45 protein-coding genes, 1 tRNA gene and 2 pseudogenes (1 of these 48 cut by a window edge) are annotated in these 57671 nt (G+C 60.6%); 27 read left to right on the top strand and 21 right to left on the bottom strand.

The genetic code is table 11. The annotated features are described in order from the left end of the window. Window positions 1-1042, bottom strand: partial view of a filamentous hemagglutinin N-terminal domain-containing protein gene (locus tag EK16_RS10655; protein ID WP_038036989.1) — the start only. The gene continues 1280 nt to the left of window position 1, outside the view; the window shows 1042 of its 2322 coding nt (coding positions 1-1042); it begins with the start codon at window positions 1040-1042; the stop codon falls past the left edge of the window. 562 nt (window positions 1043-1604) lie between these two features. On the opposite strand from EK16_RS10655, the gene EK16_RS10650 reads away from it, so the two are divergent. From EK16_RS10650 to EK16_RS12035, 8 genes and pseudogenes are all read left to right on the top strand, one after another. Continuing rightward, complete coding sequence (locus EK16_RS10650; protein ID WP_038036987.1) at window positions 1605-8171, top strand: two-partner secretion domain-containing protein; 6567 nt, start codon at window positions 1605-1607, stop codon at window positions 8169-8171. Window positions 8172-8173: 2 nt separating this feature from the next. Next, window positions 8174-8623, top strand: coding sequence for an SMI1/KNR4 family protein (locus EK16_RS12050; RefSeq protein WP_081910490.1), 450 nt, complete (start codon window positions 8174-8176; stop codon window positions 8621-8623). A gap of 278 nt (window positions 8624-8901) precedes the next feature. After that, window positions 8902-10266 carry a polymorphic toxin-type HINT domain-containing protein gene (locus EK16_RS12565; protein ID WP_231573674.1) on the top strand — a complete coding sequence of 455 codons (1365 nt, stop codon included), beginning with the start codon at window positions 8902-8904 and terminating at the stop codon, window positions 10264-10266. Continuing rightward, window positions 10263-10688, top strand: coding sequence for an Imm39 family immunity protein (locus EK16_RS10640; protein ID WP_038036984.1), 426 nt, complete (start codon window positions 10263-10265; stop codon window positions 10686-10688). Before EK16_RS12565 ends, EK16_RS10640 begins: the two co-directional genes overlap by 4 nt. Before the next feature lie 159 nt (window positions 10689-10847). Continuing rightward, window positions 10848-11306 (top strand): annotated as a pseudogene (locus EK16_RS12665) (DUF637 domain-containing protein); the annotation flags it as partial. After that, window positions 11283-12500, top strand: a complete 1218-nt coding sequence (locus tag EK16_RS12040) for a VENN motif pre-toxin domain-containing protein (RefSeq protein ID WP_369793097.1) — start codon at window positions 11283-11285, stop codon at window positions 12498-12500. The pseudogene EK16_RS12665 and the gene EK16_RS12040, both read left to right, overlap by 24 nt. Next, the gene (locus EK16_RS12335) at window positions 12497-12871 is read left to right on the top strand and encodes a hypothetical protein (protein WP_156098582.1); all 375 of its coding nucleotides are present in this window, start codon (window positions 12497-12499) and stop codon (window positions 12869-12871) included. The genes EK16_RS12040 and EK16_RS12335 overlap by 4 nt, the downstream gene beginning before the upstream one ends. After that, on the top strand, window positions 12819-13370 hold the full coding sequence (locus tag EK16_RS12035) for an SMI1/KNR4 family protein (RefSeq protein WP_197059684.1): 552 nt from the start codon (window positions 12819-12821) through the stop codon (window positions 13368-13370). The genes EK16_RS12335 and EK16_RS12035 overlap by 53 nt, the downstream gene beginning before the upstream one ends. Before the next feature lie 356 nt (window positions 13371-13726). On the opposite strand, the gene panC is transcribed toward EK16_RS12035, so the two are convergent. After that, a complete protein-coding gene (gene panC / locus EK16_RS10620) occupies window positions 13727-14584 on the bottom strand; it encodes a pantoate--beta-alanine ligase (protein WP_038036976.1) in 858 nt (285 codons plus the stop codon). A gap of 73 nt (window positions 14585-14657) precedes the next feature. Here panC and EK16_RS10615 point away from each other — a divergent pair, with 73 nt between their 5' ends. The 4 genes from EK16_RS10615 to lipA all read left to right on the top strand — a co-directional run bounded on the left by EK16_RS10615 (window position 14658) and on the right by lipA (window position 18764). After that, a complete protein-coding gene (locus EK16_RS10615) occupies window positions 14658-15377 on the top strand; it encodes a vWA domain-containing protein (protein ID WP_156098581.1) in 720 nt (239 codons plus the stop codon). 26 nt (window positions 15378-15403) lie between these two features. Continuing rightward, on the top strand, window positions 15404-16162 hold the full coding sequence (locus EK16_RS10610) for a J domain-containing protein (protein ID WP_038036970.1): 759 nt from the start codon (window positions 15404-15406) through the stop codon (window positions 16160-16162). 186 nt (window positions 16163-16348) lie between these two features. Continuing rightward, on the top strand, window positions 16349-17557 hold the full coding sequence (metZ, locus tag EK16_RS10605; RefSeq protein ID WP_038037061.1) for an O-succinylhomoserine sulfhydrylase: 1209 nt from the start codon (window positions 16349-16351) through the stop codon (window positions 17555-17557). A 250-nt stretch (window positions 17558-17807) separates the two neighbouring features. Then, a complete protein-coding gene (lipA, locus tag EK16_RS10600; RefSeq protein WP_038036968.1) occupies window positions 17808-18764 on the top strand; it encodes a lipoyl synthase in 957 nt (318 codons plus the stop codon). Between the two features lie 62 nt (window positions 18765-18826). Here the strand turns inward: lipA and EK16_RS10595 are convergent, their stop codons facing one another. Next, window positions 18827-19294, bottom strand: coding sequence for a MerR family DNA-binding protein (locus EK16_RS10595; RefSeq protein ID WP_051929269.1), 468 nt, complete (start codon window positions 19292-19294; stop codon window positions 18827-18829). 173 nt (window positions 19295-19467) lie between these two features. On the opposite strand from EK16_RS10595, the gene EK16_RS10590 reads away from it, so the two are divergent. Further along, entirely contained in the window at window positions 19468-20130 is a 663-nt protein-coding gene (locus tag EK16_RS10590) for a cation diffusion facilitator family transporter (protein ID WP_038036965.1), read from the top strand. 213 nt (window positions 20131-20343) lie between these two features. Here EK16_RS10590 and EK16_RS10585 read toward each other — a convergent pair whose 3' ends face one another. From EK16_RS10585 to gatC, 5 genes are all read right to left on the bottom strand, one after another. Further along, window positions 20344-21024 (bottom strand): cold-shock protein, encoded by a 681-nt coding sequence (locus EK16_RS10585; RefSeq protein WP_081910487.1) that lies wholly within the window; start codon window positions 21022-21024, stop codon window positions 20344-20346. A 270-nt stretch (window positions 21025-21294) separates the two neighbouring features. Next, window positions 21295-21711, bottom strand: coding sequence for a DUF1489 family protein (locus EK16_RS10580; RefSeq protein ID WP_038036962.1), 417 nt, complete (start codon window positions 21709-21711; stop codon window positions 21295-21297). Between the two features lie 26 nt (window positions 21712-21737). Further along, the gene (locus EK16_RS10575; protein WP_038036960.1) at window positions 21738-22004 is read right to left on the bottom strand and encodes a hypothetical protein; all 267 of its coding nucleotides are present in this window, start codon (window positions 22002-22004) and stop codon (window positions 21738-21740) included. A gap of 97 nt (window positions 22005-22101) precedes the next feature. Further along, window positions 22102-23583: an Asp-tRNA(Asn)/Glu-tRNA(Gln) amidotransferase subunit GatA gene (gene gatA, locus EK16_RS10570; RefSeq protein ID WP_038036959.1), complete on the bottom strand. Its 1482-nt coding sequence runs from the start codon at window positions 23581-23583 to the stop codon at window positions 22102-22104. Between the two features lie 85 nt (window positions 23584-23668). Then, complete coding sequence (gene gatC / locus EK16_RS10565) at window positions 23669-23959, bottom strand: Asp-tRNA(Asn)/Glu-tRNA(Gln) amidotransferase subunit GatC (protein WP_038036958.1); 291 nt, start codon at window positions 23957-23959, stop codon at window positions 23669-23671. Window positions 23960-24244: 285 nt separating this feature from the next. Here gatC and EK16_RS10560 point away from each other — a divergent pair, with 285 nt between their 5' ends. The 3 genes from EK16_RS10560 to EK16_RS12030 all read left to right on the top strand — a co-directional run bounded on the left by EK16_RS10560 (window position 24245) and on the right by EK16_RS12030 (window position 26147). Next, the gene (locus EK16_RS10560; RefSeq protein WP_038036957.1) at window positions 24245-24688 is read left to right on the top strand and encodes a host attachment protein; all 444 of its coding nucleotides are present in this window, start codon (window positions 24245-24247) and stop codon (window positions 24686-24688) included. Between the two features lie 235 nt (window positions 24689-24923). Next, a tRNA-Lys gene (locus EK16_RS10555) sits at window positions 24924-24999 on the top strand. Between the two features lie 479 nt (window positions 25000-25478). Beyond that, the gene (locus EK16_RS12030; protein WP_197059683.1) at window positions 25479-26147 is read left to right on the top strand and encodes a DUF2059 domain-containing protein; all 669 of its coding nucleotides are present in this window, start codon (window positions 25479-25481) and stop codon (window positions 26145-26147) included. Window positions 26148-26694: 547 nt separating this feature from the next. Here the strand turns inward: EK16_RS12030 and EK16_RS10545 are convergent. Next, the gene (locus tag EK16_RS10545) at window positions 26695-27036 is read right to left on the bottom strand and encodes a hypothetical protein (protein ID WP_051929268.1); all 342 of its coding nucleotides are present in this window, start codon (window positions 27034-27036) and stop codon (window positions 26695-26697) included. 265 nt (window positions 27037-27301) lie between these two features. After that, window positions 27302-28372 (bottom strand): autotransporter outer membrane beta-barrel domain-containing protein, encoded by a 1071-nt coding sequence (locus EK16_RS10540; protein WP_038036953.1) that lies wholly within the window; start codon window positions 28370-28372, stop codon window positions 27302-27304. 314 nt (window positions 28373-28686) lie between these two features. Here EK16_RS10540 and ettA point away from each other — a divergent pair, with 314 nt between their 5' ends. Beyond that, complete coding sequence (ettA, locus tag EK16_RS10535) at window positions 28687-30345, top strand: energy-dependent translational throttle protein EttA (RefSeq protein WP_038036952.1); 1659 nt, start codon at window positions 28687-28689, stop codon at window positions 30343-30345. 960 nt (window positions 30346-31305) lie between these two features. Here the strand turns inward: ettA and rsmA are convergent. The 4 genes from rsmA to EK16_RS10515 form a co-directional block, all read right to left on the bottom strand. Next, window positions 31306-32202, bottom strand: a complete 897-nt coding sequence (gene rsmA, locus EK16_RS10530; RefSeq protein WP_051929281.1) for a 16S rRNA (adenine(1518)-N(6)/adenine(1519)-N(6))-dimethyltransferase RsmA — start codon at window positions 32200-32202, stop codon at window positions 31306-31308. Between the two features lie 66 nt (window positions 32203-32268). Next, window positions 32269-33315, bottom strand: coding sequence for a 4-hydroxythreonine-4-phosphate dehydrogenase PdxA (pdxA, locus tag EK16_RS10525; RefSeq protein ID WP_038036950.1), 1047 nt, complete (start codon window positions 33313-33315; stop codon window positions 32269-32271). A gap of 23 nt (window positions 33316-33338) precedes the next feature. After that, window positions 33339-34382: a SurA N-terminal domain-containing protein gene (locus EK16_RS10520; RefSeq protein ID WP_081910484.1), complete on the bottom strand. Its 1044-nt coding sequence runs from the start codon at window positions 34380-34382 to the stop codon at window positions 33339-33341. A gap of 115 nt (window positions 34383-34497) precedes the next feature. After that, window positions 34498-36783, bottom strand: a complete 2286-nt coding sequence (locus EK16_RS10515) for an LPS-assembly protein LptD (protein ID WP_197059681.1) — start codon at window positions 36781-36783, stop codon at window positions 34498-34500. Window positions 36784-37087: 304 nt separating this feature from the next. Here EK16_RS10515 and EK16_RS10510 point away from each other — a divergent pair, with 304 nt between their 5' ends. Beyond that, entirely contained in the window at window positions 37088-38707 is a 1620-nt protein-coding gene (locus EK16_RS10510) for a leucyl aminopeptidase (protein ID WP_231573673.1), read from the top strand. On the opposite strand, the gene EK16_RS10505 is transcribed toward EK16_RS10510, so the two are convergent. Further along, window positions 38664-39179 (bottom strand): hypothetical protein, encoded by a 516-nt coding sequence (locus EK16_RS10505; protein WP_038036944.1) that lies wholly within the window; start codon window positions 39177-39179, stop codon window positions 38664-38666. The two genes, EK16_RS10510 and EK16_RS10505, sit on opposite strands and share 44 nt — an antisense overlap. Before the next feature lie 144 nt (window positions 39180-39323). On the opposite strand from EK16_RS10505, the gene EK16_RS10500 reads away from it, so the two are divergent. Then, complete coding sequence (locus tag EK16_RS10500) at window positions 39324-39782, top strand: DNA polymerase III subunit chi (protein WP_051929266.1); 459 nt, start codon at window positions 39324-39326, stop codon at window positions 39780-39782. A gap of 20 nt (window positions 39783-39802) precedes the next feature. Then, window positions 39803-40630, top strand: coding sequence for a class I SAM-dependent methyltransferase (locus EK16_RS10495; protein ID WP_051929265.1), 828 nt, complete (start codon window positions 39803-39805; stop codon window positions 40628-40630). Between the two features lie 46 nt (window positions 40631-40676). Here EK16_RS10495 and EK16_RS10490 read toward each other — a convergent pair whose 3' ends face one another. Then, window positions 40677-41789 (bottom strand): glycosyltransferase, encoded by a 1113-nt coding sequence (locus EK16_RS10490; protein WP_197059680.1) that lies wholly within the window; start codon window positions 41787-41789, stop codon window positions 40677-40679. Window positions 41790-42956: 1167 nt separating this feature from the next. Here EK16_RS10490 and EK16_RS11660 point away from each other — a divergent pair. After that, on the top strand, window positions 42957-44351 hold the full coding sequence (locus EK16_RS11660; RefSeq protein WP_051929263.1) for a peptidoglycan DD-metalloendopeptidase family protein: 1395 nt from the start codon (window positions 42957-42959) through the stop codon (window positions 44349-44351). 415 nt (window positions 44352-44766) lie between these two features. On the opposite strand, the gene EK16_RS10480 is transcribed toward EK16_RS11660, so the two are convergent. The 3 genes from EK16_RS10480 to EK16_RS10470 all read right to left on the bottom strand — a co-directional run bounded on the left by EK16_RS10480 (window position 44767) and on the right by EK16_RS10470 (window position 48904). Continuing rightward, a complete protein-coding gene (locus tag EK16_RS10480) occupies window positions 44767-46839 on the bottom strand; it encodes an ASKHA domain-containing protein (RefSeq protein WP_038036943.1) in 2073 nt (690 codons plus the stop codon). Window positions 46840-46960: 121 nt separating this feature from the next. Further along, window positions 46961-47875, bottom strand: a complete 915-nt coding sequence (locus tag EK16_RS10475) for a methyltetrahydrofolate cobalamin methyltransferase (RefSeq protein ID WP_038036942.1) — start codon at window positions 47873-47875, stop codon at window positions 46961-46963. Window positions 47876-47971: 96 nt separating this feature from the next. After that, entirely contained in the window at window positions 47972-48904 is a 933-nt protein-coding gene (locus EK16_RS10470) for a methylenetetrahydrofolate reductase (RefSeq protein ID WP_051929262.1), read from the bottom strand. Window positions 48905-49274: 370 nt separating this feature from the next. Between EK16_RS10470 and EK16_RS10465 the strand changes: the two genes are divergently transcribed. The 4 genes from EK16_RS10465 to EK16_RS10450 all read left to right on the top strand — a co-directional run bounded on the left by EK16_RS10465 (window position 49275) and on the right by EK16_RS10450 (window position 54546). Continuing rightward, the gene (locus EK16_RS10465; RefSeq protein WP_038036941.1) at window positions 49275-49793 is read left to right on the top strand and encodes a Tgt2/MlaC family protein; all 519 of its coding nucleotides are present in this window, start codon (window positions 49275-49277) and stop codon (window positions 49791-49793) included. A 272-nt stretch (window positions 49794-50065) separates the two neighbouring features. Then, window positions 50066-51418 carry a VWA domain-containing protein gene (locus EK16_RS10460; RefSeq protein WP_038036940.1) on the top strand — a complete coding sequence of 451 codons (1353 nt, stop codon included), beginning with the start codon at window positions 50066-50068 and terminating at the stop codon, window positions 51416-51418. A gap of 215 nt (window positions 51419-51633) precedes the next feature. Next, the gene (locus EK16_RS10455; protein ID WP_038036939.1) at window positions 51634-52989 is read left to right on the top strand and encodes a pilus assembly protein TadG-related protein; all 1356 of its coding nucleotides are present in this window, start codon (window positions 51634-51636) and stop codon (window positions 52987-52989) included. Between the two features lie 207 nt (window positions 52990-53196). After that, complete coding sequence (locus EK16_RS10450) at window positions 53197-54546, top strand: TadE/TadG family type IV pilus assembly protein (protein ID WP_038036938.1); 1350 nt, start codon at window positions 53197-53199, stop codon at window positions 54544-54546. 144 nt (window positions 54547-54690) lie between these two features. On the opposite strand, the gene EK16_RS10445 is transcribed toward EK16_RS10450, so the two are convergent. Both EK16_RS10445 and EK16_RS10440 read right to left on the bottom strand, forming a co-directional pair. Beyond that, window positions 54691-55134, bottom strand: coding sequence for an HIT family protein (locus EK16_RS10445; RefSeq protein ID WP_038036936.1), 444 nt, complete (start codon window positions 55132-55134; stop codon window positions 54691-54693). 93 nt (window positions 55135-55227) lie between these two features. After that, window positions 55228-55695 (bottom strand): RidA family protein, encoded by a 468-nt coding sequence (locus EK16_RS10440; protein ID WP_038036935.1) that lies wholly within the window; start codon window positions 55693-55695, stop codon window positions 55228-55230. 241 nt (window positions 55696-55936) lie between these two features. On the opposite strand from EK16_RS10440, the gene speB reads away from it, so the two are divergent. After that, window positions 55937-56878: an agmatinase gene (speB, locus tag EK16_RS10435; RefSeq protein WP_197059679.1), complete on the top strand. Its 942-nt coding sequence runs from the start codon at window positions 55937-55939 to the stop codon at window positions 56876-56878. 146 nt (window positions 56879-57024) lie between these two features. Further along, window positions 57025-57671 (top strand): annotated as a pseudogene (locus EK16_RS12445) (hypothetical protein); the annotation flags it as partial.

Genomic DNA, 57671 nt, shown 5'->3' with positions numbered 1-57671 from the left:
TCGTGGTCATGCGTGAAATAAAGCCGGAGCCTGCCGAAATGGATATGCCCCTGTCCGCCCGCATGCTTATGGCCCCGGGGGCATCGAAATCCGCTGTGGCCCGCCTTGCGGCGCGATAGATAACGCCGGTGGAAGTGATGTTGCCGCTGGCGTCAATCTTGATGCCGGACTGGGTGGATTCGATTTCGCTCTGACGCGAAAGACTTCTCAATGAGACAGCCCTGCCGGTGATGCGCACGTGATCCCGTGCTTTGACGTGTGCATCGTTTATGTCCACATCGCCATCGCCCGAAATGGTGATGGCTCCTTGCGAGGATATGACATCACCGCTGAGTCGGACACCGGCCCCCCTGGCATTGACGGCAATGCGAATGGCACCGCCGTTGAGATGCGCCCCCTGCTCGATGGTGACCAGATAGGTATCGCCGTTGCGACCATCGGCCGTGAAAGTGATGAGGCCCTCCGGTTTGTCAATCGGGATCTGCTCATTGACTTTGGCGCTGCCTGTGCCCGCTTCCAGGACGAGGTTCCTGTGTTCTCCGGCCGTGATGGGCGCGTTGATGCGCAGCTTGTGGCTGAGCAGGTGGACCTGGCTCATTCTGGCGGCGAGGCCCTGTCCGGTTACGTGAATATCCCCGCCGGAAATGGTCAGGCGATTTTTCGACCTGGACCAGGCACCGGTGGCGAGAACCAGGCCGCCGATGTTGTGAAAGGACGCGCCATCGACAGTGATGCCGTTCGGATTGGCGATGATGACGTGCGCCTTCTGCCCCAGCACCGAGAGCGGGCCGTTCAGCCGGCTGCGTCTTGTGGAGACGACCTCGTTGAGAATGATGCGGGCCTTTCTCTGGCGATTGTCCAGGTCCACGCCGGCAGCGGGCACGTCGAAGCGGATGTAGCGGTTGTGGCTCAAACCGCCTTTTTCCACAGGCGCGATCTGCACGGTGGTGCGTCCGTTCTGGCCTGTGGTCACCTTGGTGCGGTTATCGGCGGCGCTAACGGGCGCATCAGAGCCGGCCCATGCCTGTGCACACGCAAGCAAGGCAAGGTGTCCGCATGAAAGGAACAGGCACGCCAGCCGGCCAGACCGAAGCCTGGGGCCTGAAATGGCGCGGAACGAGACATTTTGACCGGAGTTGTCCGGAGTGTCTCTCACCACCCTGCACGCAAATTTTTCAATCAGGGATTGTTCAGCCATTTCACCGTCGCTCTCCCCCCATCACGTCATGAATCCGCCCAGGATTCGAACACGTGCGCGCACGTATATCATATGTTGCGGAATACGCACAATATCGGTGTGTATGGTTGTATTTTCTGCCCCATTCTGACACGCAACCATATCTGGGGATTATGTAGATCTTGAACTATCGCGCAAAGGTGGTATTAAGACGTGCTACGTATGGTTGTCTCTCGCGTGGAGTTATTTTGCATATTGATGCGCGGAAGGGTTGGGATTTGGGCTGGTGCATGAAGGGGGCAGCGGCGGGTGTCGTGATTGCCTGACTGATCGGGAACGATCCCTTCCGGGCGTTCGCTTTGGTCGGTCTCCCTGGCCTGCCCGGGGGTCGGTCTGAGAAGGGGAGAGCATGAAGGATAAGACATCCATGCATGCCCGGGTTCGGCTGAAAGACGTCCTGAAAGCCACGTTTCTTCAGCTGGGCGCTCTGCTTGGGCATGCGGCGGCGCTGTCGATGGTTTTCCTGCAGATCCTCTGGCCGGTTTTAGAGGCCAGGGCGGCCGATGGCATTGTCATCGATCCCACGGCGCCGCGCGGGCAGCGCCCCTCTCTCGACCGGTCGAACACGGGCCGGACAGTCGTCAACATCACCGCGCCGAAAGCCGGCGTGTCTCACAACCGCTATACATCTTTCTCCGTAACGCGGGGCGTGATTTTCAACAATTCAACCCGAGACGGGCAATCGGTCACCGGCGGGTTCGTTCGGGCAAATCCCAATCTCTCCCAGTCCGGGCCGGCACATCTCATCGTCAACGAAGTGCGGGGGCAGAAAAGCTCGTATCTGCGTGGCGACATCGAGGTGTTCGGGCGGCGCGCCGATCTGGTGATCGCCAACGAGAACGGGGTGATCTGCGATTCCTGCCGCTTCGTGAACGTGGGGCGCGCAACGTTGTCCTCCGGTCAGCCCCGCCTGCTCACACAGGGGCGTGTGCAGCTCGATATCCGCAGAGGTGGTGTCGGCGTCTGGAAAGGCGGGCTCGAAACCAAGGGGGCCATCACGCTTGCCGGGCGACACGTGGTGATCAACGGGCGCATCAGTGTGGATGACGTGCTCGAAATTACGGCCGGTGCCCACACCTACGAGCTTGGAAAAGGCGTGGTCGCTCCTCTGATCGGCGGGCGACGCGATGCGCCTCATGCAATCGATGTTTATGACGAGGGGAGGCTTAATGCACGCGAGATCATCATTCGCGGCGCCGAGCCCGGCCTGGGGATCCGTCTGGACGGCTATCTCTCGGCTACGGATCGAGTCGCAATCGTTTCGACTGATGGTCTGACCTTAAACAGCCTCCGCTCCGGAGGAAACGTGGACCTGAAGGCCATCGGCGGGATCGTTCAGCGGGGCACGCTGGAGGCTGCCGGCGATGTGACCGTGGCCTCGGAAACTTATGCGCTTCTTGACGGCGGGCTGGTGCAGGCCGGCGGCCGGGTTTCCTTCGAAACGCGCGATAGGCTGGACCTGGCGGGAACGGTTTCGGCTAACACCATCACCGTTTCGGCGCAGGGGCGGATGTACAATCTTGGCACCCTGCTTTCGGGAACGACCGTGTCCCTGAAAGGCGCCGGGATCATCAACGGACAGCCGCTCAACACCCTGACGGTGGCGCCGGCCCTGCCCATTGACATGCCGCGCTATCGCCCCTGGCTTGAGGACTATCTGCACACGACTCCCGACGGGTGGCTTGCGCCCTATTACCGCGATCTGATGACGCGCGAAGGGGGCGCGCATCTTCTGCGCGGTGATCGTTCAGGCAAGGCAGGCGATATCGAAGGCCAGACCATAGAGATTGCCGCGCGCGAAGAGGACGTCATCAATCGCGGCGGACACATCGTGGCGCGCAAGGGGCTGAGGATTGCGGCCGCGCGCGATCTTTTCAGTGGTGATGAAAAAGCGGGGGGATCCGGGTGTGCGGGCGACGGACTGGCTGCCTGCATGCTGGCGGCCGGGCTGTCCGCTGACGAGTCGGGCCGGCCCGGCTTCCTCAACGCCGGGCAGGGGCTGAGCCTGAAAGCGGATCGGGACATCGTCATTGATGGCTATTCCATCGGTGGCGGTGCTTTCACGGCGAAGGCCGGTGGCAATCTGGTGCTGCACAATGATGACGCCTCAAGCACGCCGCTGCAGCTGTCGGCGGTGGAGCTGCAGGCGCGTGAGGGGCGCATCGATTTTGTGCGTGATGTCACCGCCGAGGAAGGCATCACGATGGTTGCCGGCGGCGATCTGCGGCACGGGCGGCTGACGGCGGGCGCGGACATCGGGCTTGCGGCGAAAGGCCGGATTGAGGGCGCCGGGGCGGTGGCCGGTGGCGCGCTGACGATTGCCACAGACGGCGACATAACGGAGACGGGCGCGCTGCAGGCCGGCCGCGCCCTCATGGTCGAAAGCAGTGGCGGCGCTGTGCACGTGCAGGATCGCGTTGAGAGCGGCGCCGATGCGGTGCTGCAGGCAGGCGGTGATCTTGTGGCCGATGGCACGCGTATGGCGGCAGCGGGCGATCTGACCGTGGTGGCGGGCGGGTCCGTCTTTCTGCGGTCGCAGGCAACGGGCGCGCGGGAAACGATCCTGACCTACAATGGCCAGCCGCATGGGCTGGAAACCTGGCGGGAAGAGCGGCGCGACGCGGTGCGGCGTGCCGATCTGAACGCCGGGGGCCTTCTTGTCATTGACGCCGGAGAGGACATTCTGCTTCGCGCCACGAAATTTTCGGCGACTGGCGATCTGAGCCTGAGCGCGGGCGGCGATATCTCTGGAGAGCCCATCACGCAGACCTTTGAGGCCACGGAGCGGGTGCGCCGCTGGCAGCGGCTCGCCAGCACGTCCGGCACTTCCGAAGACTGGACCTTCCGTGAAGAGGAGCAGACAACCAGCGGCCGCCGCACATTGAAGACCGAATTGCATGGCCGCACAGTCAGCCTGCAGGCGGGCGGAGCGCTCCGATTGGACGGGCTTGAGGTCAGCGCACGAGAAACCTTCCTTGTGGCCGAGAGCGGCGATCTGTCCCTTACCGGGCTTGACAGCCTCGATCACGCCGGCGATGTCATCCTGCGCACGCCGGAGACGCTCACGCTGCATGCGGATCATCTGGCGGCGGATCGGGTGGATTTCGGCACGCCGAAGGCCTTCGATTTCGCAGGTGCCATCGATTTTGGCGCGCGCCAGCTTGCCTTGTCCGGGCTTGCGTTTTTCACCAACCGCGGCAGCATCCGCGCCGCGTCTGTCCGTGTCGCGGCGGAACGCATCGACGGCGGCGGCGACTGGCAGACGCCCGGCATCCTCTCCCTGCAGGCCACGGCCGGGGGCATCGCGCTGGGCACAGCCGAGGCCGAGGGCATGCAGCTGCGTGCCGATCGCGGTTCGATCACCGCCACCGGCCTTCTGGATGCGGGCGCGGCGGATCTCGTCATCGATGCCGGCACGGAGGTGTCGCTTGCCGGCCTGACGGCGCGGGATGCCTCGGTTCTCGCCCGGGACGGCACCATCGCGCTCAAGAGCGGCGCACCCTATGAGGTGAGCGGCAGCCTGCTGCTCAATGCCAGCGCGGCCCTGCGGCTGAACGGCGGGCTTATCTTGCGCAGCGGCGGCGCCATGACGCTGCATGCCGGTGGCGATCTCACCCTTGCCGGGCTGCTCGACGGGGAGACCTTCACGCCGACCCGGCTCACTGCCGGCGGAGATCTGTATTTGAGCGCCGGCGGCTCCATCACCAACACCGGCGGCATCGTCGAGGCCGGGGGGCACCTAAGTGCCGTTGCCGGAGAAGACATCGTCAACACCGCCCAGAAGCGCGTCTTCAAGCTGGACAACGGTCTTGAGGGCTTCGCCTACGAACCGGCACGTCTGGTCGCCGCCGGCGGGCTGATGCTCTATGCCGGGCATGACATCCGCAACGTCGGCTCGGAGATCAGCGGCGATGCCTTCGTGCACCTTACCGCGCTGAACGACGTCTTCAACACCGGCATCGCGGAGAAGTACGTCAGCGAGGACTACTACCGCAAGGAAAAGAAAAGGAAGTGGTATGGCAAGAAGACCATCAAGGTCTGGCGCCGCTATCATGAAACGGCGGTGCTGGTCCCGGCCACGATCCGCTCGGCCAGCGGCGAAATCACCATCAAGGCCGATCGCGACTTCGTCCAGGAGGGCGGGGTTGTTGAGGCCCGCGGGGCGCTGAGTGTCGATGCCGGGCGTGACGTGAAGCTGCTCTCCCAGTTTGTGGCGCTGACCCATATCGATTTCTACAAGAAGAACAGCTCATGGGCGGGGCTCGTTAGCCTGAGCAAGCTGCGGGATGATGAGCATTGGACGACGGTTGAAACGCTGGCCTCGGAACTGAAGGGCGAGACGATCGATCTGCGGGCCGGGCGTGATCTTGAGGCGAAGGGCGGTGTGCTTCTGGCGCAGGGCGACATCACCTTGCGCATTGCCGGCAACATCAAGATCGATCCGCTCACCTACGAGACCCATTATACGCATGACTACTCCAGGTCCGGCTTTCTCAAGCTGACGAAGAAGAAGCGCAACGTCAGCCGCGATGAGACCCATGTTGATGATACGGCGCTCAAGACGGATCAGAGCCTGACCCTGCGCTCCGAGACGGGCAATGTCACCATCAAGGCGGCGAACCTCGAGGCGGGGCGCGACATCGCCATCGAGGCGCCGCAGGGCAAGATCGCGCTGCTGGCGGCGACGACGCGCGACTTCGAGCGGGAGGTTACCTATTCGCGCAATCCGGTCTGGTGGAAGCGCCGCGACAAGGGCCACGAGATCGAGGAAGCCATCCTCACCCGGCTGCAGGCGGGCGGGTCCATCCGCATCCGGGCGGGCGAGGGGGTGGTGGTGGACTTTCGGGTCAAGCCCGGGGAGACACCGGTTGAGGCGTTGCTGCGGCTGATCGAACTGCCGCAGTTTGCCTGGATGCGGGATCTTGTCGGGCGCAACGGCGTTGAGCTGCGCCCGGTGCAGGAGGTGGCGCGGCACTGGGACTACAAGGCGGAAGGGCTCACGCCGGGGGCGGCGGCCTTCATCATGCTGGCGGTGGGCCTGGCCACGCAGGGGCTGGGCAACAGTCTGGGCACCGCGCTTGCGGGCGGCATGGGCCTGGCCGAAACCACGGCGGGAACGATGCTGCAACAGGCGGTGGCGGCCGGGGTGCAATACATGAGCGGCCGCGCCGCGGTGGCCCTGGTCAACAACAAGGGCGACATCAGCAAGGCCCTCAAGGAACTGACCTCCTCCGACGCCCTCAAATCCCTGGCCACCACCCTGTTCACCGCCGGTCTCACCGCCGGCATGGACGCCGGCATGTTCGCCAACCTGGGGCTCAACCTCGGCCCTGGCGGCAGTGGCGAGGGCGTGCTCGGCTCCATCGTCGCCGATCTTCCGCGCCAGGTCGCAGAATCCACCCTCCGCGCCGCCATCAGCACCGTCATCGAGGGCGGACGCTTTGACAAGACCCTGCTGAATTCCTTGCGCGCCGTGGGTGTCAACCAGGTTCTGGGCGCGGTGCAGGGGGTGATCGGGGATCTCACCGACGGCGCCGGGGGCCCGGATCTTCCGGTGATGAACATGATCGCCCATGCGCTGGCCGGCGGCCTTGCGTCGAAGGCCATGGGCGGCACATTCGAGGCGGGGGCGGCGGCGGCGCTGTCCTCGGCCATGGCGGCCAATGCCGGGCTGTTCTCCGGGCTTGATCCGCGCACGCTCGATGCCGTCAGCCAGCTCATCGGCGGGGCGGCCGCCCTGCTCGCCGGCGGCGATGCCACGGATGTGACCCAGGGCGCCACCATCGCCCGCTCCGCCGCCTTCAACAATTACCTGACGCATGAAGAGATCAAGGAGCTTGCGCGCAGGCTTAAATCTTGTAAGGAAAAAGATAAAAAGTGTAGACTTAATATATCACTTGAATATTTAGAATTATCAAAAGAAAATAGCAAAGCATTGTATAGTTGCGGAATAGATAATGTTTGTGTTTTAAAACATATATATCTTATAAATGAGGCGTATAATGATTTGGATAAATACCTTTCAGATATAGACATAGATCCATGGGTAAGAAAAAATCTGATAATGTATCAGAATGCAGATACTATGCACGCGCTTGAAGCGTACTTTTACAACCTTCACCTTCAGAAGGCGTGCCCATCACTTGATACATCCTGTGTTGAACGTGAAAAAACCAAGGATAGAGCCAAGAAAATCGGCGAAATCATCATAGATTTTACACCGTTCATTGGTGATATCAAGGCCTTTTACGAGGCGGGAAAATCCGGCGATCCATTAGACTGGGTCGCTGCCATTATCGGCATAGTCCCGGCAGCGGGCGATGCAGCCGCCAAGGAGCTGAAGCTGCTTCGGCTGGCCAAGGCAGGCAAACTGAAAGGGCTCTCCCGCGCCGAATTCGACAAGCTCCCGGAAGTCGCCCATTTGAGCAAGGCCGAGCGCGATCAGGCCTATTTCCGCTATGTTTTGGCCAAAGGCGGTGATCTCCCGCTGAAAACCTCGCGTTTCAACGGGATAACGCCACGGAATGCCGATGAAGAACGTTTCCTGAGAACTCTTCGCCTCGCCTTCAGCGAAAAATCAGTCTGGAACCAAGTGACCCGGCATCGCGGCAATATCATCGTACAGCGTTCCGATATCGAGTTAAGTATTCAAAATTTGCGAAACATGAAAAATGGATTGGCGCCAATGATAAAAAATAACGAAGGGGAATGGGAACGTGTAGTTCTTCATCATATAGGGAGAAAGGATGGAAGACTTATTGAGGTATTGGACTCTCAAAACCGATATGATAGAAAGGGTGGGCCGTTGCATATTCCCGGACCTGGAGGGCCTGTTCAAAGAGACTTGAAAAGAACATACTGGAAGCATCGCTTTAATGAATTAGTGAAGTCAGAGAAAGTTGATCCAAAAGTTCTGGAAAAGCTGAATAAGTAAAAATGATGAAGATTAGGAAATATAATATACCTGATTATGTTGACGTTGCGGGGCCAGCTTCAGAAGATAAAATTCTTGTTGCAGAAAGAGAGCTTGGTGTAAAATTTCCATCAGAATACAGAGAATTTCTAAAAAAATATGGTGCTATTGCTGTGGCACCTTATCAGATAGCAGGAATTTTTGATTGGGATGAAACGGAACCCTCTTTATGGGATCATGTGGTTTATTTTACAAAGAGAAAAAGGCATACATTAGGTGAATATTTGCCTAAAAATTTGATATACTTATCTCATGACGGAATGGAAACGACCTTTTATCTCGACTGCTCGCCTGAGCATGCCGGGCGCGTTATCGCCATGGGGCCCGAAATTGGCGAAAGGGTGGTGGCGGAAAGTTTCGGCGAGTTTCTGGAAAAAATCCTCAAGGATGAGGATCCCGTTGGCGATCTGTGAATGTTCCGCAGGATGCGGGCGAGGCAACAGAGGCTGGCCGAGCATAAAAGCTCCAGCAAGGCCTCTGTCCGGAAACTGTCAGGTCACAGCTGCAAGCCGTCCAGAATCTGATCCGGCATTCGAAACGCCCGGGCTCCATGGGCTCATGCGCTGACGCATAATTCCGTTTTGCCTTTCGTCGCCACCGCTGCATTCATCCCGCACAACACAGGCGCGCGCAATCACCCGGCATTCCGGCCTCGCAGCTGAAGGGCGGGACGATCGATCCCCTGTCCTTCATGAGCCACAAGATGCTGCACGGGGCGCTGGGCTGCGCCCTGGGGGCGGTTTCCGGAGGCGGCAAGGGCTGCGCGGCGGGGGCGACGGGCGCCGTGGTCGGCGAGCTGATGGCGGAAATCTATGCGCACTCGGCGATCCAGGACGCCATGGCCGAGATTGGCAGCGGCGGGAAGCTTTCCGAGAAGACTTTCGCGGCGATCCGGCGCGATGCCGCCCTGATGGGCAAGCTGACGGCCATGGGGGCCGCCCTGTTCACGGGACAGGATGTCAATATCGCCGCGACAACGGCCGGCAATGCCATCGACAACAATTTCCTGTTCACGGCGATGGCCATCATCGGCATCGGCCTGACCATCTGGGATGCCTATGAAAATTACCGCAAGGGCGGGGCGATGGCGGCCCTGGAGGGGCTTGCCATGGACGGGCTGATCTCCCTTACGCCGCTGGCCGCCGGCAAGATCGCCATGAAGCTGGGCGGCAAGGAGCTCGTCTTCAAGAGCGCCGAGGCCGCCTGGTCCTATCTGAAGAAGACAAAGCTGTTTCAGAGGGCGGGGCAGTGTTTTGTTGCGGGCACACCGGTGCGGACGGTGGATGGCTACAAGCCCATCGAGGCCGTCAGGGCGGGTGATATCGTGCTTTCCCGCGACCCCGAGACAGGGGAGATGCGCCCTGCGCGCGTGAAGCGCACCTTTGTCCGGCGCGCGCATCGCGTGGTGTGGGTGACTTTGGCAAGCGCGGATGGTGCGCGCATGGAAACCCTGGGCACGACGGAGGAGCATCCGTTTCATGTGCCCGGGCGCGGGTTTGTAAAGGCCATCGCGCTGAAGCCGGGGATGATGGTGTCCTCCGCCGCCGGTGGCATGGGGCGGGCGCGCGTGTATCAGACCGGCGGGCCCCATGGGGATGACGCCTCCGGCTTCCTGCTGGTCAAGGCGCTGACCATTGATGACAGGCCGACGCGTGTCTACAACTTCGAGGTCGAAGGCACCCACACCTACTTCGTCGGCCACCTGAACGCCTGGGTGCATAATGCCTGCCTGCCACCCAAATCTGGCTTCAATAAACCGCACAAGAACTCCCTGGATTATGTAGGCGAAACGCATGTCTACAGCATCAGAGGACCGAATGGGACATACAAGATTGGAGAAAGCGCGCAGGGGACAAGGGTTCGTGACGGCGCATCGATCCGGGCCGAACAGCAGGCCAGGCGTTTGCGGAGAGAAACGGGAGAACAATATATAACAAAAATAAGAAAGGTGTTTCCCAACAAGCGGGCCGCCCGTGAATATGAAACCCGCCTGATTGAACGTTTTCGCCGTCGTTATGGAGAGGATGCATTGCCAGGAAACAAAACGAACCGATGAGTGGCGCAAGAAAAAATGACAATAAACTCGGCTTGGTGGGTGTGTCCCTCACTAGGGCGAGGACGCCACGGCATTTTTTTGACGTGGCTCCCAAGGTGGAGGAAGAGCTTGGGGCCCTCATGGAGTCGTCGGGTTATCTCGCCGATGCGCCATTCGAGTGGGTGACGCTTGCCTTGCGTTTTGGCCTTAAGAATGAAGAGAAGCCCCATTATCAAAGGATCAACAAGAAATATGGCGATCTTCCACTGGGAATCGAGGTGGATATCCGTGAAGTGCTTAAGGCCGATGAGGCTGGCCCCGAGGAATTGAAGCGGTTGTTTATGATCGCGTCGCTCAAGGCATTGATAGATGCCGGCAAGAAATACAATCTGCTGGTTCGGGAGATGGAAGAGTTGCTTGAGAAGCTCACCTCTGAGGAATAGTCAATCGCCCGCGCCCTGGAGATCGCCAAGGAGCGCGCTGCCGGGCAGAACGCTTAAGAGTATCGCAATTTCACAAACACACAATCCCTTGCTGACAACGTACCGGGTCATCCGCCGGGCGCGTGGCCAGGGCGGTTGCGGTAGTCTGCCGGCCGCGCCGCGGTGGCCCTGGCCAACAACAAGGGCGACATCGGCAAGGCCCTCAAGGAACTGACCTCCTCCGACGCCCTCAAATCCCTGGCCACCACCCTGTTCACCGCCGGTCTCACCGCCGGCTTGGACGCCAGCATGTTCGCCGACTTGGGGCTCAACCTCGGCCTTGGCGGCAATGGGGCGGGCCTGCTCGGCTCCATCGTCGCCGATCTTCCTCGCCAGGTGATGGAAGCCACCTTCCGCGCCGCCATCAGCACCGTCATCGAGGGCGGGCGCTTTGACAAGACCCTGCTGAATTCCTTGCGCGCCGTGGGTGTGGGCCAGGTTCTGGGCGCGGTGCAGGGAGTGATCGGGGATCTCACCGACGGCGCCGGGGGCCCGGATCTTCCGGTGATGAACATGATCGCCCATGCGCTGGCCGGCGGCCTGGCGGCGAAGGCCATGGGCGGCACATTCGAGGCGGGGGCGGCGGCCGCGCTGTCCTCGGCCATGGCGGCCAATGCTGGGCTGTTCTCCGGGCTTGATCCGCGCACGCTCGATGCCGTCAGCCAGCTCATCGGCGGGGCGGCCGCCCTGCTCGCCGGCGGCGATGCCGAAGACGTGAACCAGGGCGCCACCATCGCCCGCTCCGCCGCCTTCAACAATTACCTGACGCATGAAGAGATCAGAAAATTCGAACGCGATCTGAAGGCGTGCAAAAAAGATATCAAATGCAAGGCCAGTCTATTTCAATTCTATCAGGCGCTATCAAAACGGCATAGCCAAGAACTCAAGGCGTGCGGGCTCGATAATCTCTGTGTGGCGGAACATCTCCTGCGTATTGCCCAGGCGGTGGAGACGGCGGAGGAATTCAACAAGAATGCCCCGCTTCATCCCTGGCTGCGTGACAACCTGAATCTGATCCAGACGGCGGACTTCCGTCGCGCCGTCGCCATGTTCCGCTACAACCACCATCTGCAAGAGGTTTGCCCCGGCCTTGAAGCCAGTTGCGTGCAACGTGAGAAGCTGAAGGACAACGCGAAGACGATCGGGGACTTTGCGCTCGATGTCACGCCGGTGATTGGCGATATCAAGGCCTTTTACGAGGCGTGGAAATCGGGCGACCCGGTGATGTGGGTGGCAGCGGTTGCCGGCATTGTTCCGGGGGCCGGGGATGCGCTCTCCAAGGAGCTGAAGCTGCTTCGGCTGGCCAAGGCAGGCAAACTGAAAGGGCTCTCCCGCGCTGCATTCGACAAGCTCCCGGAAGTCGCCCATTTGAGCAAGGCCGAGCGCGATCAGGCCTTCCTGCGCTTTGTGTTGGGGGACGATGTGCGTTCTTGGAATCGATTTCAATCATCTACTAAAGGATTTTATGCTAGTCGAGAAGAGACGGCGAAGGCATGGGAGGAATACAAGAGGATACATTCCATCAAAACAGCCGCACAACGCAACAGAGCCGCGAAAAAATTCTTCTTGCGTCAATTGGCGGCCAGTGGAAAGGCGCCTAAATGGATGAATCAATGGCTGATAAAGGGTAAGGTCTCCCCGGGATATGAAGTGGATCACATCAAGCCTTTGTCGATTGGTGGAGAAGATAGCCCGCTTAACATGAGGCTTCTTGATATTAAAACTCATCGTGAGTGGCATACTATTTACAGCCCGTGGAGGAATCCAAAATGACAAAAAAAATGCTGAAATCGGTCCTTCATGATGGAGATAAATGGCAATATGAACAGAGTTGGTTGATGCCTCTTTGGGCGGAAGACGGTATCATATTTGTTACAGTTCCAGGCGCAAAGCCAAGACAGTTTGGCATGGTTGTCTATACAGGGGTTGAACTTTCACCCATGGATTTACTGGAAAGAATGGAGGAGAAAGGAATTCAGGTTTTGAACTCCGATAAACAATTATATGTATTAAGCGAATTTTTGAGGCTAATTCCAAATTTCCGAATAGGAGATATTGTCCGTTGTACTTATAAGGGTGGAAGCCTCCAACTTGAAAAGGAAATTTCGTTGGCGGCACGGGCACAAAGGAATCCGCTTCCATAAAAATAAAATAAAAGTAATAAAAGTAATATTTTTAGGAGATCTTCTGCAAATAAATGGTATTGTAATGATAAAGAAGCTTTACGAATTCGATTCAGCCTATGTGGCTGGACCGGCTTCCGAAGAGCAAATACGGGCAGCGGAGGAGGAATTGGGCGTGAAATTCCCAAGTGAATATCGGGAATTTCTTAAAGAATATGGCGCGCTGGCGGTTCATAAATATGACATTGCAGGGGTATTTGAGCATGAAGATGAAAATGAACCTCCTATGTTTTCGCATGTAGCAAATTGTTCAAGTGGGTTTAAGGAATTCTTGGAAGAGAATCTCCTTCCCATTTCAGATGACGGAATGGAAATATATTTTTATCTCGATTGCTCGCCTGAGCATGCCGGGCGCGTTATCGCTATAGGACCTGAAATTGGCGAAAGGGTGGTGGCGGAAAGCTTCGGCGAGTTTCTCGAAAAAATCCTCAAGGATGAGGATCCCGTTGGCGATCTGTGAATGTTCCGCAGGATGCGGGCGAGGCAACAGAGGCTGGCCGAGCATGAAAGCTCTAGCAAGGCCTCTGTCCGGAAACTGTCAGGTCACAGCGGCAAGCCGTCCAGAATCTGATCCGGCATTCGAAACGCCCGGGCTCCATGGGCTCATGCGCTGACGCATAATTTCGTTTTGCCTTTCGTCGCCACCGCTGCATTCATCCCGCACGTCAAAGGCGCGCGCAATCACCCGGCATTCCGGCCTTGCAGCTGAAGGCGGGACGATCGATCTGCGGGCCGGGCGTGATCTTGAGGCGAAGGGCGGTGTGCTTCTGGCGCAGGGCGACATCACCTTGCGCATTGCCGGCGCTTGGTTAGCCCTCACGTTTCGTGAACGGCGATGTTGTCGATCAGGCGCACCTGGCCCAAGCGGGCGGCGACGAGCAGGCGCAAGGGCTCTTGTGTGGCATCCTCAACGGGCGCGAGCGTTTCGGCGTTGCGGGCCTCGAAATAATCAACGATGAGGCCGGCGTTCTCGATCATGTCCCGGCCCTTCCGGCAGGCTTCGGACAGGGACGCGCCGTTCCTGATCGCGGCGGCCGCTTCTGTGAGCGCGCGGTAGAGAACGGCGGCCCGCTCGCGATCGGCCCTGGACAGATAGGCATTGCGCGAGGACATGGCCAGTCCGTCCGCCTCGCGCATGGTGGGGGCAGGGACGATCTTCACCGGCAGATCAAGATCCCGCACCAGCTGCTTGATGACGAGAAGCTGCTGATAATCCTTTTCGCCAAAGACGGCGACATGACAGCCCGACTGGATGAGCAGCTTGGCAACGACCGTGGCCACGCCATCGAAATGGGTGGGGCGGAAGGCATCCTCCAGACCGGCCTTTGCCGGGCCTTCCACATGCACGGTGGTGGCAAAGCCTTGCGGATACATCTCCTCCACGCTCGGCGCATACATGAGATCAACGCCGGCGGCGCGCAGCTTCTCGGCATCGCCGTCAAGGTCGCGCGGATAGGTGTCATAATCCTCGCCGGCGGCGAACTGCGTGGGATTGACGAAAACGGAGACGATGACCACGTCCGCATGGCGGCGGGCGGTCTCGACAAGGGAGAGATGCCCCTCATGCAGCGCGCCCATGGTGGGCACAAGCGCGATGGTGTGTTTCAGGGCACGCCAGGCATCGGCATGCAGGCGCAGTTCATCCGTCGTGCGGGCGATTTTCAGGGTTTTCATGCGGCATACCTCCCTGTGACGTGCGTAAATGCGGTATAGTGCACAAGGAATGGATCGGGAAAAGCGCTACACCATGACCAGAAAACCGCCCATCAGACAAGAACCGCAAGCGCCTGCCATTTCCAGCGCGGATGAGGTGGCGCAATTTCTGGAGCAGGTGCAGCGCATGCCGAAACCGGCGCATGCAGGCGGCAGGCGCGGGCGACTCATCTTCTCTCTGGATGCCACCATGAGCCGGCAGCCCACCTGGGACAAGGCCCAGCACTTGCAGGCGGAGATGTTCCATGCGGCGGCGGAGCTGGGCGGGCTTTCCGTGCAGCTGGTCTATTACCGCGGGTTCAACGAGTGCCGGGCATCGCGCTGGGTGGAGGATCCGCGGCGGCTGGCAGATCTGATGAGCCGCATCGACTGTCGCGGCGGATATACCCAGATCGGCCGCGTTCTTGGCCATATCCGCAAGCAGGCGGAACAGCGGCGCGTGGCTGCGGCGGTGCATATTGGCGATGCCTGCGAGGAAAACATGGACGAACTGGCGCAGAAGGCGGGCGAGATTGCGCTTTTGGGAGTGCCGGTGTTCATGTTTCAGGAAGGGTATGATCCCGTCGCTGCCGCGGCGTTCTCGGAAATTGCGCGCATCACCGGCGGGGCGCACTGCCGCTTTGATGAAGGCTCCGCTGCACAGCTCAAGGAGCTACTCTCGGCCATCGGCACCTTTGCCGCAGGCGGGCTTGTAGCCCTTGAACAGCGCACTGACAGAGGGGCGCGGCTGTTGCTTGAGAACCTGAGGCGGTAGCTGCACCATCATGCTATAACACCCCCATGCTGCGCATCTTGCCATTCATCCTGCTGCTGTTGCTGGCGTGGCTGGCGCTGAAGTGGTTCCTGAACACGCCGCCTGAGCGGTTGGCCAGGCTGTTGCGCCGTGGCGGGCGGCTTCTACTGCTGGCGGGCAGTGTGGCCCTCGGCATTTTCCTGACCGCGCGCGGGCTGGGAGAAGTGGGCCTGCCGCTCATTGCCTATGCCTTTTCCGCATGGCAACGGGGCTGGTGGCCCTGGGGCGGGCCGGACAGCGGTGCTGGTAGTCAGGGCGGCAGCAGGGGCGGGCGCCGCTCGGAAGTGCGCACGACAATGCTGCGCATGGAGCTGGATCATGCATCCGGCCGCATGGATGGCGAGGTGCTCGCCGGCACCTTTGCCGGGCGCTGGCTGTCGGATCTTTCCGATGCGGAACTCAAGGTTCTGCATGAGGAATGTGCGCGGGCCGGGGATCAGTCGCTGAAGCTTCTGGAGGCATGGCTGGCGCGAGAGCGGCCCGGATTTGATGCAGGCCATGGCGCGGCAGGCGGCACGACGCGGGGCGCGGATGCCGCGGAAGACGATGATGACGATGCCCGCATGACGCCGGAGAGGGCGCGCGAGATCCTGGGGCTGGGGCCGAAGACCACAGAAGAGGAGATCCGCGCCGCGCACCGGCGGCTGATGAAGGTGGCGCACCCGGACATGGGCGGCTCCGCCTGGCTGGCCAGGCAGATCAATCTCGCCCGCGATATCCTCTTGCGCGAACTCAGGCGGCGTTGAAACAGCGGTCCGTGATCCGTTCAAGCCGGTTGCAGCATCGTGCCGGCCTGCCTGTCCGCCCGAAAAACAAGCCTTGTTTGCACATCAAATCAGGAGATCAGGATCGGCGCGCGCATGCGGCGCTTGACAGAGGTCGTCATCACCGACATCGTTCGCCCAAAAATTCCCATGATCAGGGTGGAACGCATGGCGGAAAAGAAGGAAACGGCGCTGCCGGACTGGCGGCCACAAACGCGGGCGGTGCGCGCAGGCCTTGCCCGTTCCGAACATGGCGAGACGGCGGAGGCGCTCTATCTCACATCGGGCTTCGTCTATGAAACGGCTCAGGAGGCGGCGGCGCGCTTTGCCGGCGAGGCGGAGGGCTATGTCTATTCCCGCTATGCCAATCCCACCGTGCGCATGTTCGAGGAGCGACTGGCCGCGCTGGAAGAGGCGGAGGCCTGCATGGCGACCGCTTCGGGCATGGCGGCGGTGTTTGCGGCACTGGCCGCGCATCTCTCCGCAGGGGATCATCTCGTGGCGGCGCGGCAGGTGTTCGGCTCGGTCAACCGCATCATAACCGGACCGCTTTCCCGCTTCGGCATTACCCACACCTTCGTGGACGGACGGGACCTGAACGCCTGGCGCAAGGCGGTGCGGCAGCAGACGCGTGCCTTCATTCTGGAAAGTCCGGCCAATCCGACGCTGGATGTGATGGATATTGCCGCTATTGCCGAAATTGCGCATGCGCATGGGGCGCTCTTGATCGTCGATAACGTCTTTGCCACGCCGGTTTTGCAAAAGCCGCTGGCGCTGGGGGCGGATGTGGTCGTTTATTCCGCCACCAAGCACATCGACGGGCAGGGGCGAGTGCTGGGCGGTGCCGTTCTCGGCTCGCGCGCGTTCATCGATGATCATGTGCAGCCCTTCCTGCGGCATACGGGAGCGGCGCTTTCTCCCTTCAATGCCTGGGTGCTGCTCAAGGGGCTGGAGACGCTGCCGGTGCGCGTGCGCAGCATGAGCGAAAGTGCTGGCGCTATCGCCGCCTTCCTTGCCGAGCGGCTGGGGGCGGAAAACGTGCGCTATCCGGGGTTGCCCGATGATCCCGGCCATGCCCTGGCGCGGCGGCAGATGGCGGGCTTCGGTTCGCTAATTGCTTTCACGCTGCCGGAAGGCAGGGCGCAGGCCTTCCGTTTCATGAACGCCCTGAAGCTCATCGACATTTCCAACAATCTCGGCGATGCCAAAAGCCTGATCACCCATCCGGCCAGCACGACCCACAGCGCTCTTTCCGAGGAAGAACGGGCCGCGCAGGGGATCGGCGAAGGGATGGTGCGGCTCTCTGTGGGCCTTGAGGATGTGGAGGATCTTATCGCCGATATCGCCCAGGCCCTGGATGCGGCCGGCATAACCTGAGCCCGGCATGACCTGATCAGGCAGGGGCTGACCAGCTTTTATGCACACGGCACCTCTTGGTTTACCTGAAGCAAAGACGGGGATCGGTCCAGGCCGCCATGGTTCGCATCTCATTCCCGTGTGTGAAAGGTGCGGCTTTCTCTTTTGCTTCTTGTTCTTGTGAGGGCTAAACAGACGAAACAGCATATGGCCCATCGGCTTGATCTGGTTTTTCGCGAAAAGGATCTGGAAACGAAACGGATCGTCGTTCATGGTCACGGTGTATGAACAGGGCAGGGGGCGGGCGCGGCATCCGGAGAAGGCGCACCGGCCGGACAATCCGGTGGCGCGCAAGCCGGCGTGGATCAGGGTGAAGGCGCCGGTATCGGCCGACTATGCCGAAACGCGCCGCATCGTGCGCGAGGGCGGGCTGGCCACCGTCTGCGAGGAGGCGGCCTGTCCCAATATCGGTGAATGCTGGGCCCGGCGCCACGCCACCTTCATGATCCTCGGCGAGATCTGCACGCGCGGCTGTGCCTTCTGCAACGTGGCAACGGGCAGGCCGGATCCGGTCGATCCCGGCGAGCCTGCGCGTGTGGCCGAGGCGGTTGCCAAAATGGGCCTGAAGCACGCCGTGATCACCTCTGTGGATCGCGACGATCTTGATGATGGCGGGGCAGGGCAGTTCGCGGCGGTCATCCGCGCAATCCGCCGGACATCGCCCGAGACCAGTATTGAGGTGCTCACCCCCGATTTCCGCAACAAGCCCGGCGCGCTGGAGAAGGTGCTGGCGGCGGGGCCGGATGTGTTCAACCACAATCTGGAGACGGTGCCGGGGCTTTATCCCACCATCCGGCCGGGGGCGCGCTATTATCATTCCTTGCGGCTTTTAGAACGGGCGCGGGAGCTGGCGCCTGAAGTGTTCACCAAGTCCGGCCTGATGGTGGGCCTGGGCGAGACCCGCCAGCAGATCATGCAGGTGCTGGATGACATGCGCTGCGCCGGGGTGCAGTTCGTCACCATCGGGCAATATCTGCAGCCCACGCCCAAGCATGCGCCGGTGGCCCGGTTCTACACGCCGGAGGAATTCGCCGAGCTGAAGGCGGCGGCGGAGGCCAAGGGCTTTCTCATGGTGGCGGCAAGTCCGCTGACCCGCTCCTCGCATAACGCCGATGTGGACTTTGCGCGCCTGCGGGCGCGTGCACAGGCACAGCAGGGAACATCCTGAGCCGGTTGAGCCCGGACCGTTCTCAGCAGGATGGGGATCGCCCCGGCAGGGCAGGGGGATGCTCAGGCCTTTCTGCGTTTGCGGGGCGGAAAGTCCTCGCGCACGTCAGGGTGTTCTGCATGCAGGCACTGGCCATGATCGGCAAGGATTTCGAGCACGCGGCAGGTGCGCACGGATTGAGAGGGGCATTCCGCAATCATGCGGGAGAGCTCCTCATCCAGCGCCTGAAGCCCCGCAATCTTTTCGCGCACCTTATTCCGCACGCGGCGGGCAAGGGCATCGGCCTTTGCGCAGGGCGCGTCGGGATCGTCAATGAGGGACAAAAGGGCGCGAATGTCATCCAGGCTGAAGTCAAGGGCGCGGGCGTGGCGGATAAATTCCAGGCGCTTGCGGGCGTGTTCGTCGAAAAGGCGATAGCCCTTGGCCGAACGCGCCGCTGCAGGCAGCAGCCTTTCCTTTTCATACCAGCGCACGAGCTGGGGCGAGATGCCCACAGATTTGGCCAGCTGCGTGACCGTATAGCTTGCCATGGCCGGATTGTCCTTGTTTTCTAAAATGATCTCTTATCACAGAAGTCCGAAATGCGGAAACGCTGCCTCTTGACCCTACAGCTTTTGTAACCCTTAGGATCTGTATCTACTCGCCGCAGGGCGGCGCCTTTTTTCATCATGAGAGACGAACGGGATCATAACGGAGAACAGGCATGGCGGATCAGTGTTCCACCTCCGGCGGCGGATGCGGCTGCGGCGGGAATGTCACATTCGATGGCACATCCGCGGAATACCGGCGCCGCCTGTGGCTGGTGATTGCCATCAACGGGCTGATGTTTCTGGTGGAGCTGGTGGGGGGCGCCCTGGCCGGTTCGCGGGCGCTGCAGGCCGATGCGCTTGATTTTCTGGGCGATACGCTCACCTATGGCATTTCGCTGGCGGTGATCGGCAAGTCGCTGAAGGTGCGTTCCACCGCCGCCCTGTTCAAGGGGCTGTCCCTGTTTCTCATGGGGCTGTGGGTGGCCGGCTCCACGCTTTACAGCTTCTTCGTGCTGAACACGCCGCAGGCGCCGGTCATGGGCGCTATCGGTTTTCTGGCGCTTTCGGCCAATCTCCTCTCGGTGCTGCTCCTGATGCGCTACAAGGATGGCGATGCCAATGTGCGTTCTGTCTGGCTGTGTTCGCGCAATGACGCGGTGGGCAATGTGGCGGTGATGGCGGCGGCGGGGCTGGTGTGGCTGACGGGCACGCCCTGGCCGGATCTCGTGGTGGCGCTGGCCATGGCGGCGCTGTTCACCCATTCGGCCACGCGCATTCTCAAGCAGGCCCTGGCGGAATGGCGCCACGAGCATGCCCATTCCCATTCCGCTTCTTGAATGAAGAAACACGGGCGTTCGGAAAAAGGCAAAAACCGGCAAACCCCATGCAATAGAGGCGAAAGAGGGCGGGGCCGCCTCTTTCTTGCGTGGTCGGGCGCTCTGGGCAGGCAAAAAGAAAGCGGGCAACACACCCGCCAGATCCTTCTCCGTGTTTTCATGGAGCCTGAATTTTACGCGTCAGTGGATGTTTGCGCCCGATGCCTGCTTCGCTCAATGTTCCAGCGGCTTGCCGTCATCGAGTGAAAGGCGCACGTCCGTGGCCATCAGGCCCTTGGGACCATGGCCATAGCGCACATAGACCTCCTGCCCGGGCACGAGATCGGCAATCGCCGTCTTGCGCAGGATTTCCATGTGCACAAAGATGTCCTCGCCGCCGTCGCCCTCGTTGACGAAGCCGAAACCGCGCGTGCGATTGAACCACTTGACCTTGGCCTTGCGCCAGCCGGTCTCGGGCTTGACCTGCACATGCGTGCGCGGCACGCGCTCGGCCGGATGCACGGCCGTGGAGGCATCCATGCCGATAATGCGCAGAACCTGATACCCCTTCTGGCGCTTGACAATGTCACAGGTCACACGCGTGCCTTCCAGCGGCGGCTCGTACCCATCCCGCTTCAGGCAGCTGAGATGCAGCAGAACATCGGGCATGCCATTGTCCGGAATGATAAAACCATAGCCGCGGCCGACATCGAACCACTTGACGAAGCCGTCAATGCGATAGACGACGATGTCGGCATCGACGGGCGGGCCCTGCACGACCCGATAGCCGGGCTCTTCCTGGATCACGTTCTGAGCCCCGGCATTGGCTTGTGAGACCGTTTCGGCCTCCTGGCCGGACGATTGCTGCACACCGTGTGCCGGATCGGTCCGGTTGCTGTCCTTGTCCCCCGACATTCACGCACCTCAAGCCAGTTGATACCGTTACCCCCAAGGCAATTCGCCCAAATGTCCGGATGCGGGAGAAAGCGATCGTACCGAACAGTCATGCCCCAATCAGGGGCGCTGTCGTGTTACGGACGGTTGCCTTGCCCCCACTTTCCGGCTCTTTGGAGCGAATCGCCCAACGGCTCCCCTAGAGTGCTCCATTCGCGCCAGTTTGTATAGATGTGCCGCATCTGCATCTGTGGAAAAGCCTGCGCCATGGTAGCACACGCGCTGCGTGTGTCAAATGAGGCAGAGTTCCATCAGCTCGCGGCGCATGGTCTCAGGCAGGGCATCCAAACCCTTCACTTGCGGCAAGTCGGGGGGTGCGGCCTTTTCCACAAGATATCGCCAGCCCTGAAACGGCCGGTGCGGCGTGGGGCGCACGGGCACGAGTTCGGGATCCAGCTCGATGCGACAGCGGCGAATCCCCTGCGAATCAGTAAAACTTTCCAGAGCGAGAATACGCTGGCGAACGAGGATCTTGCCGCCGATAATCCAGTACAGTGAGCCGCCATCGAGGATTTCTTTGGCCCGGCGCGGCATCTGGCGGGTGATATGGGCGTTGCGGCCGGTGGTGGCGATGCGCCGCTTCTGAAAGGCGGCGAGTTCATCGGGATGATCAACGCCGACGCACAGTTTCAGAAGGTGCAGGGCCATGGCGTTCTTGTCACACCAGGATGGTCTCAATCATCCTCGTAGCGCAGGGTGCCCTGACGTTCCCGGCCCTTTCGCGCCACGAAGCCGGCATACCACCAGATGACCAGGGACATGATGAAAACCGCGGCAATGCCCAGCGCCTCGCCCCAGACGGTGAAGGGCACGCCATCCGCCCGCGCGCTGGAGAACCAGACATAGCCGGTTACGCCCAGCGTGATCCAAGTGAGCACGGAAAACCCCCGCAGGATCATGGCGAGCATGTCGAATAGGGTGCGTTCGTTGCGCTCCGGCATGACGGGCCCTCCCTGCCGTTCAAACGGGCATGCCAGGTTTGGATGCGGCATGCCGACCGGCAGTCATCATGCACTGCAAAGCCCCATGCGGGCAAGGTCATTTCCACCATTGCGGCGGATCAAGATCCAGCCCCGCGGCATCCTCCACATGTGCGGCCACGGTGAAAAGGGTTTCCTCGTCGAAGGGGCGGCCGATGATCTGCAGGGCGAGCGGCAGCCCCTCGGCGGAGAATCCGGCCGGCACCGAAATGCCCGGCAGCCCCGCCATGTTCACCGTGACGGTGAAGATGTCGTTGAGATACATCTGCAAGGGATCGTCGGTCATCGCGCCCAAGGGGAAGGCGGCGGAGGGCGTTGCCGGCGTGAGCAGGGCGTCTACCTGTTCAAAGGCCTTCTCGAAGTCGCGGCGGATGAGCGTGCGCACCTTCTGGGCCTTCAGGTAATAGGCGTCGTAATAGCCGGCGGAGAGCACATAGGTGCCGATGAGCACACGCCGCTTCACCTCCGCGCCAAAGCCTTCGGCGCGGGTGTTCTCATACATGCCGATGAGATCGTCGCCCTCCACGCGCAGGCCGTAGCGCACGCCGTCATAGCGGGCGAGGTTGGAGGAGGCCTCGGCCGGCGCCACGATGTAATAGGCAGGCAGGGCATATTTGGTGTGGGGCAGGGAGACCTCCACGATCTCGGCCCCGCGCTCGGCCAGCCAGGCCGCGCCCTGCTGCCAGAGGCGGTCGATTTCCTCCGGCATGCCCTCAACGCGGTATTCCTTCGGAATGCCGATGCGCATGCCCTTCAGGTCGCGCTCCTGCGTGGCGGCGGCGGCGAAATCCGGCACCGGAACATTGGCGGAGGTGGTGTCCTTCTCGTCATGACCGGCCATGGAGGTGAGCAGGATGGCGGCGTCCTTCACCGTGCGGGCGATGGGGCCGGCCTGATCGAGGGAGGAGGCAAAGGCGACAATGCCCCAGCGCGAGCAGCGGCCATAGGTGGGCTTGATCCCGACGGTGCCGGTGAAGGCGGCGGGCTGACGGATGGAGCCGCCGGTGTCGGTGGCGGTGGCGCCGGCGCAGAGACGGGCGGCAACGGCGGCGGCGGAACCGCCGGAGGAGCCGCCAGGCACGAGCTTTTCCTCCGAATCCTTGCGCCGCCAGGGGTTGATGGCCGGGCCGTAGTAGCTGGTCTCGTTGGAGGAGCCCATGGCAAACTCGTCCATGTTGAGCTTGCCCAGCATGACGGCACCGTCATTCCACAGATTGGCGGTGACGGTGGATTCGTAGGTGGGCTTGAAATCGTCGAGGATATGGCTGCAGGCCTGGGTGTGCACGCCGCGGGTGGCGAAAAGATCCTTCACGCCGATGGGAATGCCCTCCAGGGGCCGCGCCTCGCCCCTGGCGAGGCGCTCATCACTTTCCCTGGCCATCTCAAGGGCCTTGTCAGGCGTTTCCACCACATAGGCATTCAGGGCGCGGCCGGCGGCCATGGCGTCGAGATAGGCCTCAACAAGCTCGGTGGCGGTAAAGTCCCGGCGTTTTAAGCCTTTAAGGGCTTCGGCGATGGTGAGACGGGTCAGATCCGTCATCGGGCGGCTCCTGTCATGCTTTTGTGATCACGATCGTCTCGGCGTTGCGGCATTTCCGGCGAAACGGGCAAGGAATGCTCCGGAATCACTCCACCACCTTGGGCACGACGAAGAAGTTGCCTTCCCGTGCCGGGGCATTGGCGAGAATGTCCTCCACGCAATCGCCGTCGGTGACGATATCCTTGCGCTTCTTCATCGGCATGTCCTCTTCCACCGAGGTCATGGGCGGTACGTTCTCTGTATCCACCTCGTTGAGCTGCTCTACCCACTGCAGGATGGCCGACAGCTCGCGGGCGAGCGGCTTTAGCTCCTCGTCGGAAATGCGGATGCGGGCCAGACGCGCAATGCGGCGCACCGTTTCGGTATCCACGGACATCAGCGTCGCTCCTTATATTCCGGAAATCTCGATGCCGTCGCGGCCAGCCGGTTTGCGCTGTGATGCGCAGCGGCCGGAAAGCGCGGCCGGATGTTTGCGGACTTTGCGCCGGTGATACACGCAAGGGCGGGATGATGGCAACCGCATTTGCCATTCTCACATCCGGTTGGACATGCTGATGCGGTCTTGTGCTCTTGATGCGGGCGCGATGGCTTCACACATTCAAAAGGCGGGGGATGCGAAGACGTCATCCTGATGCATTTGAGCGAGGGAGGAGCATCACTCATGAAAGGCAAGCGGATCTGGGTCGTGGTGGCCGATGGCGCGCGGGCGCGGTTCTTCCTGGCCAATCAGGGCGGCCGCATCCTGGGGCCGGCGCTGGATCAGGTGCTGGTGGCCGACAGGCGGCCGAGCCGCGAGCTTGTGACCGACAAGCCGGGGCGGACGAAGGATCGCGCGGCCTATGGCCGGCATGCCATGGAACCCCCCACCGATCCGCATGAGCAGGAGCAGATCGCGCTGGCGCGCGAGGTGGCCCATCTGCTGGATGACGAACGGGCCAAGGGGCACTTCGACGAGGTGGTGATCGTGGCCGCGCCCCGCATGCTCGGGCACATTCGCACGGCGATGAGCGATGCGCTGCGCAAGATGATTCGCCGCGAGATCGCCAAGGACTTCTCCAAGCTGGAGGAGCGCGAGCTGAAAGAGCGGCTGGAGCCGCTGATCTGACCGTTTGCGGGTGATCCGGCCGCGTGGCCTAGAGGCAAAGCGTGATAAAAGGGGAGGGGCGAAGTCGTTTGCATGGCGTGATGCGTTAGGGCGCATGAGGGCTGTTGCGGCGTACGCCGAAAGGCCATGCATAAAAGCGCTTGCGCAGGCGCGCAGGCTTTGATACAGACAGGCCGTCCGCAACAGCGTGCGGAAAGGGGCCACTTTCAGACAGCAGCGCCCCTGTGCATCCTGAAGGCCCGTAGCTCAGTTGGTAGAGCAGCTGACTCTTAATCAGCGGGTCCGGGGTTCGAGTCCCCGCGGGCCTACCATTCCTCTCCTTGATTCTCGTTCCTTTCTTTTATTTTCTTCATTCACATGGTTTTGGTTCGAGAATTAAAACGAAAATTCGCCTTTCGCCGAATTTTACACAACGCATCATTCTGCGCTCTCGCTTGGGTCATCCGACAGTGCGTATAAACAGAGGGTAAGGGGCACGGGGCGGTTTGATGCATTTTCGGTTTGGGGTGTGAAAGGCCGGGAAAGAGCCTTTATCGCAAGGGGCAGTGATAATTTTCGTATTCATTTGATTTTCCTTGTGTTGCAATACTTCAGTGTCCCCATGCGTGTAGAGTGAAACCGTGAAATTCCCAGACCCGGCTCCGGGATTCGTTTTTCTCTTGTCATGACTGATCTTTCATGCTTCCATGCACGCAATGGTCGAGCTGCGCTCGGGTCGCATCCCTCTGCGACATTTCCGGGCCGTGCGCGCAGACGAAAGCGACACCCATCAATGATGAGGAGACGACACGTGGCAGAAAGCACGCGCATTATCGGAAGAAACCGTCAGCTCCGTATCGCATCCGCGACATGGGGCATTGCCGGCGTTGTTCTCTGCGCATTTATGGGGACTGTGAACGCAACAGAAAAAGGTCTGAACCAGCAGAAGGGGCAAGGCACGATAGCGCTCCTTGCAAGCGAGGAAAGGTGGATCATGACCAACGATAACAATGGTGAGGAAAAGGTGGAAACCGCAGCATCAGGTGCGGATGATGGCAGCGAGCGGATGGAGCTGGCCAGGAAACTGATCAAGATCCTGGGCTATGAGCGCAATTACGAAAAGCGCGTCGATAGGGCGATGGCGCTCACCTATCAGGATATGAAACAAAAATATGTGCGCAATCCGAAGATGCTTCCTGTTCTGCGCGATGTGCTTGCGGAAGTTCGTCAGGACATGCTGAAAAGGAAGCAGGAGTATTTTGAACTCATGGCGCGCGAGTATGCCAAGGGGATGGACAAGGACGTGATGGCGGCTGCCATTGAGTTTTACAGTTCGCCACTGGGGCAGGCATTCATCAAGCAGAACAAGATGGTGCGGCGGCGCGCCAAGGCCGCGAGCAAGGTATGGGTCAAATCCATGATGAAGAAGGCGATTCAGGACGTTTTCAGAAAGGCGCGCGAAAGGGGGCTCCCGCTTTGATTTCTCGCCCGCCTTGCTTTGACATAAGGCTTTGGGAACACTTCAAATCAAAATAGAAAGGCTGCCAAATCGACGCGTTTTCTTGCGGTCAGGCAAGACGGCCTTGAAAATCCCTTCTAGCCAAAGGGACTGACAGCTTTCAACATAGGGCGTGGACTTAATTCGAAGACGGTGATGCCAGCGGCATTTTCTTGATAATCGCTGATCTTTTCATCCGCAGGAAATAGCCAAAGCTATTTCAAGGGCGAAAAGTCAGCGGGATGCAGCGAAAATGGCGACCTTAAGGGGCTGGCGCATCGGTTTTTATGAGGACACGCCATAGGGACTGAGTGCTTTCACCATTTACAAAAACGGGCGCCTGATATGCTTTCTCAGGCGCCCGTTTGGCCGTTCATGGCGTTTGTTCCTGTTTCTCATACGGGCTTCATATCATTCTTCCGCGCATGCTGAACCCCTGCACCCTTACCTTGCGCGGTGAAGCCCCCTGGCAATCCCGCACATCCCGATCGCCGGTTTTGACCGGCGAGCAACCGTAGGGCTTCTCAATTCAGCGCCCGGAGCGTGCCTTCAGAAGAGCCGGAGCAAGATCCTTCACATCCGCAGCCGGCGCCTTGCTGGCCTTGTCGAGATCGCTGTCATCCTTGAATTCATAGCCCATGAGCACGGCAGAGGCCACCGCCGCCGGCCCGAAAGTGACCGCGAAGCCGCCAATGAGCAGGAACATGGCGGCGAAGCCATAGGAGGAATGCGAGATCATGGAATACAGGCCGCCCACATCCGCATAGAGAATGCCCGCCAGCAGCGACCAGCCAATGGTGACACCGATGGCGATGTTGCGCAGGATGAAGCGCACAAGACGCGGAAGGCTCTTCCAGGTGCGGATGATCATGGCCCGTCTCCTCCTCGTCATGGCAAAGCGCATTTCGCGCATATCCCCGGCTATCGGTCAGGCTGCCCGATCACACAGCCGGAAGTTGAAGCACTCCTGATTCCGTGTCTCATCTTGTGACGAAAAGGGCTGTCTTACAAGAGACAGAATGCCGCCCTTGCAAGGGGCGCAAACCTGATGCCGTGGATAAAATTTTCCTACCATCACATTGAGTAAAAGGCATTATCATTTCGAATGCAGAGTTGGGCAGGTGGGGCGCGTTCCATCAGAAACTGATGCGCAAGCCCAGCATGGCCGTGGCGTTGCGCTGGCTCTTACGTCCCAGGATGACGCTTCCGGACAGATCCAGAGAGAGCGGCTCCAGAGGGCCGCTGCCGTAAAAGGCGAGACCGCCCGTGAGGGTGATGTCATCGCGATCACTTTCCTGGCGGGGTTTCCTGAGATCGTAGGTGTAGGTCAACACCACGTAGGGCATCACGGGATCAAGCCAGAGATAGGCGCCGCCCTCGAGGGTGACTTCCGCGAGGCGGTCCGTAAAGGCGGCATGCTTATTGCCCAGATTATCCGTGAAGCTCTTCCAGTGATCACGGTTGACCGATAGGCCGGCGCGGGCGGCCAGTTGCAGGTTGGAGACCCAGCGTGCCGCTTCCAGCGTGGCGGCGAAGACATAGCCGTTCGATGAGCGGCGGCCATTGAACTGGATGCCGCTGTCTTGCCAGCGCAGCCTTTCGCGGTTGCGCACATAGCCGCCCGTCAAGGACAGATTGAGCCAGGAGAGCGGCGTGTATGAGATGTAGGGCGTGAACGAAATGCTGTCAGAACGTGTGTGGCCGGCGTTATAGAGCGTGTCCTGGCTGGCATACGTGAAGCTGCCGCTGATTCCCATCGTGAAGTTTTCCAGCACGTCCTTTTCCAGCCCGAGGTTGACGGTGGCGGACTGCCCGCGCTTGCGCCAGTCCGGCCTGCGGTCCCTGAGACGGGAAAGACTGGTGCTGTTCCAGAAGGTCCAGCCATGAGAGAGAGGGCCGGACGTGTTTTCGGCAACAGGCGTAATGCCAGCCCTTGCGGCGGGGGCATCGGGCATGGCAAGCGGCGCTGTGCGAAACCGTGAGCGGGAACGCAGCCAGGTCATGGTGTTGCGGGCGCGCATGATGATGGTCGGTGCGCTGTAGGCCCAGGTGCGCTGTTCTTCGAGTTCGGACGTCAAACCCGGCGTTCCGGATTGGCCCCCTCCGCCCGCCAGCGATTGCGCCCATGCAACCGGAACGAAGGCGATCGTCCCGAGCAAGACAACACCGACTGTTTTGCGAAGCTGTCCGTTCGCGCGCGCTTTCATGGCCGACGCCTCCTCATTCTGTCCAAAGGTTCTAGGCCAGGGGGCGAGGCGGGGCAAGCCCTGAGAACAGAAAGCCTTGCGCCATATCCCATTTCCATTTGCAGGGTGCGGGCCTGCACGTAAAAAGGCTTTCCATGAACGCGCGCTTGGGCTAATGCAGGCGGCGAAGGATGTGGGGCGCTCTGTCTCGCGGTTGTCCGCAGCGGAGGACGAAAATGCCCCTGGCGCGGAGCTCCCTGATTTCAGGGGGCGATGTGGTTCTCACATGAGATTTGACGGATAAACGCCCAGGCAACAGTGGCGAAACGAGACCCATGGCACGGCAGTTCATCTATCACATGCATGGCCTGACCAAGGCCTATCCCGGCGGCAGGAAGGTTCTGGACGACATCAACCTCTCCTTCTACCCGGACGCCAAGATCGGCGTTCTCGGCCCCAATGGCGCGGGCAAGTCCACGCTTTTGCGCATCATGGCCGGACTGGACAAGGATTTCACCGGCGAGGCCTGGCTGGCGGAAGGGGCCACCGTGGGCTATCTGCCGCAGGAGCCGCAGCTCGATCCGGACAAGACGGTTCTGGAAAACGTCATGGAGGGCGTGGCCGAAAAGAAGGCCATTCTCGACCGCTACAACGAGCTGATGATGAACTATTCCGACGAGACGGCGGAAGAGGCGGCACGGCTGCAGGATATCATCGACGCCCAGAACCTGTGGGATCTCGATGCGCAGGTGGAGCAGGCCATGGAGGCGCTGCGCTGTCCGCCGCCTGATGCCATGCCGGACCATCTCTCTGGCGGCGAGCGCCGGCGCGTGGCCCTAACCCGGCTGCTTCTGCAGAAACCCGATCTTTTGCTGCTTGATGAGCCGACCAACCACCTCGATGCCGAGACGGTGGCCTGGCTTGAGCATCATCTGAAGGAATATCCCGGCGCCATTCTCATCGTCACGCACGACCGCTATTTCCTCGATAACGTCACGGGCTGGATCCTCGAGCTCGATCGCGGCCGTGGCATTCCCTATGAGGGCAATTATTCCACCTATCTGGAAAAGAAGGCCAAGCGCCTGGAACAGGAGGCGCGGGAAGAAAAGGCGCGGCTGAAGATCCTGCAGCGCGAGCGGGAATGGATCGCCTCCAGCCCGCGGGCGCGGCAGGCGAAGTCCAAGGCGCGCATCAAGGCCTATGACGAGCTGCTGAAGGCCAACGAGGAGCGCATCAAGCATGCGCAGGGGCGCATCGTCATTCCGCCGGGGCCGCGGCTGGGCGATCGTGTCATCGAGGTGGAGAACCTGAGAAAGGGCTATGGTGACCGGCTGCTGATCGATGATCTGTCCTTCCGCGTGCCGCCGGGCGCCGTTGTCGGCATCATCGGCCCCAATGGCGCGGGCAAGACCACGCTGTTTCGCATGATCACCGGGCAGGAAAAGCCCGATGCCGGCGAGATCCGCATCGGCGAGACGGTCAAGCTGGGCTATGTGGATCAGAGCCGCGACTCTCTCGATCCCGACAAGACGGTGTGGGAGGAGATTTCCGGCGGGGATGACGTCATCCGGCTGGGCAATCGCGAGATCAATTCCCGCGCTTATGTGGCCGCCTTCGGCTTTCGCGGCGGCGATCAGCAGAAAAAGGTGGGACAGCTCTCCGGCGGCCAACGCAATCGGGTGCATCTGGCCAAGATGCTCAAATCCGGCGCCAATGTGCTCCTGCTCGATGAGCCGACCAACGATCTTGATACCGAAACGCTCTCGGCGCTCGAAGATGCGCTGGAAGACTATGCCGGCACCGTCTTCGTCATCTCGCACGACCGCATGTTCCTCGACCGTCTGGCCACCCACATTCTTGCCTTCGAGGGCGATTCCCACGTGGAGTGGTTCGAGGGCAACTTCGAGGCCTATGAGGAGGACAAGAAGCGCCGCCTGGGCGAGGATGCCCTGATCCCGAAACGGATCAAGTACAAGAAATTCTCGCGTGACTGAGGCGATCGCGCATCCACCCCCTTGTGAGGGGGTGGGGGAACATCAATGTGACTTGTTTGCTCCCCGTTCCTTAAATGTTTTGGCGGGGTATGGCACCCTGCCGCACATTACCCGACGGAAGCTCTCTATCTTCCTCGTCACTCCGTAGATCACCCCATCACTGTCCAGTTTAATTGCTCTGTGCATTGCGAATGATTTTCGCCATGAAGAGCGTGATTAATCACATGCTAAGCAGATGCCTTTACCAACGTATGCTTCCACCCTTGCCCAAACTTAGAATGCGATATTTCTTATGGAAGTTCATCTGGTTACGTCATACCCGGACATGTCCCGCATACTAAACGACACACACATCGTCATACCGGCGAAAGCCGGTATCTCAGGCCATTGACTCATGCGTTTGTGGCCCGAGACCCCGGCTTTCGCCGGGGTGACGAGAAAGATGGCAGCGTAGTGTGCTTGTCCCGGGTATCCAAGGGCGGTTTACACATGCGGTAATGGCAGTCAAAAATGGTCTTTCAGGACTCTACCTTTCGAGAGGCCCCCCATCAAAAAGTAAACGACACAAATCAAGCCTGCTGGTGAACGCCATAGCCCACCAAGACCGCATCGTCCGTAGCACTGGATTGCCGGAATCCCGGTTCAAGCCCGGGACAGACTGGGGCCCGGCAATGACGTTTTATTGTGGTTTATCAATGAGTTAAACAAACACCTCCCAACTCATGGAAAGTCTTTTTTCCTCGGTCGATTTGACGGCAACAGCACGCTTCCTGAATTTTCTTAGTCTCCAATGTCAGATCAGCCGGGGTCTTGTGCCGCAAATTCGTGCGTTTCTGGCCTTAGATACCGGCTGACCTACGGTATGACGAAATGTGTGTCGTGTAGTGGCCCCGCTGAACTCTTCTGGAAGGATATGAAAATCCTTCTGGTGATGGGCTTACGATGGACTTGCCCCGTGTTTCAGGCGGAAGGCCAGGGGCCTTGGCTTTCAAGAAGGCTGGCCAGGCGGCAGAAGCCTGCGACATCCACATCCTCGGCCCGCAGGGTCGGGGAAATGCCGGCGGCTTCAAGCAGCGCTTCCGGATCCTTCACCAGGGATTTCAGGGAACGGCGCAGCATCTTGCGCCGCTGGCCGAAGGCGGCGGCGGTCACCTTCTGCAGGGCTTTCGATGAACAGGCGCCCTTCGGTTTCGCCCTTGGCTCGATGCGCACGACAGAGGAATAGACCTTTGGCGGCGGCACGAAGGCGGCCGGCGGCAGATCGAACAGGCGTGTGGCTTCAGCCCGCCATTGGGCAAGGACGGCCAGCCGTCCGTAGGCCTTCTCGCCGGGCTGGGCGATGATGCGTTCCGCCACTTCGCGCTGAAACATCAGGGTGAGCGATTGCCACCAGGGCGGCCAGGGCTCGGCAAGCAGCCAGCCGGTGAGCAATGGTGTGGCGATGTTGTAGGGCAGGTTGGCCGCAACACGCACGGGATAGCGGGCTTGCGCGGCAAGGGCGGCATAATCGATCTTCAGGGCATCATCCTGCAGGATGGTCAGTCGGCCGGGCCAGCGCGCGGCAATGACCTTTAGCGCCGGCAGCATGCGCTCATCCCGCTCAATGACGATCACCTCTTCGGCCCCTTCCAGGAGCAGGGCGCGGGTAAGCCCGCCGGGACCGGGGCCCACCTCGATAATGGAATGCCCGGCCAGCGGCCCGGCAGCGCGGGCGATCTTGCGCGTGAGGTTGAGATCGAGAAGGAAATTCTGGCCCAGGCTCTTGCGCGCGCGCATCTTCAGCGAAGCAATGACCTCCCGCAGGGGCGGCAGGCCGTCTGGCGTGTGCCAATCGTCATGTTGGGTGGGATCGGTCATGACCTCTTTCGCATGATGCGCGCTTGCACCTTTCTCAACCAATGGATTTCGTGTTGGAGGTTCCCCTCATTGTCCGGCTCTTTCAAGGGTTTGGGCCATTTCTTCCGCAAGGGTGAGCGCGGCAATGAGGCTGTCCGGCCGGGCCCGCCCGGTGCCGGCGAACGCCAGGGCCGTGCCGTGATCGGGGGATGTGCGCACGAAGGGAAGCCCGAGGGTGACGTTCACGCCGCCATGAAAATCCAGCGTCTTGACCGGGATCAGGGCCTGATCGTGATACATGCAGAGCACGGCGTCATAGGTCTTTCGAGCCTCCTCGTGAAAAAGCGTGTCCGCCGGCAGCGGGCCAAACGCTTCAACGCCCGTTTCCTGCAGGGCCGAAATGGCCGGTTCGATGATCTCCTTTTCTTCCGTGCCCATGCGGCCGCCTTCTCCGGCATGAGGATTGAGCCCGGCCACGGCGATGCGTGGCCGCTCAATGCCGAAAAACCGCGCGAGATCATGCGCAAGCACCGAGCCCTGCCGCACGATGGCTTCCGATCTTAAGCGCCGGGGCACCTCGCTTAAGGCAATGTGCACCGTCACCGGCACACAGCGCAGGCCACCGGCGGTGAGCATCATCACCGGCTCGGCAGAGAACCCGGCCTTGCGGGCAAGATGGGCGAGGAAATCGGTATGGCCCTCAAAGTCAAAGCCGGCTGCATAAAGCGATTCTTTCTGAATGGGCAGGGTAACGAGCCCCGCAGCCTCTCCCGAGAGAACGAGAAAGACGGCCTGCTCAATTGCCGCCTTGACGGCAGCGGCGGTGTCGGCACGCACTTCACCGGGCGCATCGGGAAGGGGGCCCGCACCTTTCAGCGGCAGGACCGGCAGGCCTTGCGCAAAGGCCAAAGGAGTGTCTTCGACCGCTTCGATGGTGACAACCGGAATGTCAAGACAAGCGCGGGCCAGTCGGGCCTTCACAAGCGCCGGATCGGCCAGCAGCAGAAAGGAGCGGGTGAGAAAAGGCTTTTCGCGCGCCTGCCGCCGCCAGGCCATGCCGGCGATTTCCAGGCCGATACCGCCCGGCTCGCCCATGCTGAGCACGAGGGGGCGTTTTTCATCCCTTCCGGTCATGGTCCATCATCCGCACCGCTGGCTCAGTTAAGCACGAGCTTGGGATCCTTGTATTCGATGTAGGCCTTGCGGCGCAGCTGGCGCATGACCTTTTCCACCTCGCGATTGATGATTTCAGCCTGAACCATCTGGCGGATGACCTTCTTGTCCGGCTTGGGCGGAACGATCTTGCGCGTGCCGCAGAAGGCGAGGAGCTGCACGCCATTGGGCGCGCGCAAGGGGCCGATCATGCGCTTTGTGCCGGCCTTGCGAATGGCCTTGATAATGGGCTTGGGCATGCGGCGCGGATCGGCCTGGATCAGGGGAGAGATGCGCACGTTGAAGATGTCGGAAGTGATCTTCTTCAGCGAGCCGCAACCGCGATAGCGCGCCATAATCTGCTGGGCCTCGGCCAGGCGGGCGATGGTCAGTTGCTTGCGGGTGATGGGATTGGGATCGTCGATGGGCAGCAGAACCTCGCGCAGCTTGTAGATGGTGACCGGCTTCAGGCGCGGGTCATTGAGGATCTTGCGGTAACGGCGCTCCACCTCCTTTTCATCGACAGTGGTTTTCAGCGTGCGGCCCATGCGGGCGGAAAAGATTCTGAACAGGATGGTGGAGCGCACATAGCGCCGCAGCGTTTCCAGGCGCACGCCGTTCTTGCGCAAGACGGCCTTGAGCTTGGCCTTGCCCCCCATGTTGGCGGCCATCTGCTCTATGGCCTTGTCAACCTTGGCGTCGCTGACCTCGATACCCAGTTTCTTGGCCTCAGTCAGCAGAACCGCCTCGTTGACGGCGGCGCGAAAGGCCCCCTTGCGGTCGCGCGGGCCGCCAATGATGCGATTGAGCCGCTGCTTCTGCTGCACATCAAAATCCGTGACCGGATAGTCATTGACCAGGGCGAGAACCTTGCCGGCCTGGGCGGGCGTGGTGACGGCTGCCCCGGAAAGAACGGCTGTGAGAACCCCCAGACAGAAAAGAAGCGCTCTCGTCAGAGAGAGGACGGTGTGTGAATGCCCCTGAGTGTGAAACGAGATCTGCACGCCGGAAAACCCTGCTCTTGTCGTCCCATTAAGGGAATCGGTCATTGATTGAGGCCCTTATGGCATCTGCGTTCCTGCCCGCAGAATATGAAGCGAATGTGATGAGCTGACAAGCGGCTGGTTTTGGAGCGCTTTGGCCGCATTCTTCAGGCGAAAACGCTCAGAAACCACCCAGGGAAATGCCGCCACCCACAAGAGTCTTGAATTCCACGGAAAGCAGCACGGAATAGGAGGAGCTGGCGTCGGCATCCCGCGTGCGCGTATTGCGGAAAGAGAGGGAGAAGTCCATGCAGTCGCAGGAAAGGCCGATGCCGATGCTGCGCTCCAGCGTGCGGTCAAACGTGAGGTCATAGCGCCAGCCGCCGAAGATGCGCCAGTTCTCTCCAAAATGGAATGTGGCGCTCGCGTTGACCTGTTCTTCCTTCTGCTGGATGGCCTGGAGGGGATCGGCGCTCAAGCGCAGATAGTCCGCCCGCAGGGTGAGGCCGAAAAGGGAGAGCGATCCGGAAACGCTCTGATCCCGCACGTTCATCGAACGGGCATCGAAGCGGCCCTGCCAGCTCAAGCGCAGCAGGCCGGGATAGGTAAAGGCCATGGCCGAGACGATGTCGGACACCTTGCGGCCCAGGCCGCTGGCACGCCAGAAGCTGTTGCGGCCGCTTAGGTGATAGGACTGACCGACACTGGCACGGAAGAATCCGCCGTTGTTCAGATAGAGCGAATAGAGCAGGCCGGCATTGGCCCGTACCCCGCCTTCGTAACGATCCTTGCCGCTGAAGCGATCATGCAGGAACAGCCGCGTGCTGGAGAAATTGAGCGCCACGGAATCCTCATTGCCAATCTTGCTGCGGTCTGTCTCGTTTCGCGCGGCGATGACCTGAAAAACGGGGCTGACGACGTGCCGGCCCAGATCGCCCGTTTTCAGCCAGGGCCAGCGCACATCGAGACCGGCCGAGGGCAGGAAGCGAAAAGCGGTCTCCGCCTCGCGCATGCCATCGGGCTGGGACGGATCGGGCAGCAGACGGGTGATGACCGTATCGGCCCGCAGGCGGGCGAAGGGCTGGGCCACGATGCCGGCGGCGGAGACCATGCGCCGCTGCCAGATGGCTTCCGTGGTCATGCGGGTCTGATGTTCGGCCTGATGGATGCCGGTGAAGGGATTGACGGTCTTGCGCCGGTGAATGGAATACACGTCGCTTTCAAACGTGAGCTGTCCGCCGAGGACCGGCTGCGAGAGCGTGTGCGAAAAGGTATAGCGCGGGGCCAGATGGGGGATGGTCTCGCTGTCGTCATCGGTGAGCAGCCCACGGAAATGGCTGATGGTGGCGCTGAGATAGTTGCGCCCGTCGAGACCGGTGATGAACAGGCGGGATTCGGCAAGGTTTTCGGCATCGATGCCATAGCGGCGGGCCACGGTCTTGTCGGAAAGCAGCATGCCGTCAAAGCCCCAGCGCCAGCGCCTGTTGAGGCTGAAGCGCCCCTTGGTGCGCACATGGCCGCGCCACTTTCGGTCTCCGGGATCGGACACTTTCTTCGGCTGTAGCTGGCGGATACCGCCGAAATCGATCTTGTACATGCCGCTCGCCAGCCGGTGGCGCCACTTGGCGCGGGCATAAACACCCTGCTTGGAATAGATCTGCGGGATGAGCGTGATGTCGTAATTCGGCGCGAGATTGATGAAATAGGGGATGCTCACGTTGGCGCCCAGCTGCGTCGAATAGCCGAAACCAGGCACGAGAAAGCCCGTGGCGCGCTTGTGCTTGGGATCGGGATGGCTCAGATAGGGCAGCCAGAAGATGGGCGTGCCGGCGATGGCCATGCTGACGTTGCGATGATAGATGCGGCCCTCGCGTTCGTCATGGGTGGCCTGCTGCGATCGCAGTTCCCATAAGGGTGTGTTGTCTTCCAGGACACAGGTTTTACAGCGGGTGTAGCGCACATCCTCGTAGACGGTGATGTAGCCATCACGGCGGCGTGCATAACGGGCGGTGAGCGTGGCGTCATTGGTGAGCAGCAGACGTAAATGGCGGGCAAAGCCATCGCGGAACTTCTTGTCGACATTCACATAATCCGCCACCAGCACATTGCCGCCCGGCTCACGCAGGCGCACATGCCCCTGGGCATAGAGCTGATCGTTCTTGCGATCGTAGATGACCTTGCGCGCCTTCAGAATATAAGGGCCATAGGTGATTTCCACCCGGCCAATGGCGGTGGCCACATCCCGCTTGGAATCATAGATGATGCGGGTGGCAAGAACGTCTATGGGTGTGCCTTCGGGAACGCGCTTGAAATCGAATCGAGGTTTGGACGTCTTTTCCTTGATCTCGATTTCCGCCTGGGCGTCCGGCCCAAGCGAGAGAACGGACAGACCACAGAGCAACATGGCGACAAGTGGCAAGAGGCCGCCCCTAGCGCCGGGAGTTTTGCTGTCCGTGCCGTGAGCCATGCCCGTCTCTTTCGCTGTATCCGAAAGATTGCGCATTCCAGGCGGATTGCGCGCACATGAAGAAAGGTGGCAACTGACGCACCCCCATCCCCACAATGCCCCCGCTGAGCATTGCGCAGCAGACTTTAAAGTGCGTCGTTCATTGGCGCAAGGGATGCGCGGGAGACATGCGGCTGTCCTCTAACGCCAGGAGTGAATTGTGATGGCGGCAGACGTGATTTGCGCTTACGAAACGTGGGACCTGCCGCAGGGGCGCTTGCCTTGCCGTCGTCTGCGCCCTACCTTCCCGGAAACGAAAAAGAGGATGACCAGAAGCATTCACGGATCAATCGAGGTGGTCATGAGCACATACCGGTTTTCGGCGGATGATTCGCTTCTCAGTCGTGGCACTGTCGTTGTTCCCGTCACGGAAGGGGAAGGGCTGCCCGCCTGGCTGAATACCCTCAACGAGCAGCTGGACGGGCGCATCGCACGCGCGCTGTCGGCGGCGGAGTTCAAGGGCAAGTGCGGCCAGAACGTGGAGCTGCTGGCGGTGCGTGATGATCTTGAGCGGCTCATCATCGTCGGCGCCGGCAAGGCGAAGGATCTCGATCCTTACGGCAGCGAGCGTCTGGGCGGTCGTATCGTGGCCGCTCTCATGCAGCGCAAGATCACGCAGGCGGCCGTGCTTGCCACTGCGCCGGAGGGTGCGCCGCTTGCACCTGCGGCTTTTGCGGCGCGGCTTGCCTCCGGCATGGCCCTACGCAACTATCTTTTTGATCGGTACAAGTCCGCTGCCCAGCAGAACGGGGAAGGGGAAAACGGCGGCGAAAACGGCGAAGCCTGCAGCAATGGTGCGGGTGATACCGGCAAGGGCGGCAAAAAGCGCCGCGTGGAGCAGCTGGACCTGATCGTTGCCGATGCGGATGTCGCCGAGGCGGCGGAGAAGGACTTCGCCCTCCTAAAGGCCCTGGCCGATTCGGTGCATCTGGCGCGCGATCTCGTTAACGAACCGGGCAATGTGCTCAATCCCGTCACGTTCGCCAAGCGCATCGCCGAGCTTGAGGAGGTTGGCCTTGAGGTGGAGATCCTCAAGCGCAAACAGCTGAAAAAGCTGGGCTTTAATGCGCTGCTTGCGGTGGGGCAGGGCTCGCGCACGCCGCCGCGGGTGGCCATTATGCGCTGGAACGGCGGCAAGGAGGGGGAAAAGCCGCTCGTTTTCGTTGGCAAGGGTGTCACGTTCGATTCCGGCGGCATTTCCATCAAGCCCTCGCAGGGCATGGACGAGATGAAGGGTGATATGGGCGGTGCGGCTGCCGTGGTCGGCACCATGCGGGCGCTGGCGGCGCGCAAGGTGCCGGTCAATGCCATTGGCATCGTCGGGCTTGTCGAAAACATGCCGGACGGCAAGGCGCAGCGGCCCGGCGACATCGTGCGCGCCTATGATGGGCAGACCATCGCCGTGCTCAATACCGATGCTGAGGGTCGGCTCGTGCTGGCTGACTGCCTCGCCTATGCCCGGGATACGTTCGATCCCGCTCTCATGATCGATCTCGCAACCCTGACCGGCGCCATTCTCATCGCGCTGGGCAAGGAATACGCCGGGCTGTTTGCCAATGACGACGATATCGCCGAGGGCTTGCGCACGGCCGGGGAAGAGACCGGCGAGAAGGTCTGGCGCATGCCGCTGGGGCCGGCCTATGACAAGCTGATCGATCACGATGTCGCCGACATGAAGAACATCGGTGGGCGCAATGCCGGAGCCATCACCGCGGCGCAATTCTTGAAGCGCTTCGTTGGCAAGGTGCCATGGGCGCATCTGGACGTGGCGGGCACGGCCATGGCCGCGGAGAAGACCGATATCAACGACAGCTGGGGCTCCGGCTGGGGCGTGCGGCTGCTCAACGCGTTTGTCGAGAAGCGTCTGCAGCGCGAAGACGCGTAATGGCGTCGCGATAGGCGCGGATGATGTGGTGATAATTGGTCACCACTTCATCGCGCCGCGCCTCTGCCTGAGCGAAGGCCTCCTTTGAGATGCGGCCGCGTCTGGCCTTAGCCTTGATGCGGCGGAAGCGTGCCTCTGACTGTCTTCGTGCCCGCTCGGCCCAGCGGCGGACGCGCTCCAGCTGCGCCGGCGTCAGCCCGCTTAAGTCAAGATATTTCAGATCGATGCCGTTAAGCGGGTTGGTGCGGCGCTTGCCGGCACGAAAGTCAGGCAGGATGACGGGGCGGCAGAAGCCTTCGCCGGTAGGATCGAGGGCCCCCTGAGCCTTGCAGGCCTTCTGACAGGTGCGCGCAAGCGAGGAGGGTGTGCAACAGTCACACAGCAATTGGGCCAGGGCGGGCCTGCCCGTCAGCTGGGGTGAAAACAGCATAAGCAGCAGACAGCCAACAGCGGCAAGAACACGCACGGACATGGTGTCACAGATCCCCTCTCTTCCCTGAAGTTGTGGCGGAATGTAACGCCGTTGCCGCCGGCCTTGCAAGCGTTGTGACCCCACGGGGCACAGCAATGCTTCCAATGCTTGACCCGCCTAGGTTTTCCCGGTTGGATCGGAGCCATGCCGGAAGTGCTTTTTTATCATCTGGAGCGTCAGCCGCTGGAGCAGGTGCTGCCCGTTCTGTTGCAGAAGAGCCTGCAGCGGGGCTGGAGGGCGCTGGTGCGCTGTGGCGAGCCGGAGCGGGTGCGCGCGCTGTCCGATGCCGTCTGGCGCTGGCGGGAGGAGGCCTTCATTCCCCATGGCATTCCGGAAGAGGGCCATGCGCGCCATCAGCCGGTGTGGATCACCCATGAAGGCGGCAATCCCAATGGCGCCGATGTTCTCTTCTGCGTGGCGGGTGCGGAGCCGGAGGATGAGGAGATTGCCGCTTTCGCACGCGTGATCGTGATGTTTTCCCAGCATGAGCCCGTGCTGCTGGAGAAGGCGCGGGCGCTGTGGCGGCGCCTGGGCGAGAGCGAGGGCATCAGCCGCACCTACTGGCGGCAGGATCAGCGCGGCCGCTGGCAGCGACAGGCCTGAAACGGCAGGGAAGGTTGAGAATGACGGTAGGGCAGGACGATCAAACAGACAGGAACAGCGAGACGCACGATAGGGATGCGCCGGCACGCGAGGGGGCGCATCCCCTCGCGGAAACGCCTGAGGTCGTTGCCATGCCCGCCTTTTCCGCTGAGGTGGAGGAAAAGCGCCGCGCCGCCCGCGCCCATGCCGATGCCATACAGGAACGCCTGGGCGAAGAAGCCTTTCTTGACTGGTTTGACAGGCTCTATGCCGATGCCGCTCAAGATGAGGCGCCGGAGCGCATCCCCTGGGCGGATCTGGCCCCGCATCCGTTACTGACGGAATGGCTTCAGAAACACGCACCGCATCAGGGAAAGGCGCTGGAGGTGGGCTGTGGCCTGGGCGACAATGCCGCGGCCTTGAGCGATGCCGGATATGCGGTGACCGCCTTTGATCTTTCGGCTCATGCCGTGGAGTGGGCGAAAAAACGCTTTCCTGACAAACCAATAGACTGGCATGTTGCCAACTTGCTTGAGCCGCCGCAAGCGTGGCGCGGCCAGTTCGACATTGTGCATGAGACATACACCTTGCAGAGCCTGCCGCCTGGATTGCGCAGGCAGGCCTTTGCGCCGCTGGCAGGCTTTCTCAAGCCAGGCGGGCGATTGCTTCTCATCTGCCGGATCAGGCCGGAGGAGGTGACGCCGGAAGGGCCGCCCTGGCCGCTGGCGCCCTCCGAACTGGCCGAACTGGAAAGGCTGGGCTTTGTGCGTGAAACCCTGCGCCCGGTGATCCTGAAGAGCACACGGGCCATTCCGCATGTGTTCTGTATCTATCGCCGTCCGGCCGCCGAGGAGACGGAGAAACGATAACCGGGCCTTGCACATGAGGCCGGTGCAATGCCTGAGGTGCGCGCCTTCATGCCGCCTGACGGCCGACGGTATCTAAGAGCACCCTGTCGTAAAAATCGAGCACGCCGTGCGTCATGGTTTCGATGGAAAAGCGCTGGCGGATTTCCTCGATGCGCGCCTTTGCCTTTCTCTCGCTGTCCGGATCATCAAGCACGCTTGCGATCCGCTCCGCCAGTGCGGCGGGATCCTCCGCCGGCACCAGCGACTCTTCGGGCAGCATTTCGGGAATGCCGCCCACATGCGCGGCAATCACCGGCCGGCCGGCCGCCTGGGCTTCCAGCACCACATAGGGGAAGGATTCCGCACGCGACGGCACCACGACCACGCGCCCCTGAGCGAAAGCCTTGCGCGCAGGCATGGGGCCGGGAAAGCGCACGTTTTTAGAAAGATTGAGCGACTGGGCCAGGGTGCGGAAGGTTTCGGCATCCGGTCCGTCGCCAACGATGAGGGCCGATATGGCGCGGCCTTTTTCCTTCAGGCGCGCCAGGGCGGAAAGCAGGACATCCACGCCCTTGAGCATGCGCAGCTCGCCGACGAAGACCACATCGGCCGCATCCGGCAATACGGGCACATAGGAGAATTCCTCCGCCGGCAGGCCATTGTGCACAATGGCCGAGGGGCAGGAAAAGGCGCCCACCTTTTCAATGAAGGCGCGGCGCTCGAAATTGCAGACGAAGATGAGCCCGTCGGTCCTGTGCAGCAGCAGCCGTTCGGTGGTGAGATAAAGGGCGCCCTTGGCCGAATGGCGCGAGAAGTGCAGGCTGCCGCCATGAGGGGTGTAGATGGTGCGCATGCCGGCATCATGCCGCGCCGCCAGCCGGCCATGCAGGCCGCCCTTGGCGCCATGGCCGTGCACGATTTGCGGCCTGGTCTCTTCCAGAATGCGGCGGATGGCGCGATAGGCGGACACATCGCCGGGATGGGGCAGGCGGGGCAGGGCAATGCGGTGTATGCCCAGCCGCATGTTATCACGCAGGGCATTCAGCGCCGCTTCCGCGCTCTTGCCGCCATGGGTGGAATCGCAGATGAGGCCCACATCATGGCCCAGGGCCGCCTGCTGTGCGGCCAGTTCGCGCACGTGACGGAACAGTCCGCCCACCGGCGCTCGAAAAACGTGCATGATCCGCATAAGGCTTCTCCCGGATCCCGGCTTCGTCCCTTCCTTTAAAGACACCATAGCCGGCAAAGCTCACCAATCTCTGAAAATGCGGCCCGTTTGTTCATGAAAAGCACAGGCGCAAGGGGCATTTTCATGCTGATGACCACACTACAAAACGTCATACCGTAGATCAGCCGGTATCTAAGGCCGCACTTGCATGAGTTTGCGGCATGGCCTCCGGCATGTGCCTAGTTGTGTCCAATTAAATTACTTAATGTGTTGCGAATGATTTTCGCTGCGAAGAGTGTAATCAATCACTAGCTATGCAGATGCTTTCATCTAGGCATTCTTTCCCCTTGCCCAAACTTGGGATGTTGTTATTTTGTATTGAGTATCAACTACTTACGCCATCAACTCAGTTGCCCTTGACATTCTTTCCATACATGAAGCACCGCTTTTCCCTCCCCCTGGCAGGGGGAGGGGCAGGGAGGGGGTCGGGCGGCAACCTCATGAGCCTGTGACCCGACCCCCTCCCGGCGCTTCGCGCCGACCTCCCCCTATCAGGGGGAGGTTAGGATCATGCGCTCTTTCTGCCTGCCGCCCGCGGCACTGAGACCAATTTAGCTTCCGACGACAGGTGTTTATTTAATTCATTGAAAAACCATGGGAAAACGTCATACCCGGGCTTGTCCCGGGTATCCAGGGGCGGTTTACGCATGCAGTAATGGCGGTCAGGAACGGCTCTACCGGGCTCTATCCTCAGAGAGGAACTTCCTTTCAAAAAGCATACGGCTCCGATCAAGCCTGCTGGCGGGCACCATCGCCATCCAAAACCGCCTCATTCCTGGCCCTGGATTGCCGGGACGGGGCCCGGCAATGACGTTTTCTTGTGGTTTATCAATGAGTTAAATAGATTAGCCCTTACTCATGGAAAGTTTTTTTCTCGGTCAATTTGGCGGCAACAGCACGCTTCCTGAATTTTCTTGAACAGGCATGGGCTTTCGCCGGGGTGACGAGAAAGATGGAAACGGTGAGTCGTGTAGTGTGGCTGATGATGCGCCATGGAACCTGCGCAAGCTGCACGCACAAGCTGCATTTGCGGCAAAAATGCGATCCAACAACCTTTCCTTAACCCTGGCCGTGCAGGATAGGGGCATGTCAGTCAGTCATGTTCCGGGGTTGAGTACAATGTCCAGAACGATCAATCCGTTTCGTCATGGGGTTGCGCGTCTTGCGCTGACGGTTGCGGCGGCTTCCGTGCTTGCCGCCTGCTCCTCCGATGTGGAGCGTTTCTCCGATTATCCGCCCATCGATACCGGTTCGGTTTCCAAGGAGGCGACAACGACGCGTCCTACGCCGGTGGCGCCGGTGGAGCGCGTGGCCTCGCGTTCGCTGGATGCGCCGGCAAGCAGCCCGACGCCTTCCTGGGCGCGGCCCACGTATAACGGCGGTAGCCGGGATTATGCGCCGGTGCGCCGCGCCGGCCGGACGCCTGCGCCGGCCGCGTCCGGCACCATCGTGGTGCAGCCGGGGCAGACGCTGTATTCCATCGCGCGGGCCAACGGCGTTTCGGTGACGCGTCTGGCCGCCGCCAATGGCATTGCCTATCCCTATACGCTGAAGGTGGGTCAGCGGCTGCGCATTCCGGGCGTGGCCAATCCCGTCTCGCCGGCGCCGAGCTTCACGCCGGCCGCGCAGGTGGCCCGGGCCGAGCCGACCCGCCGCGCACAGCCGAAATATGTCTTCCGCGAAGGGCCCAAGCCGGCGATGGAGCGCTCCGGTGCGGCGATGAAGCCCACACCTGCGCGGGCCGAGGGCAGCGCGCGCAACTTCGGCCGGGCGCGGACGCACAAGGTGGCGCCGGGGGAGACCCTGTTTGCGCTCGGGCGCAAGTATGGCGTCAATCCCTATCGCATCGCCTCCTACAACGGCCTGCCGCGCAATGTGCAGCTGAGGGTGGGGCAGGTTGTGCGCATTCCGCCCACCGATGGCTGGTCCGACGGCAAGACCACGCAGGTGAGCTATCGTCAGCCTGCGCGCGAGATGAAGCAGGCGCAGCCTGTGCAGCGCATCGAGCCGCCGCGCGCAAGGGCGCGCAAGGATGAATCGCGCATCAGCAGCGGCGAGCAGGCAAAGAGCGATCCGCTGCCGCCGGCCCGCAGTGAGCGCACGCAGCAGCAGGCGACAAGCACGGCCATGTTCCGCTGGCCGGTGCGCGGCCGCATCATCTCCACCTTCGGCAGCAAGCCGAACGGCACGCGCAATGAGGGCATCAACATCGCCGTACCCGAAGGAACGGACGTGCATGCCGCAGCCGACGGCATCGTCGCCTACGCCGGCAACGAGCTGAAGGGCTATGGCAACCTCATTCTCATCCGCCACAAGGGCGGCTGGGTGACGGCTTACGCCCACAACAAGACGCTGCTGGTCAAGCGCGGGCAGAAGGTGCGGCGCGGCGAGGTGATCGCCAAGGCCGGTCGCACCGGCTCGGTGAGCACGCCGCAGCTGCACTTCGAGATCCGGAAAGGGGCAACGGCGGTCAATCCGCTGAAATATCTGAACACGGCGACCGCCATGCGATGATCAGGTTTTCCCGGCCTCAAGCCGGGTCATGAGGTGCGTGTGTCCGCCAAAGGCGGCGGACAACGGCGGCAAAGGGGCGGCATCCGGTCATAAAGGCCGGGCCGCCTCTTTCGTTAGTCAGATGCCATCAACTCAGTTGCCATTGACATTCTTTTCACACGTGAAGCACCTTTTTCCCTCCCCCTGGCAGGGGGAGGGTCAGGGAGGGGGTCGGGCAATTTAACGCTGCGTTTGTGGTCCGACCCCCTCCCGGCGCTTCGCGCCGACCTCCCCCTATCAGGGGGAGGTTAGGATCATGCGCTCTTTCTGCCTGCCGCCCGCTACATTGGGACCAATTGAGCTTCTGACAACAGGTGTTTGTTTAATTCATTGAAAAACCATGGGAAAACGTCATACTCGGGCAATGACAGATGCATCAGCGCTGGCGCTGGCGCTGGCGCCGGCGGCGTCTGTGTTCCTTCTCAGGAATCTGTGCGCGGCTGGATCCGGGTTCGGGCAGGCGGATGTGCCGGCGCAGGTTGGGGTAGGGATCGCTGGCGTGCGGAAAGGCCATGGCCGCCACGAAATGCTCCTGAAAACGGGGCTCCACCGCCGTTTCGATCTTCTCGATGCGTTTCACCAGCGCCTCGACCGTATCGCGGGCCTCACGTGAGCAAAGCGCCATGCGCGCGCCGGTGCCGGCGGCATTGCCGGCGGCGGTGACATTCTCCAGCGGACAATCCGGAATCATGCCGAGAATGAGGGCATAGAGCGGATCGATGTGCGCACCGAAGGCGCCGGCCAGGCGGATACGGTCCACCGTCTCAATCCCATAGGCCTCCATCAGCAGCTTGCAGCCGGCATGCAGCGCCGCCTTGGCCAGCTGCACTGCCCGCACATCTTCCTGGGTTATCGCAATTTCCCGCATGCCGTCCCCGGCGGGGCGCAGGACATAGGAAAGATCGCGCCCGCGTTTCTTCACGAAGGGCGTGCGTTCTGCCAGTGCGGCATTGAAGCGGCCGCTTTCGTCAATGATGCCGGCCAGATACATCTCCGCAATCGCCTCGATGATGCCGGAGCCGCATATGCCGGTGACACCGGTGGTCTTCACCGCTTCCTCAAAGCCCGGTTCATCCGACCAGGGCTCAGCACCGATCACCTTGTAACGCGCCCTGAACGTTTCCGGATCGATGCGCACCCGCTCGATGGCCCCGGGCGCGGCGCGCTGGCCGCAGGAGATCTGCGCGCCTTCCAGGGCCGGGCCGGTGGGCGAGGAGCAGGCCAGCAGGCGTTCGCGATTGCCGAGCACGATTTCGGCATTGGTGCCGACATCGACGATGAGGGAGATATCCTCCCGCTCATGCGGTGCCTCGGCGAGGATGACGGCGGCGGCATCCGCGCCCACATGACCGGCAATGCACGGCAGGATGTAGGCGCGCGCGGCCGGGGCAAAGGCAAGGTCAAGCTCCCGCGCCGGCAGCTCCAGCGCTTCTGCCACCGCAAGCGGAAAGGGCGCCTGCCCGAGTTCGCGCGGATCAATGCCGAGAAAAAGGTGATGCATCACCGGATTGCCGACAAAGGCGGAATCAAGGATTTGCTCCGGGCGTACCCTGGCCCTTTCGCAGACCGTCCGTGCCAGATCGTTGATGGCGGCGCGCACTGCCGTGGTCATCTCCTGCGCGCCGTTTTCGTTCATCATCGCCCAGGAGACGCGGCTCATCAGGTCCTCGCCGAAGCGGATCTGCGGGTTCATGCAGCCGGCGGAGGCCAGAACGGATCCGTCATGAAGATCAACCAGATGGGCGGCGATGGTGGTGGAGCCGATATCCACCGCCAGACCATAGAGCCGTTCATCAAAGCCGGGGCGCACATCAATCAGCCGGGGTGCATCCCTTTCATGGCGCTGATGCAGAACGGCGGTGACCTGCCAGGAGCCGGCGCGTAAGCCCCGCTGCAGGCCGGTGAGAACAGGCAGGTCGGCCGAAAGTGTATCCTCACCCGTTTCCTCCTCCACGGCCAAGGCAAGGCGGGCGAAATCGGAGGATGGTTCGTGCAGATCGGGCGGTGCAACCTCCACGGCCACGGCGCGGATGAGCGGATCGACGGCGATGGGGAGCGACTCGTCCATCTTGCGCACAAGCTGACGATGCAGGCGCGATTCCACCGGCACGTCGATGACGACATCGCCCGTAACCCTGGCCTGACAGGAGAGGCGCCGCCCCGGCGCAAGCCCGCGGATGCGCGCATATTTCTGCTCCGCTTCCGTGGGCGGGCTTAGGTGATCGGGGCTGGAGGTGATGCCCTCCTTGGCGAAGGTGCCTTCCATGACCGAGACCTGACAGCGCCCGCAAATGCCGCGGCCGCCGCAGGCGGAATCGATATCCGCCCCCAGCCGGCGCGCCGTGCCCAGCAGGGTCTCGCCGGCGCGGGCCTCACCGCGCACGCCGTCAGGCAGAAAAACCACCTTCGGCCGCCTGGTGTTCTCGCTGTCGTTGCCGGAGCCGGTCATGGAATTCTCCAGGTTTCTGGCGCAAGCCGCCACCCGTTGGTCTCAGAAGTGGCACTGACCAGAATACATCGTGCCGCGATGCAGGATACCACGATTACTTCCACAGCCCGGGCGTTATGGCTCACCCCCGACGACGGCGGCGACGGCGGCGGCCTTCGCGCTCGCTGCCCTCGCCGGCGGGGGCAGGGCGATAGCGCGCGGTCCAGGCGCGGCAGTCGGGATCATGGCCATTGAGGAGATTGGCGGCAAAGACGGCGGCCATGTCCTCCTCATGCAGCGGGTTCATGATGGCGCTGGTTAAGCCATGGGAAGCGGCCATGGCGATGAAATGCGCGGTCAGCACGCGGCGGTTGGGCATGCCAAAGCCGATGTTGGAGGCGCCGCAGGTGGTGTTCACACCCAGCTCCTCTTTCAGGCGCCGCACGAGGCGGAAAACCTGCACGCCGGCGGAATTCATCGCCCCGATGGGCATCACCAGCGGATCGACGACAATATCATGAGCCGGAATGCCATGATCCGCCGCACGCTCCACAATCTTCTTGGCCACGGCGAATCGCACGTCCGGATCCTCGGAAATGCCGGATTCGTCGTTGCAGATAGCCACGACCGGCACATCGTATTTCTTCACCAGCGGCAGGATGCTCTCCAGCTTCTCTTCCTCGCCGGTGACCGAATTGACCAGCGGCCGCCCCCTGGCCACCTCCAGCGCCGCTTCCAGCGCCCGGGTGACCGAGGAATCGATGCACAGCGGCAGATCGGAGACCTCCTGCACCGCCTCCACGGCCGCGCGTAAGAGCGGCGGCTCGGTCTCGTTGGGATCAACGGCGGTGATGCCGGCATTGACATCGAGAATATGGGCGCCGGCCTGTGTCTGGGCGATGGCGTCGGCCTTCACCGTGTCGAAGATGCCGTTTTCCAGCTCTTCGGCCAGCTTCTTGCGGTTGGTGGGGTTGATGCGCTCGCCGATGATGGTGAAGGGCTGATCAAAGCCGATCACGTGCTCCTTCGTGGCAGAGGCGACGATGGTCCGGGTCATGGTCTTTTAAGGATCTCCCTTGATTGTCCTGTGATGGATGGCAGCGTAGTACAAGCACTATGTGACGGATAGCGGCATTCCTGCGTGGCGGAAGATTCATGGGCCTTCAGCGGCCTTTGGCGCGGATTCCTGTTGCTGTTGCGCCAGACACAGGGCGCGACAGACGATCTCCGCGGTGTCGGCGCGGTTCATGGTGTAGAAGTGAAAGCGGGTGAAACCCCTGGCAGCCAGGTCCAGCACCTGCTCCACGGCGAAAGCATCGGCCAGACCGCGATGGATGGGATCTTTAGCGGCTTCCTTCAGGCCGGCGAAGCGGCGTTCGAGCCATTCGGGCACGGATGTGCGGCAGCGGCGGGCGAAGTTTCGCACCTTGAAGAAATCATGCATGAGCATGATGCCGGGAATGACGGGCTTTTTTATGCGGGCGGCGTCCACCGCCTTGATGAAGTCATAAAATCTGTCGTTGTCGAAAAAGAACTGGGTGAGGGCATCGTTGGCACCGGCATCGAGCTTGCTCTTGAGGTAGATAAGGTCCTCCAAGGGCGAGGGCGCCTCGGGATGAACCTCCGGATAGGCGGCCACGGAAATTTTCAGATGCGGCCAGCGCGCGCGCAGGGCGGCAACCAGCTCGCGCGCATTGGCGAAGCCTTCCGGATGCGGCACGAATCGGGTCTGACCTTTCGGCGGATCGCCCCGCAGGGCAACAATGCGCCGTACGCCCATCTCCACATAGCGAGCGGCCACGGCGAGCGTTTCCTCCCGTGAGGCCTCGGCACAGGTGAGATGCCCGGCAACGGGAATGTCGGCCGCCTGCATCAGGGTGGCGATGGTCTCCAGCGTTGCCTCGCGCGAACTGCCGCCGGCGCCGTAGGTGACGGAGATGAACTTAGGCTTATAGGGCGCAAGACGCCGCGCCAGGTCCGCCAGCGCCGCATGCGCCTGGGGGGTGCGCGCCGGAAAGACCTCGAAGGATATGGAAAAGGCGCCCTTGCGGGCGGCCCGGCATGCCGTTTCGGCCTGTCTGGTCATGATCGTGTCCGTCCTCGTCGCGGGCGATCACCGCGAAGCATATAAGGAAATCTTTATATCCTCTGCATTCCTTTAGAGAGAAGGTGTCCTGACTTGTCAAGAGGCTGGCCTGCCGAACCGGCAAAATGGTTGCACGAGGAGGACAAACCCCTATACTTTTCCCTAGGGCAAACCGCCCATTTATGCGGGGGCGGCAACAGGGGAGGGCAGGATCATGACCCTTCAGGCCGCAAGCCGGGCTTTTTCGGCGGGCAATGCACATGAATGCCGAGACATCAATTTTGGAACGAGCCCGCTTAAGTCACAACGGGGAACGGGGCAGGGCCTAGTCGATCAGCTTCGGTCAATCCGCGCTCTTGCCAAGACTTTCGTGTTCATTCTGGCGGCCGTCCTCGTTGCCTTTTTCGTTTCCGCAGAGGCAGAAGCGGCGCGCAGCTGTCGCAGTGCCGGGATCGTGCAAAAGGCGTCACGCAGCTTCATCGCCGCGGCTCGCTCCGGCAGTGAGGCCGCCTTTGAGCGGGCGCTGAGGCGGCATCTGGCAATCTCCCGCATTGCCCTTTTTGCACTGGGGCGGCAGGCGCGGCGGCTGTCGGCGAAAGACAGGCGGCGTTACATCAATCTCGCCGCGCGTTATATCGCCCGGCAGATGGCGGCCCGTTCCGGCGCTTTTCGCAATGCGCGGGTGGAGATTCTCCGCTGTCGCGGTAATCTGGTGGAAGGAAAGGTGCTGCCGCGCGGTGAGATCATGCGCTGGCGCGTGAAGGGAAGCCGCATTGTTGATGTCAACATGAGCGGGGTGTGGCTGGCCATGGCCCTGCGCGATCATTTCCGCACGCTGATCCGGCGCAAGGGCGGCGACGTTCATGCCTTCCTTGCCTCGCTTAAGTAAAAATTTCCTGAACAGAGACAAGAGAATTTGAGGAAGATGATTATCTAGCATTAAATGCACGCAGTAATTATCTTTTTCGATAACAACATCCAATAGTTTTCCTTGGCCGGAATTCGCTCGTCTCAAAAGAGTTATCCATTTCTTTCCTGCACGCCTGCATTTTATCTGACAACCTCCACGTGAAAATAATCCGGTTGTGACACTCTCATGCCCACGCGAAAGGGTAATCATCCTTCCGCCTGTGCCGGAAGGAACGTGGGGGAGTGTCAAACATGATCAAGAACTGGCAGGAGACACGCGCAAAACTGCGCAGAAAGGTTGCGGAAGAAAAGGCTACTGCGGGCATCATCTTCGCGCTGGCGGCCGCGCCGGCATTTGCCCTTGTCGGCGGTGTGATGGATTACATGAATGTCCTGGAGGAACGCAATCACCTGCAGGCGGCTCTGGATGCCGGTACGCTGGCCGCACTCAACCTTGATGATTTCCAAAAGACATCCGTGAAGAAGGCCATCAAGAACTATCTGCAGTCCAATTATAAAGATACACAGGGCGTGCGCCTCGATCTTTCCCAGCTGAGCGTGACCGTGGAGAACATAAAAGACGACAGCGGCATGAAAATAAAAAAGGTCACGGCTTCGATATCGGCAGATGCAGACATGCCGTTTTTGAAGCTCGTCGGGATGGGAAGCTATGCCTTTACCGTCACCTCTCAGGCGAAAGTGGGCAGTGGTGGCCTTGAGGTGGTTCTGGTGCTGGACAATACCGGCTCCATGAGCTGGGACAGCGCGGCCGGCGGCAGCAAGATGGATGAATTGAAGAAGGCATCGAAGAACCTGCTCGACAAGTTGGAAAAGGTCGCCAGGCGCCCCCGGGCAAAGACTGTCAAGGTCGGCATTGTGCCTTTCTCCACCCATGTGATGGTGGGCAAGAATTCATGGAACCGGACGTGGCTCGATCACAACGGGCTTGCAAAAAGTGAATGGGATGGTGCGCTCGGCGTGAGAAATCCTGACCAGGATCTCGATATCACCGACGGAAAATACAAGAAACATCCCATTCCGGCGGTGATGAGCGGTGTCTATCAGAGAGAGAACGGCAAGTGGGTGTATAAACACAAGGGCAAGGACAGAATGCCAGCTGTCATGCTTGGCCTTCAAAATATAAAGACGAAAAAGCAAAGCCTGGTGAACAAAATCAATGCCATGGAGCCCACTGGCTGGACATATATTCCGGGAGGGCTTGTCTGGGGATGGAGAATTCTGTCGAAGACAAAGCCCTATACGAAGGGGGTGAAGTACAGCACCGCCAACAAGCGCGGCATCAAGAAGATCATCGTCCTCATGACGGACGGTGCCAACACCTGTGATTATCACAAGAACGGGTATCTCAAGTGTGGCAGCGGAAGTGGCACGAAAGCTGATCAGCGGTTGAAGAAACTGTGCAAGAATATCAAGAACAAAGGCATCGGCATCATCACCGTGGCCTTTGCCGTCGAAGACAGTGATACGGAAGACATGCTGCGGGAATGCAGCAACATGGGGTTCTATACGCCGGAGACAGGAGAACTCGCCCAGACCTTCGATGATATTGCCACTAAACTGGTCTCTCTTCACCTTTCGAAATGATTTTGGGAGGGCTGTGACGTTTTGGAGTGAAGTGAAAAAAATATCAAAAGGCGGCGGAATATCATTTTCCGTCGCCTTTTTAGTTTTGTTGGTTAAAATTTTCATAAAATAACAAATAAATTTTAGTGCGCGCATTCATTTAAGCAAAGTGAATTTATGATAGAAGTCCCCAACATCATGTATCACAAATTGTGCAATCGGGGAGAGTGAGTGTCATGGCATTCGGGAAGTTCCGCAAGTTCGTGCGCAATCAGGGGGGCAATGTCGGCATCATTTTCGCGCTGGCGGCTGTTCCCGCCTTTGCCCTGATGGGGGGTATCGTCGACTACGCCAACATCCAGAATGAGAAGAACCGGATTCAGGCGGCTCTGGACGCCGGCACGCTGGCGGCCATGCAGCTTAAGGATCTCGACGAGACCGCTGCCAAGAACAAGGTAAAGGAGTATCTGGCAAGCAATTACCACCCATCGTCTGGCGTGACCGTCAATTTCAATGACATCGATGTCGATATTTCCACTACGGCGGACGGCGTGCGCCAGGTCACGGCCAGTTTGAACATAGAGATCCGTACGACGTTCTGGGGTCTTGTTGGCGTACCGAATGCCAACATGAAGATCGTGTCGCAGACCCGGGCCGGTTCGAAATCTCTTGAAGTGGTACTCGTGCTCGACAACACCGGCTCCATGGATGACGAAATTCCCGGGGATGGCAAGAAGAAGATCGAAGCCTTGAGAGAATCCGCCAAAGCGCTTGTGGATACGCTGAAATCGGTATCCGGCAATTCTTATGCCAACTCGGTGAAAGTCGGCCTCGTTCCGTTCACCAACTATGTGCGGGTGGATACCTCCTATTGGGGCAGCTCCTGGCTTTCCGGCTGCAAAACTCCGCGCAATGGCGGGCCTGGCACATGTTCCGAATGGCGCATCAAGCAAAGTGATTGGGAAGGCTATATTGGTGTGCGTGAAGTCGAAACCGGCTACGATGTTCTCGATGACGGATATGATGCCTATCCAGTGCCGGCGATAAAGAACGAATACACGGTTAACGATCCGGATAGTGGCGCTTATGTCCAGAGCACGGAAGTGTCCACCATACAGCCGCTTGTTTCTCTGGAGAACGATTCGGCGGTGGATGATCTGAAATCCAAAATCGATGCCATGGGCGCCGATGGATGGACATACATTCCCGCCGGACTGGTGTGGGGCTGGCGGCTGCTGTCTCCCAAAGAACCTTTCACCCAGGGGGCAGAGCCGGATGGGAAGGTGAGGAAGGTGGTCGTTCTGATGACGGACGGTGCCAATACCTGTGTTCGCGACAAGAACCTGTACATGAAATGTTATGATGTGGACACAAGCAAGACGGATGCCCGCCTCAGCACGTTGTGCGAAAACGTGAAGAAGGATGGCGTGAATATCATTTCCATCGCTTTTGCCGTTGACGATGAGGATACACGCGATCTGCTGAACAATTGTCAGAACATGGGCTATTACGAGCCCAACAACGCCAGCGAACTTGCCGATGTTTTCAACAAGATTGCCGGACAGCTGGCACAGTTGCACATCTCGCGCTGAGTTGCAGGCATAAGAGGAATTGATGGGGGGCCTCGCGCCCCCCTTTTTTATGGCTGTGATCTTGAGCAGAAAGTCTTTCTCCCTGAAAAGATACACGCATAGCCTATAAAATCCTCGTTAACCACACTTTTTCAGGGAAATTTAGTCCAAAGAGAGCAGTGTTCCCCGGTGATCTATCTTTGGTTGTGAGTGCGTGCGGGGGTGATCATGTTTGATGCATTCAGGCGTTTTCGGAAAAACCAGCGGGGCAATGTGGGCATCATTTTCGCGCTGGCGGCGGTGCCCGCCTTTGCCCTCATGGGCGGAATCGTCGATTACGCCAATATCCAGGATGAGCGTCACAAGCTGCAGGCGGCCCTGGATGCGGGCGTTCTGGCCGCGCTCAAGGAAGGGATCAGGGACGAGCAAAGGGCCAGGGATCGTGTCTGGCAATATTTGCAGACGAATTACAAGGCCTCGCCAAGGGTTCAATATGACAGGGCCGGGCTTGCCATCACGATCGGAACGCCTCGCGATCCCAATGCGTCCGTGATGACAGCCGACATGTCGGTGGAGATCCGCACCAGTTTTCTGGGGCTTTTGGGTATTGGCAGCATGTCCATGCAAATTTCCTCCCAGGCGGTGAAGGGCAACAAGACCGTGGAGGTCGTCCTTGTTCTGGACGCTTCCTATTCCATGACGTGTAATGCCTCGGGCTTCGATCCCAGCGTGGATGAGGAAACCTATACAAAACGCGTGCAGGCGCGCGAGGCGGTTGCCGATTTCATCGACAGGCTCAAGAGCAAGCTCGATGAGACGCCGGGTGTGCGCATGAAACTGGGGGTGGTGCCCTATAGCACCTATGTGCGGCTGCCGCATGTGCGGGGAGGGGCCGTTCCGGATTGGGTGCGGCTCAGCGGAGTGACATCTTCGACCTGGAAGGGCTATCTGGGCCCGCGCAATCCGGCGGATGAGCTTGATGCAATCGACGGGGATTATGACACCTATCCCGTCCCAGGTGTGGCCCCGAAATACAAGGAAGATGCCACGACCGTTTATGAAATCGGGGATCCGCTGCCCAGCATCAAGCCGCTCAAGGATCTGTCCATCCAGGCGAATGTGGATGAGCTGCGCAATCATGTGCAGGGCATGATCTCGGAAGGTCCCGCCTATATTCCCTCTGGCATAGCCTGGGGCTGGCGGGTGCTTTCCAGCCGTGCGCCATTTGACGAAGGTGAATCCGACAATGTGCGCAAGGTGATGATCGTTCTCGCGGGCGGGAGCAATCTTTGCGAATACGATCATGACGGGCTGATGAAATACTATGGTGCGGCCGATACCGCCAATGCGGATGCGCGCATGGAGGCGGTGTGCAATGCCGCCAAGCAGCACGGGATCGAGATCATCGGCATCAGCTTCTATCCCAAGGGTTATGAAAACCTGCCCACCATCCTCGGCAATTGCCAGAATGCCGGCTTTCATACGGCCGGAAACAAGGCGCAGCTCAAAAACGTTCTCGATCAGATCGCCGAGGAGATTGTCAGACCAGGGGGCAGGCAGCTCTATCTCAGTCACTGAGGATGTTACAACAAGGCACCGGGCAAGGCCTGAGTTGAATGCTTCCTGAAAAAAGAAAATGCCGGAACGGGATTTCATCCCGTTCCGGAACGGTCGCCTTTCACGATCGGGTTTTCAGGAACTTGGCCGGAAAAACATTCCGGCTCATGCCTGATCATCTTCCATTTCCGCCAGGGCCTGGCGGATGCGTTCGGCATGGGCCTTGAGCAGCTCCTGATCGGCCATCTGACCGGTATGGGGTTTCAGCGGCTCGCCGGCGCGGCGCGGCAGCACATGGAAATGGGTGTGGAACACTTCCTGGCCGGCGGCGGGTTCGTTGAACTGCTGGATGAGCACGCCCTCGGCATCAAAGGCGCGGCGCACGGCGCGGGCGATCTTCTTAACGGTGCGCATCACCGCACAGAGGTCCTCCTCATCAATGTCGAGAAGATTGCGCGAGGGATTCTTGGGAATGACGAGGGTGTGCCCGTCGGTGCGCGGCATGATGTCCATGAAGGCGAGGGTCTTGTCATCCTCATAGACCTTGTGTGCCGGAAGCTCACCGCGCAGGATCTTGGCAAAGACGTTGTCCGGATCGTAGTTGGCCATGGTCCTTTTCCCCGTTGTGCTTGCATCCTGCCTCATGGGGCGCAAGGGTAGAGGCGCACTCAAGCGATGACAAGTGGCGCCCTGAAAGAGAATTCATTCGCGCACGGCGAAAACGGCTTCCACTTCCACGCAGGCGTTCAGCGGCAGGGAGCTTGCGCCAACCGCGGCGCGGGCATGGCGGCCGGCCTCGCCGAAAATGTCCACCATCAGGTCGGAGGCGCCGTTGATGACCGCCGGATGATCGCGGAAATCGGGTGTGGCGTTGACAAAGCCCGTGACTTTCAGCACGCGGGCGATGTTGTCGATCCCGTTGGCGGCCGCGGCGGCCTGGGCGATGCAATTGAGAGCGCAGAGGCGGGCGGCGGCCTGGGCAGTGGCGATGTCCACATCCACGCCCACCTTGCCGGGGCTTTGCAGCGTGCCGTTTTCATCAAAGGGCAGCTGGCCGGCGGTGAACACGAGATGGCCATGGCGCACCCAGCCCACGTAGTTGGCCACCGGTGCGGCCGCGGGCGGCAGGCGCAGGCCGAGCTCGGCTAGTCTTTCAGAAGCTAGAGTCATGATTTTTCTCCCTGCTCAGGCGTTGGCCTTGAGCGCACTTTGGCGCCGCACCATGCCGAAAATCAAGAGCAGGGCCGTGTCTGGCCTGTATGGCGTTTGCCTATCCTGGCAGGACCGCATGCATTGACAGGAGCCTCTTCTTGCATCGATGTCTGTATGCGCTGAAAAGGCAGATGAAGACCGCTTTGTCAGAGAGGGCAGGGGGCTGCTTGAGACGGACTGCAGGCGAAAGGGCGATGGCATGACCGATCAGAATGATGCGCAGGTTGCCTCCTTTGCCGGGGCGACGACCTTCATGCGCCGGTCCTTGGTTGCGGATCCTCAGGGCTGGCGGCAGGAGAAGCCCGATATGATCGTCTTTGGCGTGCCCTTTGATATCGGCACAACAAACCGCCCCGGTGCGCGCTTCGGCCCGCGGGCGATCCGTGCCGAATCCCTGCAACTGGCCTGGGGCCCGATCTGGCCCTGGGGATTCGATCCCTTCGACCGGCTGAAGGTGGTGGACGGCGGCGATGTCGTTTTCGATTGGGGACGGCCGCAGGAGATGCCCGAGCGGGTGAAAGACAGCGTGTGCGCCATGCTGCGCTGCGGGGCGGTGCCCGTCATGCTGGGGGGTGATCACTTCTGCACCCTGCCGGTCTTGCGCGCCATGGCTGAGCATGTGGGCGAACCGCTGGCGCTCATTCATTTCGATGCCCACCGTGATGTGGAGGCCGGAACGGAGGAGGGGCGCATCGATCACGGCATCGTCTTTTCCGAAGCCCTGGCCGAGGGGCTGATTGTGGAAGAGGCCAGTGTGCAGATCGGCATTCGCACCCAGTATCCCGACGAAGGCGGGCAGGGCATGACCGTGCTCGATGCCGACTGGGTGCATGATCAAGGAGCGGATGCGGTCGTTGCGGAAATCCGCCGGATCATCGGCACAAGGCCGGCGTATCTGAGCTTTGATATCGATTGCCTCGATCCCGCCTTCGCGCCCGGCACCGGCACGCCCGTGCCAGGGGGGTTGAGCACACAGCAGGCGCGGCGCATCCTCCGCGGCCTTGCCGGTCTGGACATTCGCGGGTTTGACGTCATGGAGGTCTCGCCGCCCTATGACCCGGCCGGAATCACGGCGCTGGCCGCGGCATTGCTGGCCGTGGATTTCTGCTGCCTGCATGTCACTCGCCATTTCAAAGGCTGAAAAAGCTCCTTCCCGTTTTTCGAGCGCAATCATAAAGAGTCATATTATTGACAGACCCTCTCTAGTTGCTCTATCTTTGCGTGCAGGAAGTTGTCTTTGCGTTCCAACAGCCTTGTATTCCGGAACGTTTTCAAAGGGAGGGGGCAATGGGCAACGCTGCGAGCGACAATAGTCCGAGCAAGGAATTGGCGGAGGATCTAGTTGCTGGTGTTTCTGGTATTACTAATTTTATGAACCAATTAGTAGCGGCTGCGGACTCCGCGCATAGAAATGTTACGGATGCATTACGAAACGGCTTTAGTAATGGGTGGTGGACTGGACTCAAGGGTGCAGTCAAAGAGTTTGGTTATGCTGTAAAAAGTGCTCCTGGATTAATTTTAAGTGGAGCTACGACATTAATTGAACATGCGCCTGATATTGTATACGGATTTCAAGAAAGTCTCAAGGAAGGGGTGCGAGAGGTCATTATTGCGGGATCATCATTTGGAGGGTCTGTATTATTGGGGGCCGGCGGTTATACGCTTGGGTCCTTTGCGGGGCCAGGAGGTGGTTTTGTTCTTGGTGGGGTAGGTGCGCACTATGGTGGAAAGTGGGGTGAACAATTGGGCTCAATGATTGCCGATGCCCTGTTGCCTGAAGATCCCATAGGCGGCCTTTATGACCTGTTGGATCCAAAGGAATACGATATCATCGATCATTCGCCGGATGAGAACGATTCTCGGTATGGTGTAGGCGGTATACCCTCCGTTCCTGGTTTTGGTGGCGATGCCGATGCGGATGACGGCTATGGCGA

Source organism: Thermopetrobacter sp. TC1, from assembly GCF_000746275.1.
In the GTDB taxonomy this organism is placed as follows: Bacteria; Pseudomonadota; Alphaproteobacteria; order Rhizobiales; family Aestuariivirgaceae; genus Thermopetrobacter.
Note: the sequence above shows the minus strand (reverse complement) of the source record. Positions and strands in the feature narration are given on the sequence as shown.

Bases quoted from the DNA above. Each gene is read 5' to 3' on its own strand.
- EK16_RS10560 (WP_038036957.1), top strand. From the start codon at position 24,245: ATGAAAGGCAAGCGGATCTGGGTCGTGGTGGCCGATGGCGCGCGGGCG.
- EK16_RS10445 (WP_038036936.1), bottom strand. From the start codon at position 55,134: ATGGCCAACTACGATCCGGACAACGTCTTTGCCAAGATCCTGCGCGGT.
- gatA (WP_038036959.1), bottom strand. From the start codon at position 23,583: ATGACGGATCTGACCCGTCTCACCATCGCCGAAGCCCTTAAAGGCTTA.
- EK16_RS10495 (WP_051929265.1), top strand. From the start codon at position 39,803: ATGACGGTAGGGCAGGACGATCAAACAGACAGGAACAGCGAGACGCAC.
- EK16_RS10440 (WP_038036935.1), bottom strand. From the start codon at position 55,695: ATGACTCTAGCTTCTGAAAGACTAGCCGAGCTCGGCCTGCGCCTGCCG.
- metZ (WP_038037061.1), top strand. From the start codon at position 16,349: ATGGCGGAAAAGAAGGAAACGGCGCTGCCGGACTGGCGGCCACAAACG.
- EK16_RS10615 (WP_156098581.1), top strand. From the start codon at position 14,658: ATGACCAGAAAACCGCCCATCAGACAAGAACCGCAAGCGCCTGCCATT.
- EK16_RS12050 (WP_081910490.1), top strand. From the start codon at position 8,174: ATGATGAAGATTAGGAAATATAATATACCTGATTATGTTGACGTTGCG.
- EK16_RS10590 (WP_038036965.1), top strand. From the start codon at position 19,468: ATGGCGGATCAGTGTTCCACCTCCGGCGGCGGATGCGGCTGCGGCGGG.
- EK16_RS10540 (WP_038036953.1), bottom strand. From the start codon at position 28,372: ATGAAAGCGCGCGCGAACGGACAGCTTCGCAAAACAGTCGGTGTTGTC.
- EK16_RS12335 (WP_156098582.1), top strand. From the start codon at position 12,497: ATGACAAAAAAAATGCTGAAATCGGTCCTTCATGATGGAGATAAATGG.
- speB (WP_197059679.1), top strand. From the start codon at position 55,937: ATGACCGATCAGAATGATGCGCAGGTTGCCTCCTTTGCCGGGGCGACG.
- EK16_RS12565 (WP_231573674.1), top strand. From the start codon at position 8,902: ATGAGCCACAAGATGCTGCACGGGGCGCTGGGCTGCGCCCTGGGGGCG.
- EK16_RS10460 (WP_038036940.1), top strand. From the start codon at position 50,066: ATGATCAAGAACTGGCAGGAGACACGCGCAAAACTGCGCAGAAAGGTT.
- EK16_RS10480 (WP_038036943.1), bottom strand. From the start codon at position 46,839: ATGACCGGCTCCGGCAACGACAGCGAGAACACCAGGCGGCCGAAGGTG.
- rsmA (WP_051929281.1), bottom strand. From the start codon at position 32,202: ATGACCGATCCCACCCAACATGACGATTGGCACACGCCAGACGGCCTG.
- gatC (WP_038036958.1), bottom strand. From the start codon at position 23,959: ATGTCCGTGGATACCGAAACGGTGCGCCGCATTGCGCGTCTGGCCCGC.
- EK16_RS10575 (WP_038036960.1), bottom strand. From the start codon at position 22,004: ATGCCGGAGCGCAACGAACGCACCCTATTCGACATGCTCGCCATGATC.
- EK16_RS10455 (WP_038036939.1), top strand. From the start codon at position 51,634: ATGGCATTCGGGAAGTTCCGCAAGTTCGTGCGCAATCAGGGGGGCAAT.
- EK16_RS10505 (WP_038036944.1), bottom strand. From the start codon at position 39,179: ATGTCCGTGCGTGTTCTTGCCGCTGTTGGCTGTCTGCTGCTTATGCTG.
- panC (WP_038036976.1), bottom strand. From the start codon at position 14,584: ATGAAAACCCTGAAAATCGCCCGCACGACGGATGAACTGCGCCTGCAT.
- EK16_RS10520 (WP_081910484.1), bottom strand. From the start codon at position 34,382: ATGACCGATTCCCTTAATGGGACGACAAGAGCAGGGTTTTCCGGCGTG.
- EK16_RS10545 (WP_051929268.1), bottom strand. From the start codon at position 27,036: ATGATCATCCGCACCTGGAAGAGCCTTCCGCGTCTTGTGCGCTTCATC.
- EK16_RS10510 (WP_231573673.1), top strand. From the start codon at position 37,088: ATGACCAGAAGCATTCACGGATCAATCGAGGTGGTCATGAGCACATAC.
- EK16_RS10450 (WP_038036938.1), top strand. From the start codon at position 53,197: ATGTTTGATGCATTCAGGCGTTTTCGGAAAAACCAGCGGGGCAATGTG.
- EK16_RS10610 (WP_038036970.1), top strand. From the start codon at position 15,404: ATGCTGCGCATCTTGCCATTCATCCTGCTGCTGTTGCTGGCGTGGCTG.
- EK16_RS10500 (WP_051929266.1), top strand. From the start codon at position 39,324: ATGCCGGAAGTGCTTTTTTATCATCTGGAGCGTCAGCCGCTGGAGCAG.
- ettA (WP_038036952.1), top strand. From the start codon at position 28,687: ATGGCACGGCAGTTCATCTATCACATGCATGGCCTGACCAAGGCCTAT.
- EK16_RS10640 (WP_038036984.1), top strand. From the start codon at position 10,263: ATGAGTGGCGCAAGAAAAAATGACAATAAACTCGGCTTGGTGGGTGTG.
- EK16_RS11660 (WP_051929263.1), top strand. From the start codon at position 42,957: ATGTCCAGAACGATCAATCCGTTTCGTCATGGGGTTGCGCGTCTTGCG.
- lipA (WP_038036968.1), top strand. From the start codon at position 17,808: ATGGTCACGGTGTATGAACAGGGCAGGGGGCGGGCGCGGCATCCGGAG.
- EK16_RS12040 (WP_369793097.1), top strand. From the start codon at position 11,283: ATGGGCGGCACATTCGAGGCGGGGGCGGCGGCCGCGCTGTCCTCGGCC.
- EK16_RS10475 (WP_038036942.1), bottom strand. From the start codon at position 47,875: ATGACCCGGACCATCGTCGCCTCTGCCACGAAGGAGCACGTGATCGGC.
- EK16_RS10470 (WP_051929262.1), bottom strand. From the start codon at position 48,904: ATGACCAGACAGGCCGAAACGGCATGCCGGGCCGCCCGCAAGGGCGCC.
- EK16_RS10490 (WP_197059680.1), bottom strand. From the start codon at position 41,789: ATGCACGTTTTTCGAGCGCCGGTGGGCGGACTGTTCCGTCACGTGCGC.
- EK16_RS10580 (WP_038036962.1), bottom strand. From the start codon at position 21,711: ATGGCCCTGCACCTTCTGAAACTGTGCGTCGGCGTTGATCATCCCGAT.
- EK16_RS10585 (WP_081910487.1), bottom strand. From the start codon at position 21,024: ATGTCGGGGGACAAGGACAGCAACCGGACCGATCCGGCACACGGTGTG.
- pdxA (WP_038036950.1), bottom strand. From the start codon at position 33,315: ATGACCGGAAGGGATGAAAAACGCCCCCTCGTGCTCAGCATGGGCGAG.
- EK16_RS10595 (WP_051929269.1), bottom strand. From the start codon at position 19,294: ATGGCAAGCTATACGGTCACGCAGCTGGCCAAATCTGTGGGCATCTCG.
- EK16_RS10515 (WP_197059681.1), bottom strand. From the start codon at position 36,783: ATGGCTCACGGCACGGACAGCAAAACTCCCGGCGCTAGGGGCGGCCTC.
- EK16_RS10650 (WP_038036987.1), top strand. From the start codon at position 1,605: ATGCATGCCCGGGTTCGGCTGAAAGACGTCCTGAAAGCCACGTTTCTT.